This window comes from Streptomyces sp. NPDC002809, from assembly GCF_040295435.1.
Taxonomy (GTDB): Bacteria; Actinomycetota; Actinomycetes; order Streptomycetales; family Streptomycetaceae; genus Streptomyces.
In genome coordinates this window covers 228,499-284,954 of record NZ_JBEOVJ010000001.1, presented here as the reverse complement: position 1 = coordinate 284,954, position 56,456 = coordinate 228,499, and the positions used below count along the sequence as shown (strand labels likewise).

Below are 56,456 nucleotides of genomic sequence, written 5' to 3'. Positions count from 1 at the left end.
AGGCCCAGTCCGCCGCCTCGCTCAACCATCCGGCGATCGTCGCGGTCTACGACACCGGTGAGGACTACGTCGACGGGGTCTCGATCCCGTACATCGTCATGGAGTACGTCGACGGGTCGACGCTGAGGGAGCTGCTGCACTCCGGTCGCCGACTGCTGCCCGAGCGCACCCTCGAAATGACGGTCGGGATCCTCCAGGCGCTGGAGTACTCGCACCGCGCCCAGATCGTCCACCGCGACATCAAGCCGGCGAACGTCATGCTGACGCGCACCGGCCAGGTCAAGGTCATGGACTTCGGCATCGCCCGCGCCATGGGCGACTCCGGCATGACGATGACCCAGACCGCGGCCGTCATCGGCACCGCCCAGTACCTCTCCCCGGAGCAGGCCAAGGGTGAGCAGGTCGACGCCCGCTCCGACCTGTACTCCACCGGCTGCCTCCTCTACGAACTGCTGGCCGTCAGGCCGCCGTTCGTCGGGGACTCACCCGTTGCGGTGGCCTACCAGCACGTGCGGGAAGAGCCTCAGCCGCCCAGCAACTTCGACCCCGAGATCACGCCCGAGATGGACGCGATCGTGCTGAAGGCCCTCACCAAGGACCCCGACTACCGCTACCAGTCGGCCGACGAGATGCGCGCCGACATCGAGGCCTGCCTCGACGGTCAGCCGGTCGCGGCGACCGCGGCTATGGGCGCGGCTGGTTACGGCGGCTACGGCGGTTACGACAACGACCAGCCCACCACCGCCCTGCGGGCCGCGGACCAGCACGGCGCGCAGACGTCGATGCTGCCGCCGGTCAACCCGGACGACGGCGGCTACGGCTACGACGACCGCCCCGACCGCCGCCGGCAGAAGAAGGGCAACACCTCGACGATCCTGCTGGTCGTCGCGGGCATCCTGGTGCTGATCGGCGCGATCCTCATCGGCAAGGCGGTCTTCGGCGGCGACGGCGACAGCGGCGACGGCACGTTCAAGGCGCCGAACATGGTCGGTTCGACCGTCAAGGAAGCGCAGCTGCTCGCGGACAACACCAACACCGTCCTCAAGCAGGGCCCGAAGGAGGAGTGCGAGGAGCAGCCCGCGGGCAAGATCTGCCGGCAGACGCCGACGAAGGACCAGACGGTCTCGGAGGGCGACACCATCACGGTCTTCGTCTCCAGCGGTGCTCCGAAGGTCAGCGTCCCGGACGTCACGCAGAGTTCCGAGGAGAACGCGCGCAAGGTCCTCGAAGATCAGGGATTCACGGTCACCGTCAACTCGGTCGAGTCCGCCGACGCGACTCCCGGGACCGTCCTGGACCAGACGCCGAAGGGCAACGCGAAGGCGGAGAAGAACTCCGAGGTCAAGCTCTCGGTCGCGACGGAGAAGCTGATCTCGATGCCGCCCGTGGTCGACCGCAAGTGGGATGACGCAGTCGCTCAGCTCACCGGAAACGGTTTCAAGAACATCGGCAGGTCCGAGGTCGACAGCGAAAAAGAAGCGGGCACCGTGGTCGAACAGAACCCGACGGCCGGCGAGAAGGTGGGCAAGGACACCGCGATCATCCTCAAGGTGTCCAAGGGCCCGCCGCAGCCCGCGACGGTCCCCGTGCCCGACGTCAGGATGAAGAAGGTCTCACAGGCCAAGCAGGAACTGGCCCAGGCCGGCTTCGCGAACATCCAGTTCGCGGAGGGCAACTCGGGTGACGACAACGCCATCGTCACCGGCAGTGACCCGCAGCCGGGCACCCAGGCCGACCCGGCCGCCACCACCATCACGCTCACCACCATGGGCGGGAACGGGAACGGGAACGGCAACCTCCTCGGCGGCAACGACGGCCGCTAGCCGGCGTTCATGGCACAACGCAGGGCCCCGGTCACCTCAACGGTGACCGGGGCCCTGCGTTTACCGGGGCCCTGCGTTTACCGGTACCCGGATCAGAGCAGCTCCGCCGGCTTCGTACGGTCGCGGTCGACCTTCTCCGTACGCACCAGCTCGCCCCACACGATGTAGCGGTACTTCGACGTGAAGACGGGCGTGCACGTCGTCAGCGTGATGTAGCGGCCGGCCTTCTTCGCTCCGGAGCCCTTCGGGACCGACTGGAGCACGTCGACGTTGTACTTCGACGTCTCGGGAAGCTCCTTGAAGACCTTGTAGACGTACCAGGTGTCCTTGGTCTCGAAGACGATCGCGTCCCCGGTCCGCACCTTGTCGATGTTGTGGAACTTCGCCCCGTGGCCGTCGCGATGAGCGGCCAGGGTGAAGTTGCCCTCCTTGTCCGAGGGGAGCGCCGACTTCACCGGATCGGTGTAGTAGCCGGCGATGCCGTCGTTGAGGTTCTCGGTGTCGGTGCCCTTCTTGACGAGCACCTCGCCGTTCTTCATCGAGGGGACGTGGAGGAAGCCGATGCCGTCCTTGGTGTCCAGCGCGCCCGGGCCGCCGGCCCAGCGGTCGCGGACGGTTTCGCTCTGCTTGGTGGCCTCGCGGTCGGCGAGCACGTTCGTCCACCAGAGGGAGTAGACGACGAAGAGCCCCAGCACCAGGCCTGCGGTGATCAGGAGTTCACCGAAGACGCTGACGGCGGTCGCGACGGGATGACGGCCCCTGGGCCGCACCGGCGGCGCGGACTCACCGGTCTGCTCTTCGTCCTCGGTCCTCGCTGCCACCGCACCGCCCCTGTCGTGATGTCGTTCGGCCCGCTCAGTCCAGGAGCGCGTCGGGCTTTCCCTTGCTGCGCGGCCGTTCGTCGACCATCTTGCCCCAGACGATCAAACGGTACGTACTCGTGAATTCGGGCGTACAGGTCGTCAGGGTGATGTATCGCCCGGGCTTCTTGAACCCCGACTGCGGCGGCACCGCCCCGATGACCGACACGTTGGACGGTGAGGTCTGGGGAAGGACGCTCGTCATCTCGTACGTGTAGTAGGCCTCCTGCGTCTCCACCACGATCTTGTCTCCGGGGGTCAGCCGGTTGACGTAGCGGAACGGTTCGCCGTGCGTGTTGCGGTGGCCGGCCAGGGCGAAGTTGCCCTGTTTGTCCGAGGGCATCGCCGTACGCAGTGGTTCCTCGCCGTAGTGCCCGACCATCCCCCGGTCGAGGACCTTCTCCTTGCTGATGCCCTCGGCGATCGGCGTGACCACGTCGAGTTTCGGGATGTGGATGATGGCGAAGCCCTCACCCGGCGCGAACGCTCCCGGGCTGCGTTTGCCCTTGGCCCAGTCGTCCTGGATCTTGTGCGTCTCCTTGCCGGCGATCTGTTCGGCGCGCACGTTCGTCCACCACAGCTGGTAGGTGACGAACAGCAGCATCAGAACGCCCAGCGAGATGAACAGCTCGCCGACCACCCGGCTGACGACGACCGCGGGGCTGTCCTTGGCCGCCTTGGCGGCCCGTCGCGCCTCGACGCGTGACATCGGCTTCGGGGGGGTGCCGGCCGTGCCGTCGGCCGCCGCCGGCGCGGGCTCCGGCTGCCCTTCGCCGCGCCTGCGGCCCCGGCCCTTCGCCGCGCGGCGCCGCTCGGCCCGGCCTCCGGTGGCCGGAGTGGAGGCGTCCGGTTCGTCGGCGTCCCCCGACCCGTCTGCCCCTGAATCGCGTTCCGGTTCGGGGCGGGGAGTCACCACCGGCAGGACGGCGGTCGCCGCCCCGTCGGCGACGAACGCGCGCCGGGTGTCCGCCGTCCGCAGCGCGACGGTCTCGTCGGTGAGCCGGAGCGGCTCCACGGGCGGAGCCGTGGGCACTGCGTCGGGCGGAGCCTGCGCGGGCTCCTGGTGGCCGCACCAGTCCCGTTCGTAGCCCTCGGGGTCGTACCACTCCCGCGGAGGGTCCTGGGCCGCCTGCGGCCCGTGTGGCGCCTGCGTCGGCCCCGCCCCGGTGCCGGCTTCTGCCGCCGCTGCGCCGTCCGCGTCCGCCGACGCGGCGGGAACGCTCTCCGCCCGGAACCACGGCGAGGCGTGATGCCCCGGCAACGGATCGTTCAGCGGGTCCGCCAAGTGGTCCACCGCGGCCTCGAACGCACCCGCCTCGAACCCAACCGGTTCGTACGGGCCGTCCCGTCCGGCGTCGGAACCGTGGCGGGGTGGCGTCACGCGGCGGCCTTGCCCACCACCGGCGCGAGTCCCGCCGACCTCTCGACGGCTCCGGTGTCACCGCACTGCGCCAGCCAGTTCGCCAGCATCAGATGGCCGTGCTCGGTGAGCACCGACTCCGGATGGAACTGCACTCCCTCGACCGCCAGCTCCCGGTGGCGCAGCCCCATGATGATGCCGTCGGCCGTCCTGGCGGTGACCTCAAGCTCCTCGGGAACCGTGTCCGGCTCGGCGGCGAGCGAGTGGTAGCGGGTCGCCGTGAACGGTGAGGGCAGACCGGCGAAGACGCCCCTGCCCTCGTGGAGCACCGGGGACGTCTTGCCGTGCAGCAGCTCGGGGGCACGGTCCACCACTCCGCCGTACGCCACCGCCATCGACTGCATGCCCAGACAGACACCGAAGACCGGGACGCCGGTCGCCGCGCAGTGCCGCACCATGTCGATGCAGACGCCCGCGTGCTCGGGGGTGCCGGGTCCGGGCGAGAGCAGGACGCCGTCGAATCCGTCCTGGGCGTGGGCCGTGGTCACCTCGTCGTTGCGGAGCACCTCGCACTCGGCGCCCAGTTGGTAGAGGTACTGGACGAGGTTGAAGACGAAGCTGTCGTAGTTGTCCACGACCAGGATGCGGGCGCTCATCGAACGGCCCCCATCGCGCTCGCTCCGTCGCCGTCCACCGTCACGTCGCCGAACGGAAGCAGCGGCTCCGCCCACGGGAAGACGTACTGGAACAGGACGTAGACGACCGCCAGGGCGAGCACGAGCGAAATGAACCCTCGCACCCACGCGTTGCCCGGCAGATGCCGCCAGATCCAGCCGTACATGCTGACCCCTCCATTCGGTACGGGACCAGACTAGAGCCTGCCCCGAGAGCCGTGGGTCAGCTGTGGAAAGCCGCCGGTCTGCCGGCGGTCACGGGCTGCGTCGCATCCAGGTGCGCCCAGGCGATCAGCCGGTGGCTGCTGCCCCACTCGGGCTCGCAGGTGGTCAGTGTCAGATAGCGGCCGGGCCCGTCGAAGCCGGACTTGCGGGGGACCGGGTCGATGACGCCGACATCGCTCGGGACGGTGCGGTACGGCTTCTTGTCGATGCGGTACGTGAACCACGTCGTCCCGTCCGTCACCAGCACCGCGTCACCGGGGCGCAGCTTCGGGAAGTCCTTGAACGGGTCGCCGTACGTACGCCGGTGGCCGGCCACCGCGAAGTTCCCTGTCTCACCGGGTCCTGCGGTGCCGCGGTAGTGGCCGAGACCCTTCTGCAAGGTCTTGACCTCGGTGTTCTCCAGGACAGGCCGCTCCCAGCTCTTGCCGAAGCGGGGTATGTAGAGCATCGCGAACGGCTTTCCGTCGCGGAGCGCCCTGGCGGCCGGGGCCTTCGGAGCGGGCGGTTTCGGTGACGCCGACGCGGACGGTGCGGGAGCGGGTACGGCCACCGCCTCCTGCGCCCACTGCTTCTGCAGGTCGTCTATCTGCCCCTCGGTGGCGCCCGCGGCCTTCACCCCGGTCCAGAACAGGACGTAGACCACAAAGAGGATGATCAGGGCGCCCGCGGTGATGCACAGCTCGCTGAACGTCCTGACGATCAGTCGCACCGACACCGGTCGGCCTCCCCGCAGCTGCTCGCTATTTCACCGGCTCCGCATAGTGGAGATCCACTGTGCCCGAGTAGCCGGGAAGAGTCACCGCCCCGTACTCGTCGACTTTCCAGCCGAGCCCGTACGCCTTCACGTACAGCAGGTAGTTCTGGATCGCCGGGGAGGCGTCGAGGGCCCCCTTCAGCTTTCCGGGATCACCGACGGCGGTGATCTTGTACGGCGGCGAGTAGACCCGCCCCTGGAGGATCAGGGTGTTGCCGACGCAGCGCACCGCGCTGGTGGAGATCAGCCGCTGGTCCATGACCTTGATGCCGCGGGCGCCGCCCTGCCACAGGGCGTTGACGACCGCCTGCAGGTCCTGCTGGTGAATGACCAGGTCATTGGGTTGCGGATCGGGGTAGCCGGGGCTCGCGGTGGCGTTCGGCGGGGCGTCGTCGAGCGTGACGGAGACCGCGCTGCCGGAGAGCTTCGAGGTGCCCGCGGCGCGCTCCAGCGCCTTGAGCTTGGCGTCCTCCGCCTTGGTGCTGCCGTCGTCGCGCTGGGCGAGGGTGTCGATCTCCTCACGCACGGAGGCGGCGGACTCGTCCAGGGCGGCATTCTTCTCGCTGCGTTCCTGAATGAGATCGGAGAGTTTCAGCAGCGAGGAGTCCGTACGGATATTGGTGCCCTTGGCGGTATTGGCACTGGTGACGAAGATGAGGCCCGCCAGGGCGAAAACGGCAGCGGTGAGCACTTTGGCCGGATGCCGGAAGGTGCGCCGGACCGGCCCTGGGGGAGAGTCGGCAGAATTGCTCAACGTACCCTTATCTCCTTCGGTGCCACGGAAGCACTACGCTAACGGACGCCCGGGGGAGGCAGCATTCCCCCTCGCGCCCAGCCCCGGCGCCAGCCACAGTTCCCTGCGCGGTCACGCAGCGCATCGACAGGAGAGTTCCTCGTGCCGAAGTCACGTATCCGCAAGAAGGCCGACTTCACGCCCCCTACGGCGAAGCAGGCAACCAACATAAAGCTGACCAACCGCAGTTGGGTGGCGCCGGTGATGCTGGCGCTGTTCCTGATCGGGCTGGCCTGGATCGTCGTTTTCTACGTGACCGACGGCGACCTGCCGATCTCGTCGCTGAGGAACTGGAACATCGTCGTCGGCTTCGGCTTCATCGCCGGCGGCTTCGGCGTCTCGACCCAGTGGAAGTAGCTCCGAAGACCGCGTAGGACCACAGCGGGCACCCGTCCCGCAACCCTTGCCCTGAGTTACCCACAGCGTTATCCACAGGCGGGGGAAAAGGTCAGACGATCTGTGGATAACTCCTCGGCCGTTGACGCCGGTGTGACTGCAGCCGGCCCCGATGCGGGCGGCACGCCCCTTGTCCTTGCTGGAAAAATCCAGCTCAGCGACAAGGGGCACAGTTATGTCCGCAGGATGCACAAGATCGTGTGCACGCTGTGGACAACTTCGATCACAAACGGTCCATATCGGGCTTACGGCTTGCGTGGCGTCGCCACTTATGTCAACGCGGCCGTTCTGGCGACCACGATCAGGACCACCACGGCCAGGGCCACGGCACAGGTGCCGTACTGCACGAGATTCCGCCGCTCACGCGGGGCGTGCACCATGCCGATCGCGATCAGCGTGCCGGCGACCAGCCCCCCGACATGCGCCTGCCAGGCGATTCCGCCCCAGGGGTTGAAGGTGATGACCAGGTTGATCGCCAGGAGCATGAAGACCGGGCGCATGTCGTAGTTCAGCCGGCGCATCAGCACCACGGTGGCACCCAGCAGGCCGAAGATGGCGCCCGAGGCGCCCAGCGAGGGCTGGTTCGGCGCGGCAAGCCAGTAGGTCAGGGCGCTGCCCGCCAGCCCGGAGAGCAGATAGAGCGCGAGATAGCGGGCGCGGCCGAGCGCCGCCTCCAGCGGACCGCCGAGCCACCACAGACCCAGCATGTTGAAGGCGATGTGCCACACCTCCTGGTGCAGGAACATCGACGTCACCAGCCGGTACCACTGGCCCTCCGCGACGCCTTCGGGCGGGCCGCCGGCGTAGAAATTGGCCCGGCCCAGCAACGCCAGGTCGTTCACCAGAGTCTCGTTGGCCAGCACCGCGATGAACACCGCGACGTTGATCCCCAGAAGGATCTTGGTGACCAGCCGGGGGTCGGCCGCGACCGTGCCGCCGGCGATCGTGCGCGGCCGGCTCGCGGCCGGGTGGTGTCCCGTACCGGACCCCTGGCGCACACAGTCCGGGCACTGGAAGCCGACCGAGGCGCTGACCATGCAGTCAGGACAGATCGGGCGGTCGCAGCGAGTGCAGCGGATCGCCGTCCCGCGGTCCGGGTGCCGGTAACAGCTGACCGGACCGTCGACGGGCTGGGTCGGGTCCTGGCCGCCCGGCGGCTGCTGGTCCATCGGTCCCATCACTACCGGTCCCCTCGGTCCTCGTCGTGGCAGAGCACGCACGGCACCGCCCTGCGCGTCCGCTCTCATATCAAGTACGGACGGACAGGGCGGTTGGTTCCCGGCGGAAGGACCGGAGGGTGACCGGACGGTGACGCCGGGCGATCAGCGCTTCTCGACGACGACCGACTCGATGACCACGTCCTGCACCGGGCGGTCGGTGCGGTCGTTGGTCTGGGTGGCCGCGATGGCGTCCACCACCTTCTGGCTCGCCGGGTCCGCCACCTCGCCGAAGATGGTGTGCTTGCCGGTCAGCCAGGCGGTCGGCGACACCGTCACGAAGAACTGCGAGCCGTTGGTGCCCGGGCCCGCGTTGGCCATCGCCAGCAGGTAGGGCTTGGTGAAGGCGAGGTCGGGGTGGAACTCGTCACCGAACTCGTACCCGGGGCCACCGGTTCCGTTGCCCAGGGGGTCGCCGCCCTGGATCATGAAACCGCTGATGACCCGGTGGAAGACGGTGCCGTCGTAGAGCCGGTCCTTGGACTTGGCCCCGGTCGCGGGGTGGGTCCACTCGCGCTCACCGGTGGCGAGCTCGACGAAGTTCCTGACCGTCTTGGGCGCGTGGTTCGGCAGAAGCCGGATCTCGATGTCGCCCTGATTGGTCTTCAAGGTGGCGTAAAGCTGCTCGGCCACGATCTGCCTTCCGTAAGTCTGCTCTGACGTCAACCGATCCTCGCACGGACCACCCCGCCCGGCGCCCGGCCCGGCTGCGCCACACACCCCTTGCACCATTGCGCCCCCTCCCGGGCCGCCGCCGGCCCCCTCCCGGGCCGCCCGTCGGAGGGTTCCCGCACCGGCCGCAGGATGCGGCACGGGAAGACACACGGCCAAGTGCGTGACGAACCGACGCGTGGCGGGCCGAACCGTGGCATTGTCGTCGGCAGGCTCCCCTTGCACCTGCTTGCCCCGTGGCATCCCCGATGGCCTGAATGACCCGGATGCCCGCCCCGCGTGCCGCACAGGTCCCCTGCAGGCATGATCTCGAACTGGGTGGAAAGGCGGAGTATCTACCCGCCACCAAGGAGGAGGATCCCGTGACCCGCATCGACAGCGTGCGCGCCGCAACCGACTCGGCGAGGGACAGCGTGCAGCACGCCGCGGTAGTGGTGGCGCCCTACGCCGACTCGGCCAAGGAACAGGCCGTTCACTATGCGCACGAGGCCCGCACACTGCTCGCGCCGAAGGTGTCGAAGGCAGCACAGCAGGCCCGTGTCCAGTACGACGCGCACCTCGCACCACGTCTCGAACTCGCTCTCGCACACGTGCCCCCCAAGGTCGACGAGGCTGCGCAGCGTGCCGCGCTGCGCACCCGCCAGGCCGCCCGGAGCGCTGCGGACTACACCGTCCCCCGCTTCGAGCACGCCCTCGCCACCGCACAGCCCGTGGCCGAGGAGGCCACGGCCCGCAGCGCGGCCGCACTGGCCGCTCTGCGCGGGCAGGTAACGGCGAAGGAGATCAGGAAGCTGGCCCGGAAGCACGAGCGGCGGGCCAAGTGCGGCCGTGCGTTCAAGGGGCTGGCCGTGGCCGGACTCCTTGCGGGCGGCGCCTACGCCGTCTGGCGGTGGTGGGACAAGCAGGCCAACCCCGACTGGCTGGTCGAGCCCCCCGCCCCCACCGAGGTCGACGACCGTGACCCGCTGACCTCGGTCGACGGCAGCGGCCAGACGATCCTGGACCCCGAGGTCCGGGCCAAGCAGTCCGATGCGGAGGCGGAGGGACTGGACGCCCCGGACGGACAGGACCCGGACGACCGCCCCTGACCGGCCGGTGGTTTCCATTCCCGCAGCCGGACAGCACGCCGAACGGGCGCCGGAAGACCCTGAGGTCTTCCGGCGCCCGTTCGGCGTGTACTAAGCGCGGCGGCTGCGCCGGGACTCTCGCAGCTGACCGGCGCCGACGACCGCGTACAGCACGACCACCACTCCGAGTACCAGGTAGAGCCAGTCGAAGGACTCGCCCCTGAAGAGCGCGGCCCATGCCCCGTAGCCCCCGACGGACCCGGCGACCACCAGCAACACCGACGCGCCGATGCGCAGCACCCGCGCAGCCCCGGGCCTCCGGTCCTTGATCAGCTCGGCTCCCGCGCCGAGCGCGACCACTGCGGCGAAGACGTGGTGCGGCTCCGGACGCCCCGACACGACCACGTCCACCAGGTTGATCAGGGCTCCGATCGAGCCGACGACCAGGGCACCCTGCGACATGCGACGGCTCATCGATCCCCCGTTTGACTGTCGGACCACCATGGCAATAGAGCCTCATTGTCGCAGGTCAGCCCAGGGTGAGCGGGTCCGGCCGTGAGCGGCGGGTGAGCGGGTCCGGCCGTGAGCGGCGGGAACCGGACCGGGCTCTAGCGCCGAGCCCAGTGTTCAAGCAGTGCCAGGAGCGCCGGTGCCGCCGCTCCCGCCACTCCGAGCAGGACCCGGCGGCGGGCCTCCTGCCACAGCGGCCGGGGCCGGACCCCTCCTCCGTCCCCCGCCGCGCCCGGCACGCGGTCGGGTTCGGGCATCTCTTGGTTACGGCACATGGGCAACCTCTCGGGTCTGACGGGCGGATGGCCGCCGTACCGGAGCAGCGGCCCGGTACGGCACCCACACCCTGGCGACGCGTACCGGCGCATCCCGCGGAACCCGGGTGTACCGGGCAGCCGGCGAACTACTCTGCTGGTCGACGCCACCACGGGACATCGCCCGAAGCGCCCGTTACGGGTGGCCCGGGCAAGGGGGAAGGCGCACACGCATGGGTTCGGCCGAAGGGCGCGTGTGGGAGTTGCTGAGCAGACTGCGTCAGCGTGCGGAGGCCCACCGGAAGGCTCAGGGACTGCCGTCCAGCCAGAGCACGGTGGAGACGGCGCTCAAGGCGGCATCTGCTCCTCCCGGCGCTCGGGGCTTCTCCAGGAAGCGGATCAGCGACTGGGCGCCGCGGGACGCGGACGCCTTCAAGCTGCCCCAGTCGGGCAGCGACGACAAGGTCCTGGCCCTGGCAGCCCTGTGGGCCGACTGGGCGCAGGAGCCTCCGCCGGGACGCGAGCTGCGGAACCTGCTGGAGAAGGCCCGCGACGAGCAGGCGCGAGAGCGCCGCACGCCCTCGGAGGAACAGCCGGACGAGGAATCGGTATCGGACCTGACCGCTGAGCAACTGGAAGTGCACGCGGCTCCCTTGCCCGCGGCACAGCACCGGATGTTGCCCGCCCTGTCCCCGTACCTGAGCCGTGACCTGGACGCGGAGGTACGTACCCGGATCAGGGAGGCACTCTCCGGCAGGTCGTCAGCCCTCCTGGTACTGACCGGGGAGTCTTCGACCGGAAAGACGCGCGCCCTGTACGAGGCGGTGCGTGAGGTAGCCCCGAAGCAGCCGCTGCTACGGCCCGCAACCGCGCAGGACCTGCTGTCGCTGCTCGCCGATGGCACGGTACGTCCCGGAACCGTGCTGTGGCTGAACGAGTTCCAGCGGATCCTTTACGACGGCGAGGGTGAACGGGCCGCAGCCCAACTGCGGCTGTTCCTGGACCGGCATCAGGGAGTGGCGGCCGTCGCCACCCTGTGGCAGAACCCGTACTGGCAGGAGCTGACTGCGCAAGGAAGGCCCCGGGACCCTCATCCCCATGCACGGGCCCTGCTCATCGGCGCCCATGCGCACCGGATCCGCGTGCCGGGCGAGCTGTCTCCCGAGGAGCGGGACCAGTGGCGCAGGCTTGCCGAGCACCACGGGGACGACCGCCTGAAGTACGCCGAGCGGGCCGGCGCGCAGGACGGGCGCATCGTGCAGCACCTCAGCGGCGGCCCGGAACTGCTCGACGCCTATCTGAGCGGTCCCGGCGACCACTTCACGCGCCATGAGCACGCGTTGGTCACCGCAGCACTCGACGCCCACCGGTTCGGCCACACCGCCCCGCTGCCCGCGGCTCTCCTGGCGCAGGCCGCCGACGGCACGCTCGCCCCGCACCACCGGGCGGCGCGCGAGGACTGGGCGGCGCCCCTCCTTGACGCGCTGGCCGGTGGCGAACGGGAAGACGGCACTCGTACCGACATCCGCTGCACTCTGACACCGCTGAGGGCCCGACGGGACGCCGCCGGGAGCCCACCCCTGTACGAACCCACGGACTACCTGCGCCAGCACGTCCCCGGCGTCCGTGTCGATCAGGCGGGTTCGGCCGCGCTGTGGAAAGCCCTCTGCCGTCACACCACGGACGTCGCGGTTCTCGAAGGGCTTCAGAAATCCGCTTGGGAGCGCGGCCTCTTCCGGTACGCCCTCGACCTGGACCGCAAGGCTGCCCTCGCGGGCAGCGGCCATGCCCTGATCCGGATCGTCGAACGCACCGCGACGCACCCGGCCGCCGGCGCGTTCTCCCGCTGGGCAGCGGAACAGATCGACCTGTCCGAGCAGCATCAAGTGAACCGGCTCTTCGCAGCGCTGGGTGCGGCAGGAGCACAAGGAGCGATGGACACGCTCGCCCGCAGGCTGGTCGATCGGACCGACCCGGGGGATGCGTGGGCTGTCGGGTCCCTGGCCGCGCACCTGTCGGACCTGGGAGCCTCTTCCGAGATCATCCACACACTGGTGGACGCGCTGACGCTCCGGGCCGATGAGCTCGCCCCTCGTGCGCTCGCCCTCGCCCTGCCCCGGATCGGAGGAGTCGCGAAGGACAGTTCCTTCCGCTCGCTGGCGCAACGCGCCGTCGACGGCCTCTGTCTCGTCCCGGGCGACGTGGGGGCGGTCAATTCCCTCATCCGGGCTCTGAAGGCGGCCGGTGCCTCCGATCTCCTGGAGTCCTTCGCGAGCCGAGCCGTCACCGCTGCCAGGGACATGGACCCCGACGAGCTGCCGCTTCTGATGAAGGAGCTGTGGCAGGCAGGGGCCGAGACGGCCGTACGGTCACTGATATCCCTGGGACCCGAGTCCCGGACCGGGCTGACCGATGTCTCCCTCGCGCTGAGCCTGCTGCAGGTCCTGCACGAGGCCGGGGCCGACGACGCCGTCCGGGCGCTGTTGAACCGCGGCCCGGCACGGCAGGTCGAACTCGCGAACCCGGATGATGTCTACAGCGAGAGCGGCGTCTGCGAATTGCTCGGCCTCCTCCAGGAGATGGGCGCCATGAACGAATTCGCCGTTCTGGCCGATCGCGCCTCGGCCGGGATCGGCCTGGACGACCCGGGAGTCATCACCACGATCCTGGAACTGCTGCACTCGACCGGCCATGAGCAAGCCCTGTCGAAGCTGCTGCGGCGGGACCTGCCCGCTCATCTCTGGTACGAGAATCCGCGGGAGGTCCAACCCCTGCTCACGGCTCTCCGCAGCATCGGAGCAACCGATGTGTTCGAGGCCGTGGCGGAGAAGCTTGTCGACGACGTCGACTGGCACGTGTCCGAGTTTCTGCAGGAGGCCGTCGAAGTCCTGGTGGAGGTCGGCGCCGAGCGCGCCGTCGACGTGTTCGTGGCACGCGCCAAGGAGGAAGCGGGCACGGGACACGGGCTGCTCTCGGTGCTCGCCCTGTCCGAGGGGGGCGCCCCGGAGGCAGCGCGGGAGCTGGCTGAGCACAGCGTCGCTCAGTCCACCGACACGGACTTGGACGACGTCAGTCTCCTCGCGTGGTACTGCCACACCGCTGATGCGCCGGCCGCCGTGACGAAGCTGCTCGACCGAGGCCTCGTGGATCGAGCCGATGTCGCCTTCGCCATGGAACCCGACGCACATTCGACGCTCCTGGAGATCATGAGTGCCGTGGGGGCGGACGAAACCGCCCGCTCCTTCGCCGAGCGTGCCGCTGACGGCATCGGCCTCGACCACACCATGGCAGTCGCTTCCCTGCTGACGGCCCTGAACGCCGCGGGGCTGTCCGGCCCGCGCGACGTCCTCGTCGAGCGCGCTGCGGGTGCGAGCCTCCGGCACCCGAACAGCGTGACCCGGCTCCTCGAAGCGCTCATGGAAGCCGGAGCGGACGAGGTGGTACAGGATCTTCTGGACCGGGACCCCGCCTCGCAGGTCGACCTCAACTGGGGAACCCCCGCCTGCGGTGAACGCCTCCTGGCCGCCCTTCGGAAGGCCGGCTCCCGCACGACCGAGGACCTCGCCCGCCGGGCCCGGGCAGCAGGGTGTCTCCCCGTGGAATCGCTCCTGCCGTACGGCCTGGACACCGACGGCCGTCCCGCCGTCCCGTGGTCCTGGAGCTGGTAGAAGCCGGCCGCGGTCATCCACCGCACCGCCTCGGTGTGCTGGACGACCGAGGCGGACTCCGGAAAAACCATTGCCTCGTGGCGGCGCGCCAGGATACTGATCCAATGGCGGCAACTGATCTTCACGAAGCCCGCTCGGCCCTGCGCGCCGGTCGCCCTGCCGCTCTCCTGGGCCTGCGCGAGTGTTCCTGGCTGGACGCCAAGCGCGAGCCGTACAGACTCAGGGAACCCAAGCACGTCGAGGAGCTGGCCAAGGACGTCGCGGCGTTCGCGAACACGTCCACCGGCGGGCTGATCGTGATCGGTATCGGCACGCGTGCGGAAGACGGGGCGGAGATCCTCGAACGGCTGGTGCCCTTCGACCGTTCCTCGGTGGACACGAAGCAGTACAGCGACCTCGTACGGGAACGCGTCACGCCCGCTCCGCGAGGGGTCACCGTCGCGTGGAGCGACTGCGACGACGGCTCGTCCGTCTTCTTCATCGACGTACCGGAGCAGCCACCGGCCAACTTCCCCTACGTCGTCGCAGCCCCGGTCGGCAAGCCGGGCAGGGTGAACCCCTCCACGGTCGCGGTGCCGATCCGCGAGTCCGACCACACCCACTGGCTGCCGAGGGAGGAGATTCACCGCCTCCTGCACAACGGGTGGACGGCGGCGGGGATGCCCGGCCTCGAGAGCCTGACGCAGATGGTGCAGGAGGCGGTGTCCCGAACGCATGACGAGTCCTTCGCGGCGCTTCCCCGGATCGGTCAGGGGATGGAGGCCGGCACAGCGGACTTTCAGGCCGCATATGCCGCCCTGAGGCGCAGGACTCCCGTGGGGGCGGCGATGTCAGAGGTGTTCTGGGACAGCGAGGGCCGCGGTGCCTTTCAGCACTTGGCCCCCGCGTCGCCTTCCCACCCTGCCTGGGTGCTGTGCAGCGTCCCCTCCCGACGGGCGATGGCCGTCGCGCAGCCGGTCTGGGACGCGCTCATGGCCGCCGGCGGAGGCACGACCACCACCATCGGGTACCCCGAAACCGGGACCGACCGGAGTCTCGGACCGGTTGTCTTCGACGAGGACGTCAAGGCCGTCGACGTGACGGCAGGGAAGTGGGGACCCGGACGTCTGGTGCGCCGTGGCGCGCACACGTGGATATGGGAGCCGAAGCCGGGCATCGGCTTCGGGATCACTCGTGGAGCCAGGGACTGGACGGGCGAGGTTCAGCCTCCGCAGCTCCGGCTCCGGGCGCTCGTCACGCTCCCGCTCGCGAACGCCTCCGAGCTGGAGATCACGGCGAAGGCGCGCCGTGATCTCGTGAACTCCGATTCGCTCGGCGTCCTCACGGGTGTGGTGGCCCAACTGAACGAGCACCGGGGACGGTCGGGCACCGCTTCGTGGCCGGCCACCGCTTCGGGGTGGGAAGCGGGACCGCACCGGAACGCGTTGAATTCGGCGAGCTACTCCAGCACCGTTCCGTTCATCCGCGGCTCGATCGCGACCATCGAGGCCATGGTGGCCCTGCCGCACTCGCTCGATTCAGCGCTGGTGACGTGTGTCGATCTGCGGGTGGACGGCGTGGACGGGTGGCATCGGACGAGAACTCCACCACCCATCGGCCAGTACTCCGACGAGGAGCTTTCGGGCACCCGTATCACCCTGGAAGAGGTCGTCGCGATCCTCTTCGCCGGCTGGGCGATCGCGGCGTCGACGCTGCCGACTCTGGCCGGGGTGAACCTGGACACACCACAGTGGACGGGTCCCCCCACGGTCGAGTTGAGGCTCAGTGCGGAACGCCCTTGCAGCGAAGCGGAACCGGATCTCAAAGAGCTGATCGACTTCTCCCGGTTCGGGCCTGCCGGCCGGCAGGCCCTGCCCGGCATGGCGGTGACCGTGACCGCGCCACCGCGCATGGATGAAGAGGCGCGGCTGCTCCTCGTCAGGCAGGCACTGGTGCGCATGGGACAGGCCTTCGGCTTCATCGAGGCCGAAGAGCTGTGAACGGCCTTCGGCTTGCTGTGAATCCGGCTGCTCTCCCTGCCGAAGGAGGAACCGGCGCGGAGATCGGGGCAAAAAAACAACCCCCCAACCGCGTTTTCGCAGGTCAGGGGGTTTGTGAGTGTGGAGCCTAGGAGATTCGAACTCCTGACATCTGCCTTGCAAAGGCAGCGCTCTACCAACTGAGCTAAGGCCCCGAACAGCAAGCAACACCCGACATCACGCGTCGTGTGGCCACCGCCGGGGACCAGAGTACCGGGTGACCCCCTGAAACCTCCAAAAGGATAGGGACTCCCGGTTGGCAACCACGCTCCGTAAGATGCTCGTCGAGGTTCGCAGCAGCGAAGCCGCAGCGAAGGGGAGACGCCATGGATGCAGCGCAGCAAGAGGCAACGGCCAGAGCCAGGGATCTCCAGCGCAGCTGGTACGGGGAGCCGCTCGGCGCGCTCTTCCGACGGCTGATAGATGATCTCGGCCTGAACCAGGCCCGGCTCGCCGCGGTCCTCGGGCTGTCCGCCCCCATGCTCTCCCAGCTCATGAGCGGCCAGCGGGCGAAGATCGGCAATCCCGCGGTCGTCCAGCGCGTCCAGGCGCTCCAGGAACTGGCCAGTCAGGTGGCGGACGGCAGCGCCAGCGCGGGAGAGGCGACCGACCGCATGGAAGAGATCAAGAAGTCCCAGGGAGGTTCCGTGCTCACCGGCACCGGCCAGACCACGACGACCGGCGGTGCCCCCACCGTGCGTCGCGTGGTCCGCGAGATCCAGTCGCTGCTGCGGTCCGTCGCAGCCGCCGGTGAGATCATCGATGCCGCCGACTCCCTCGCCCCGACCCACCCCGAGCTGGCAGAGTTCCTCAGGGTGTACGGCGCAGGGCGCACCGCGGACGCGGTGGCGCACTACGAGGGCCACCAGAACTAGACCGGGCGCAGGCACAGAGACACGCACGGGCCGAGACAGGAACGGGGAGCGGGCGCAGCGCAATGGGTGAGGTCTTCGCTGGTCGGTACGAACTGATCGATCCGATCGGACGTGGTGGGGTCGGTGCTGTCTGGCGTGCCTGGGACCACCGGCGCCGCCGGTACGTGGCGGCCAAGGTCCTTCAGCAGAGCGACGCGCACACGCTGTTGCGCTTCGTGCGCGAGCAGGCGCTGCGGATCGAGCATCCGCATGTGCTCGCCCCGGCGAGCTGGGCGGCGGACGACGACAAGGTCCTGTTCACCATGGACCTGGTCAGCGGCGGTTCGCTGGCCCATGTCATCGGCGACTACGGCCCGTTGCCCCCGAGGTTCGTCTGCACGCTGCTCGACCAGCTGCTGTCCGGGCTGTCGACGGTGCACGCCGAAGGGGTCGTGCACCGGGACATCAAGCCCGCCAACATCCTGATGGAGGCCACCGGCACCGGCCGGCCGCATCTGCGGCTGTCCGACTTCGGTATCTCCATGCGCAAGGGCGAGCCCCGCCTCACGGAGACGAACTACGTGGTGGGGACGCCGGGTTACTTCGCGCCCGAACAGATGCTGGGCGCGGAGCCGGACTTCTCCGCGGACCTCTTCGCCGTCGGCCTCGTCGCCCTGTACCTGCTCCAGGGCAAGAAGCCCGACTCCCAGGCGCTCGTCGAGCACTTCGCCGCGTACGGGACGCCCAGCGCCCCGCAGGGCATCCCCGAGCCGCTCTGGCAGGTCCTCGCGGGGCTGCTGCAGCCGGACCCGCAGGCCCGGTTCCGTACCGCCACAGGTGCCCGCAAGGCCCTGACGGCCGCCGTCGAGATGCTGCCGGAGCCCGGGATCGGCGAGGAGCCGGTGGAGGTCTTCGACCAGATCGGCCCGCTGCCCGCGGGATTCGGCCCCACCGGCCCCGTGCAGGCCGAGCAGGCCCCGCAGGCCCCGCAGCCCGAGGCCCGGCCGACCGGACAGCCGGCAACAGGACAGCAGGCCACCGGCCAGTACGCACAGCAGTCGTACGCGCAGCCCCCGGCCGCGATGTCGGAGACGGGCAGCTTCCACCTCCCCCCGCCCCCGCAGAACCCCAACCCCACCCCCTCGCCCGCGCCTTTCCCGTCGGCGGCGCAACCCGTCGCTCCGCATCCGGCGACACACACGACGGCCCCGTTCCCCGCAGCCGTACCGGATCCCTCGCAGGCCCCCACGGCCCCGGTGCAGCACGAGCCGGCGCTCACCCGCGCCTACACCGCCCAGCACCCGCAGGCCCCGGTCGCCGCCCACATGCCCTCGCCGGCAGCGGCTCCGCACGCCCCGCAAACGCGTCCGGGACCGTCCACGAAGGTGGCGGTCCCGGTGCTGCTGGTGGCGCTGATCTGCTTCGCCGTGGGCATCTGGGCGCTGACCCAGGCCTGAGGCGGGGGACAGCCGGGCCCGCTCAGGACCCGGCTGTCCGGTCACCAGGCCTGCGGCGGCGGTCCCCCGTATGGAGACTGTCCGCCGGCAGCGGCTGCCCTGCGTCGCGCGATCAGCATCCACGCGCCCAGCGCGAGGACCAGCACCGCGCCCGCGCCGATGCCTGCCGCGCCCACCAGCTTCATGGTGTTGCTCTTGCTCTCGGCCGCCTGCGGACCGCTCCTGCCGCTCTTCGCCAGGTCCTTGTCCGACTCCGTGACCCCGAAGATCCCGGCATCACCCGCGTACGGCGAGTCCCCGGCCGTGCCGTCGACCTTGACCGACAGCGTCAGCGGGACCGGCTTGGCGCCGTAGGCCTGGCCGACCTTCGGGCTCAGCGAGACGGACAGGTAGTACCAGCCCGCGAAGCGCATGGCGCTGACGCTGCTGCTCGACGCGAACCTGTTCCGGTACGCGACCGGAGGCACCGGATCGAGGGAGACGGCGGCCGGCTTGCCGGAGTACGACATGGGCGACACGTCGTCGACATGGCCGTGGGCCGGATTGTCCAGGGACATCGCGAGTGCGCTGCCGATGTACTCGTCGGAGGCTGGGCTGTTGCCGAGGCCGGCCGTGGCGAAGATCTGCTGCCCCCAGTCCACCGGAACCCGGTAGAAGAGGGTCTGCCCCGGTTCGATCTCGTCCTTCCACTCGCCGGTCTCCAGGCTCGTGGCGTCGTAGTAACTGGTGCCGCCCTTCCTGCGGTTGTCGGCGGCCGGCGTGGGCGGCACCGGCGACGCGGACGGCCAGTTCTCCGGCGCCTCGGTCGGCATCGCTGCGCCCTCGCCGGGTTGCGGCTCCGCCGCGTACCGCAGTTCCAGCTCCCAGTCCTCCGGCCCGGAGGTGGCCTTGCTCTCCCGCTCGACGAGGACGTTGTACGCCCCGGCGCCCTGGCAGGTGCTGCCGTCCTTCTCCACCACGCGGTAGGCGTACGCGGCGATCGGACGCGGGAACTCGGCGGACTCGAAAAGGGCGTCCTCGGAACTGCACCGCAGGTCCGAGCTGTCCCTGATGCTGACCGTGATGCCGTCCCCGTAGGCGACCTTGCCGCCTCCCTTGGGCACGACGACGGCCGAGACGTACGCGTTCGTCGTCGCGTCCAGGTTCAGGCGGTAGTACAGCTTCTCGCCGACCTTGATCGAACTCTTGTAGACCGAACCGGCCTTGAGCTCCGTCGCATCGGTGTTCACCTCCGCGCCGCTCACCGCCTCGGCCTCCGGGTCGAAGGTGTACGCAGCGGTCTCACCGTCCGCGTACGCCTGTCCCGGCAGCGCCGCCACCGCGCACATCGCCGCGACCGCGGCCAGCGTCACCCGGCCTCTGCTGCGCTGCCTCATCACGCGCTTCCCCTCGTCGTCCGTGCGGCTGCCCCGCGGCGGCTGCGTACATATACGAACACGGCGACCAGCGAGGCCACGACGGCCGCCCCGGCAGCAGCCGCGATGCCGGTCCATCCTGCCCCTCCCGCACCACTGCTGTCTGCGGACGCGATCGAATCGCCCTTCTTGTCCGCATCCTGCGCGGCCTCACCGCCGGACTTCTTCGCCGCCACAGGGGCGCCGTGCTCCGGACCGGTCCGTTCGTCGCCGAGCACCGACACCCTCAGCACCAGACCGATCTGCGGATTCTCCGCGATCTCGGCGGCCTGCGCGCCCAGCGTCACCGAGATGTAGAAGCCGCCCCCGGCGTGCACCGGCTGGACGTCGGTCCGGTTCTCGTAGCGGTTGGTCCAGGCGACCGGAACCCCGCCCATCGCGACCGCCGAAGGACGGCCGCTGTACATCGCTCTCGGGTTGAACTCGCCACCCCCGGTGAGCGGGTATCGCGCCGGCGTGTAGAGCTGGGTCGCACCGTAGGAGTACGTGGCCGCGGAACCGTCCACCGTGGGCTCGTTCGCGAACTCCACGTCATAGCGCACCTGCTGGCCCCAGCCCGCCGGGACCTTGTACCAGAGCGTCTGGGACGGCAGGATCCGGTCGCGCCACACGCCCTGCCCGATCGTCTCGGCGTCGTTGAACCCGGTGCCGCCGCGCACGTCACGGGGGTCACCCGTCGGCAGCGTGGCCTCCTTGCCGCCCGTCCCGTACTCCGTCTGCGACTGGGCGGGCGTCACGCCCTTCGCCGGCGGCGCCTCGACCCCGTACACCAGCTCCAGGGGCCAACGCGCGGCGTCGGAACCCTTCTTGCTCTCCCGCTCCACCACAAGCCAGTACCGGCCTGCCCGGTCACAGGTGCGGGTGCCCTGTTCCGAACGGATGCGGGCGACCGCCGAAGTCAGCGGAACCGCCCCCTCCTTCTGCAGGAAGCGCGCGGTGTGCGTCCCGCAGGAGCCGTGCTCGTCGTACTCGATCCTGGTGCTCAGCGCGTCGAACGTGTCCACAGCAGCCCCGGGTTGCGGTACCGCTGTCGCCGCGAAGTCCACCGTGGACACGGCGTCCAGATCGGCCGCGTAGTACCGCTTCTCACCCGGCCCGATGGTGTCCAGATACTGCCCGGGTACGAGTTCGGGCGCCCGGTCGGTAGTGGCAGCGCCGGTCACCCGCTCGCCCCGGAGGCGGTAGCCGTCGGCGGAGAGCTGGGAGGCACGCTGGAGCTGACGGGACAGCGCCTTGGCGTCCGGTGCGTCGTAGTAGCGGCCGTTGCCCGCGTTCGCGATGCACTCCAGCTGCTTGCGGGCCGCGCCCTTCACCTGGAAGCCGACCGTGTCGATCCGCAGCCCGACGCCCTCCTTGCCGAGCTGCTCGGCGACCTCGCAGGGCTGCGGCGTACCGCAGTTGTCCTCACCGTCGGAGATCAGCAGGATCGTGCGCGTTCCGATGGCACCGCCCGCGGGTTCCGGCAGGTCCTGCGCCGCCTTCCGGAGCGACAGGCCGATGGGGGTGTCCCCCTTGGGGCGCACGGCCTCCACAGCCTGTTTCATCGCGGCCCGGTCGAGCTTCCGGACCGGGCGTACGAGCCGGGTGTCCGTGCAGCCCTGGGGGTGGTCGGCGCCGTACACGCGCAGACCCGTGGGATAGCCGTCGGGGAGGCCGTCCACGACCGTGGAGACGGCCGTGCGGGCACTCTCCATCCGGGTGCGGCCCGTGCCGTCGTCGTCCCCCATGGATCCGGACGAGTCGAGCACCATGACGAGGCTGCCGCTTCCGTCGGACCGGGCCGCGGCAGGTGCGTCAACGGCGTCGGGCGGGTCCGCCAGGGCCGGCATCGCGCCTGCCACCAGGGCGAACAGCGCCCCGCCGATCCATGTCCCCACCCGTGCGGTGTGGTGGTGATTGTGTGCCCTCACGCGTGCCCCCTCGACCGAAAACCCCGCCCATTTGCTCAAGCAACCTATTGATTTGCTTGAGGGAACTCAAGGGCACAGGTGTCACGGTCCCGCAACAGCACGAAGCCCCGGCCGCATCTGCGACCGGGGCCCGCGACAGGCTGTTCTGTCTCACACACCCGAACCTGCGGGCACGGAGTCAGTCGCCTCCGTCCACAGATCCTGCTCGGCGCGATCCGCCTGGATCTGGCGGTACACGAGGAGCCCGCCGATGGCGGCCAGTGCGACCAGGAGAAGCTTCTTCACCGCGCGACCTCGTCTTTCCTTGGCATTGGGGAGTTCTGCTGCCCGACTATACACATCGGCCGATATCGACCGGTGACCTCCCCGCAACCCAACTGGCGCCTACGGAAGAGCGATCGTCAGAAGGTTGTGCATCGGCGGCCGCCAGGCGCGGACGGCCACCGACAGACCGCCCGGACCCGGCCCGCACACCGCCTTCCGGGACCGGTTGCACCATACGAGTGGTGTTCATCTGAAGAACGGCATATCGGTGGCGTCGGTCCACGAAATCGCGGGCCGGATCCACATCATCAGAAAGGTAAGCAAACCGGACCACCTGAAAGTGAGGGGCCATGAGCACCTTCAAGGCCAAGAACATCTGGACCGCCTTCATCACCGCGTTCTTCGCACTTCTCGCGTCGCTGGGCCTCGCAAGCTCCACCGCCGCGGCCACGGAAGCCACGGTCACGGAGCCGGCGAGCACGAGCCACGAGCACAGGGCCGCGACCGCGGCAACTCCGGCCGCCCCGTCGGTGCGATGGACCCTTCCGCGTGACCGGGCGCTGCCGCCCACGATGAAGCAGCGCATCCGCGCCGAGGCACACGGCTCCTCACCCGCCACCCGGCAGCTGTCCGCAGACACGAAGGACACCACGAACACCACCGGCACAGCCCGCGCCTCGCACGGTGCCCCGGCGGGGGACGCTTCCCTCCTCCCGCCCTGAGAGCGGCGCACCTGACACTGCGAGGCCCCTGGCCCGGGATTCCCCGGCAGGGGCCTTCTTCATGCCCTCACGCCTGCGGGGCGCGCCCCGGTGAATTCGTACAGCAGCACTTCGTCGACGAGCCGGTTCGTGTAGAGACGGCGGGTATCCCGCTCACCGAGGTTCTCCAGGGCTACGAGCACCAGGCCCGGTTCCGTGGCCGCGGCCGAGCGCAACTGGACAACCTCCGCACGCGTCAGCCCCTCGATTCCGTACGCCGCGCCCCCGGCAGGCCCGGCCGCCGACTCCCGCGCGCCGGTGACGGCCCGACGGAACGCCTCCGGCGGGCTCGTACCCGCATGCCCCGCAGGTTCCTCCGGGTCGCACCCCAGGGTCGCGGTGATGAAGGCCGCCGGGCGGGCAGGCCGCCATCCGATGGCCAGGCCGTAGAGCTCCGCCGCGATGTCACGGGCGTCGAGACCCCGGTCGATGAGCGGGCGCAGCGCGTACGCGAGGCGGCGCAGCCCCTCGCGCTGGGTCCAGGCGACGAGTGGCCGCACCTGCCGGGCGATGGCGATGTCGCGGGCTAGCTGGAGCGGGGACCGCCGCGGCGTACGGCCGGGCGTCGCCCGCCTGCGCGGGGTGTAGTTCCCCTTCTCCTCCACATCAACTTCGGGTACGTCGTGGTGGCGCCCGGAAGAATGGGGCGCACGCCCGCCTGAACCGTGAGTTCTCACCGGATGGTTGTCCACACGCCGGGACCTCGCCTGTGCGTCCTGCACTGCACGGTCCCGGCCCGCGTCCGTCACCCCGCACACCCGCGCCCCGTAGCCGGCGCCCTCCAGGCGGTGGCCCATCGCGGAGTCGTACACGGCCGGGATCGTGGCGGCGTAGACCGTCGCCGTACCCGCGTACCGGCGGCCGGGCAGGTGCAGGTTCCGCTTCGTCCCGTGCCGCTGCCACACCAGCGCGCCCAGCTCGCGTAAGACCCGGACGTGCCGCTTCACGGTCGCCGCCGACACCCCGCACCGGGCAGCGGTGCCCTCCAGGTCGTACAGCACGGAGCCGAGCCGGTAGTCCATCCGCCCGGCCAGATCCCGCGCGACGGCCAGCGTCGTCGCCCCGGCCCGGCGATGCAGCCCCGCCTCGACGAGCCACACCACCGCCCGCAGCCACGCTCGCGGCAGGGCGCGCCGGGAGGCGGTCGCGTCGAGCTCCTGAAGGAGACGGGGGACGGGAACCCATGCCGGTTCCGGGCATGGCGGAGAAGCGCAGCACGAAGCCGCGCCGGTGGGGTGGCGCATCACAGTCCGTGGGGTGAGGGGCGGCCGGTGGGGCCGCGGAGGTCGAAGGAGGGGCCGATTCCGGATGGTTCAGGGCGCGGGAGTGGTCACTGCGCGCGTACGGGCCCTACGATCGAAGGCGAATCCTTCTCTTCAGGGTGGATTTCGGATCGGCGGGGTGATGACCCGCTGGTCACAACGGCCGGGCGGTCTCTACACCGCTCGGCCGTTCTGTTACTCGCCGGTCGTCGCGGTGTTCTTCTTGGGGCGGTTCTTCCCGGACCCGGAGTAGCCCCGCTCGATGTCCTGCACGGTTCCGATCGAGACCCCCAGGCTTTCGGCGATCTCTCGGTACGTCACCTTCTGCGACCGCAGATGCAGCACGATCCTCCGGCGATGCTCCTTCAGCCTCTTGGTGCGCTCGGTCTGATCTCTGAGCAGGCTGCTGATGATCTGTGCCTTCACCAGTGAGTCCTCCATCGACTCGACGGCGTCCAGGCCATCGAAGACACGTTGCACCTCCTCCCGCTCGACCAGCCCTTCACGCTCTGTCTCGGCCATCCCGTTCCTTCGAATCGGGCGTGCCGCTTGACTTCGATTATGGGGCTCCCATAAATTTGCCGTCAAGTGGCGTCGCCACCCAGCAACAGAAAGGCCCCGGCCCGGAGTTCGTACCTCCATATGGCCGGGGCCAGTCAGAACCCTGAGTTCACCAGGAGACCGACCATGCGCCATCCTTCCACTCCGGGCGCCCCGCCCGACAGGCGGCTCGTCACGTTGCCGCCCGTCATGGGGCTGTCGTCCCAGCAGCAGCGCGGCGTGCACTGCGTCTTCTGCGGCTCCGCCCTGCACACAGGCGCGGTCCGCGACCTCGGTCCGAGACTGCTCAAGGCACACGGCTCGGTGATCCGCTGGTTCCCGCGCAGCTGCCGGTCCTGCTGGGAGGCCCACCGATGATGTGCGACCGCTGCGGCAAGCCGATCGCCGCCGGGGACGGGGAGCGCGTGACGATCCACGGGGCATCGGGGGCGGGCGGCACGACCACCGTGCACACGGCGTACTGCGTGCGACCCAGGTCGCGCCCGGCTCCTGCCTGGAGGGCGTAACACAGGACGCCGTACGACGAAGGCCCCCACCGTGAACAGTGGGGGCCTTCGTACAAGTGGGGCTAACAGGATTTGAACCTGTGGCCTCATCCTTATCAGGACCCGGCCCTATATAAGGGAGACCCCCAGGTCACCGCCGGTACCCACCCCACCTGGCCCTACATGAATCTACATCCGCAAGCATTCGTAGACCCTCCCCCGGCTTACTCGGCCGCTGGGGTAATCCTGGGGTAGCAACGGGGTAGCGCAGCACCCCTAGCCAGATGAGGTCACATTCGTTTCCTGTAAGCGAGGAGCCTTGCGCTGTAGTCCTGTTCACCATCGTCGCCCGCTTCGTCGCTGTCTAACTCGTCATCCTCATCGGGTTCGAAGTTCGAGTAGTACTCCTCAGGCGATATGTCCAGGTCCACGTCACCCGCAAGGGATGAGGGCAGCAGACCGAGCTCACTCGTTTCAAGCCGAAGCTCGCAGACGAAGCACTCGAAGAAGAGAGGGGTCATCACGACAACCCACCTCTCTTTGTCCACGTAGTCGAGGCCGATCAACGAGCCTTGCGACGAGCACGCCGGACAGACCACTGACGCGGAATAATCACTGCCGTTCCTCAGATACATCGGAGTGACCACCTGCGCCACAGTGGTCAGTACGAGCTTCCTAGACCCCTCGTCGATGTGCCCATACCGCTCCGCGAAGACGCGCCGGGCCCTGGCAAGCTTCTGCTCCAGCAGAACCCGAGCAGCTTCCACCCCCTCGATAAGTAGCTCATCGTGCAGCCCCTTGTGCTCACCCCAGTAGCCCGGCCCGACCTCAAGCTCAACAAGCAGCGGATCAATCACCTTGATGCAACTAGTGAAGACCTTGTGCGCCTCGGCAGGATCGTGATAGCCGCCGTGGGCGACGCCATTACGCGCATCAGCAATCGGCCAGGGTCGACCCTGCCTGGGCTTCGCGGGGATCTTGCCTTTCAAGATCTTCTCCACTCGGTCATACGCCTCCCCGAGTTGGATCGTCCTGGTCTGTGACCCCTGAACCTGTAGGTGGTCTCCATGGCCCGTGGCGTAGAGCAACGAGCTGAAGTGATTGCCGTCCACTATCAGCACCGGATGAAGACTGACCAGATACGCCTTCAGGAGATGCTCAGTGGCCACACCCGCGTGATGGACCGCCATGCCCTCCGAAGGCGGCCCATCAGCGAAGGCCGCGAATGCGGCAGCCATCCACATTCGGGAGGAGTCCACGAGCCGTTCAGCGTCCAGATGCATGAGTTGGACAGTAGAGCTCAACGTCTCCTCGAAGAAAGCGAATTCGAAACTCAGGCGACCAGACGCAGAGGCTTCTTCCCGCCGATGCGTCCCGGCTTCTTGTCCTCCAGGGCGGCGAGAACCTGGCCCGCGTAGTCTGCCGCGGCATGGGTGTAGAGCCAGGTGACCTTGCCCGCGCGCTCGTGCCCGAGGATCTCCTGCGCGATGACCTCCGGAACACCTCGCGCGTGCAGCCGGGACGCGAAGGAGTGGCGCTGGTCGTGGAAGGCCGGCCAGTGCTCTGCCCTCCCCTTCTCCACCTTCCGCGTACGCCCGGTCTGCGGGTCCGTCTCCTCGACCATGACCTTCTTCGTCTTCGTCCGGCCGACGCCTGAGTCCTGGAGGGCCTTGGTCCACAGCCGACGGAATGCGCTGCGGCGGAGTGGCGCCCGGTACGGCTCGCCCTCCGAGCCGGCCTTCTTCGTTCCGCGCCGGATCTTGTTCCGCCCGTGGAAGACGAGCTCGGCCGGACACAGTCCGGCGTCAGCCTCGGAGCGGTTCGTGCTGGCGTCGGGCTCGTCGGCCAGGAGCTCGCGGAGAACGCGCAAGGCAAGACCGGTGATCGGCACGGTGCGCAGGCCTGCATCAGACTTGGGGTAGATCTTGCGCTTAATCTGGCCCTTCACTTCGGTGAGGACCTCGCGGACGTGGATGACACAGCGGGCGAAGTCCACGTTGCACCAGCGGAGGCCGGCCAGCTCACCCCAGCGGAGGCCGGTCTCCTGGGCACCGATCGGGCGCTCACGGCGTCGCAGGCCGCACAGACCGCCGCGATCAAGACCCTGGCCGGGCTCGTCGGCAAGGGCGTTGACGCTGCGGCGGTCGTGGCCGCGGTCGAGCGGGCCATCGAGTCTGCCGTCATCGACGTCAACATCAACACCACCCCGGAGGCCTGATCATGCTGACTGTCGCCTTCTGGCGCGCGACCTCTGAGCGCGCTGTACGTACCGCTGCGCAGACGCTTGTCGCCGCGCTTGGGCTGGACACCCTCGTGGTGCTGAACGCGAACTGGGGTGATGGTCTATCGCTGGCTGGTGGCGCCGCGGTCCTGACCGTGCTTACCGCGCTCGCGACGTCGGGCGGGGCGGAGGGGCCGGGCCTCACCGAGATCGTGCGGGACCGGGAGTGATGCCGGCGGAGCCGCCTGCCGGCTCTTCGGTGGCGGTCGAGCTGGAGCGGATGCGCGGAACCTTCGACAAGGGGCTGACACAGCTCGACGGGAAGCTCGACGTGTTGGTCGAGCGGAACATGCATGCTGGGGAGCGGCTCCTGGCGGCGGAGACCGCGGCCACCGCGCTCGCCGTCCGGGTCACGGCGCTGGAGCGCCGGGTGTGAACGGCGTCCGGTATCGCGGCCGCGCTCGGCTCGGGCGGGGCCTTCCTCGCCACCATGCTCGGCGGATAGACGTGCCCCCCTGCTCCGGCTACGGCCGGGGCAGGGGGCACCTTCGTGTGTTCGCAGGCTATCCGCGGCGGGCTGCTCCAGCTGGCCAGATCACGTCAACCGTCAGGCCCGCCTCCCGGGCCTGCACCACGGTGTCCGCCGTGCCTCCGCCCTTGCCTGACGGGGGCGTACCGTCCCACACGGCGACGAGGCGATCGGCGCGGCGCAAGAGCTCGTTGTTCGCCGCCTCGTAGGCCGCTCGATTCGCAGTCTCGTGCGGCAGCGTCACGACATCCTCGGCTGTCTCCACCAGGTGGTCGAAGACGGCCGCGTGCTGAGGCTTCACCTTCGCGACGCGGTAGTCCTGGGAGGGGATCACAGCGATGAGGCGGCCACCGATCGCGGTGACTTCCTCCGCGAAGAGGCTGTCGGCCCCGGCCGCAATACACGAAACCCCGGTCAGGTCTTCGCTGTACTTGGACAGCAGCTCGCGCAGCGCGGCGCGCACCAGGGGCACACTCTCGTCGGTCAGGTCCATGTGCCCGGTCACGGCAAGTGTCGTCATGCGCGCTCCTCAGCTCGACAGCAGGTCGCGGATACTATCCCGCGCCTCGCGCACCGGGCGCGAGGCGCTGTGTCCCACGGTGTAGGGGTACAGCTGCCCGAGCTGCGCACGGACACGCCCCGACTGTGTGCCTCGCGCGGCCTGCACGGCGAGGGTTGTTTCGGCAGCGGCCGCCCTGATGTCGCCAGCGAGGAACTGGCATTCCGCCAGGCCGATGCGGTCGAGCGCATGAGAGCGCCCAGCCTCGGGGCCGCGGAATGCCAAGGCGGTCCGGATCTCGTCGGCGGCGTGGGTGGCGTGCCGGCGCGGGTCGGTTCGGGCGAGGTCGAGAAGCCGTCCCCCGGTGACGCCTGCGAGTTCCGCCTCGTCAAAGTACGCAATCCAGTACGGCTCGTCATCATCCGCGCCAGCGTCAGCGAGGTCCTCGGCCGCCTTGGTGGTGGCCCGCTGGAATCCGGCGAAACGCCCCTGTGCGGCATAGGCCCAGGCCTCGCGGGTGTGGAGCATGGCTCGGGCCCGGGGGCCGATCCCGTCGCGGGCGCCTTCCTGGGCAAGGTGGATCAGCTGGAGCGCGTCGTCCGGCCGGTCACGGTAGAGCATCTGCCGGGCCATGCCGGCCAGCACATTGGCGCCGAAGACGACGTCGCCTCCGGCGTGGGCTGCGCGGAGGGCGAGGCGGTAGTAGTCCTGGGCTCGCCGTTGCAGTCCGGAGTCCCACGCCATGGTCGCCGCGGTGCCGGCCAGTTGCGCCATGACGCGGTACAGCCGGTCGGCCACGGCCGGCGCCTGGTGGTCATCGAGGGCGCCGGAGACTTCGGCGAGCTGGCCGAGGACCGCTTTCCTTCGGAGGCCGCCGCCGTACCGGTGGTCCCACTGTCGGAAGGCTCGTGCGGTGGTCTCCAGTTCCTCGACTTCGCGCATGCCGAGTCGGCCTGGACGCCGTTGTCCTGGGACGGAGGCGGCCGGAACGAGCCAGCCTTCGAGGCTGTCGAGGAGGGCGGCGCCGGTTACCGCGGCGCCGGCAAGGGCGCGGGTAAGGGCCCTTCGATCCATCACGAGATCACTCCTGGTGAGGTGGGTGGCCAGGTCCACGGTGGCGTCGGGCCGCCACGGGATCTCGTCTGCGTCTGGCCGGTCACCTGGAGCGTCTGGCTGGTCCTGCTGTGCTGGGTGGTGTGCGCCCTCCCAGGGGCGTGGTGCGAGCCCGAGCAGGCTGCCCGGAACGCGAAGGCCGTCCGCGATCCGGCAGACGACCTCGAAGCTGGTGACGCGTTGGGACCTGTTGATGATCGTGGACACCTTGCCGGGGGTGAGCTGGCAGGCGGACGCGATGCGGTTCTGGGAGAGGCCGCCCCACTTCTTGATCAGGGTGAAGACGGCGGCGAAGTCGTGCTCGATGAGCGCTGCCCGGACATCTGCTCTGTCGAGCACATCGGGGCTGAGCAGGCCGGGGGTGGTGGCATCCATGGGCTGACTTCCGTCGCGATCCTATGCACACGCAGGCGCCTTGCTGGAGGAGCAACGAGTGTATTACCGCTTCGGTAACCCCCGCTGGTCATACCGCAGTTGCCCCCGCTGGACGACGCTATTGAAGCGATGACAACCGACGGCAGGGGCAACCCATGGGAATGACGCTCAAGGTGTACGAGGCCGACCGGCAGGGCCCGACGCGCGTCCTACGACCGAAGGCCGAGGTCGTGCCCGTAGAGACCGTGGACGAGACATCCGCCTTCCCTGACTGCGAGTGCCCGCAATGCGTCCGCCCGCCGAAGTGAGCGCCCCGCCCCGCCCGCTTCCAGCGCCGGGCGAACTCACCTGGGATCAGTCAGCCGGCCGCGCCTGCATCTGGTGCCGACGCCCGCTCACTACCGGCGCGGTCCGCGCCGGCATCATCCGCGACCAGCTTGGCGCCCACAACCTCGACACCGAGGTCTGGGCCGGCTCCTGCTGCGCAAGCATCACCCAATGACTCCCGTCCGCACCGGCGCACCCCGTCGCCCGGTGCGGACGGGATCCGCAAGTCCGTTGCACCACCAACGTGCAGGAGGAATTGCCCAGATGAGCACCTCAGTCCAGCCGCAGACGCGAACCCACGACCCGCAGACCATCCTCAATGCCGTCCAACCCCACATCGGCCACCTCACTATCAACGTGGCCGACGGCGGGACTATCTGGGAGCGCGAGATCGCCCTCCTGCTTCGCGACAACGTCATGGTCCGCAACATGGCCGAGCGGATCCTCGCGAACGCCGTGATGTACACGATCACTGCCATGGAGCACCCGGACGTGCGCCTCGGCGTGGGCAAGATCGTGGACATCGGCGTGCACCAGCTCATCCTCGACACCCCGGTGTACTTCGCGTTGTGCGACGCCTACAACGGCGGCCAGTACAAGCACCACGCACCGTTTATCCAGCGCCGCAGCGACGGCCTGTGCCTGCGGACCGCAGACTTCCTCCGGTCCAACGGCTTCGACATCGACGCGGAGCTGTGGGCCATCGACGGCGCGGAGTGCTCTCCGTGCGACAGCAAGGTGCCAGACAGTCACTGACCCATAGGCTGGCCTCCGTCCTCCTCTCGCGCGGAGGGCGGGGGCCATTCCGCTCATGAAGGGAGTGCCGTGCCCGCACGACACGACATCGCGGCCGAGACCGAACTGTGGGACACGTACGCCGGCAACGCGTTCAAGGACGACATGCAGCCGGTTTTCAACTGGACCCAGTACGCCGGTCACGGTCCGGGGGCCGAGTTGCTTGGCGAGCCCCAGTCCGTGCTGGAGATCGGTTGCGGTACCGGCCGGGCGCTGGCGCATCTCGCGGAGCGAGGGGTCAAGGCCACCGGCGTGGACCTCTCGCCCGTGATGGTCAAGAAGACCACGGAGCGCTGGGGACACCTGGGGGTGGACTTCGTCTGCGCGGAGGTGCTCGATCACCTCCGCGTCGACACACAGAAGTACGACGCCATCTATTCGATCTTCGGGGCGGTGTGGTTCACCAACCCGGCCAAGCTGTTCCCGCTCCTTGCTGAGCGGCTGGCCCCCGGTGGCGTCCTCGTGTTCTCTCATCCGCCAGCCATCCCTGGCGCCTACGGTCCGCAGGGGATGTACAAGGGGGGCTTCGCCGGGAAGGCAATGTTCACGTACCGCTACAGCTACACGCCCCGCCGGTGGGCCGCGCTCCTGGAGCGGCAGGGGTTCCGCGACATCGAGACCCGCATTGTCGATGCCCCCGAGCCTGGTCACATCGGCACTCTGATCGTCCGTGCCCGCGGCTGAAAGTCCGGCACCGCACGGCCCGCAAGAGGCTGGAGAGCGGAAATGCGGAGTGCAGCGGCCAACCGGGGGAGCGTAGCGCGGCTGGGGGCGCTGGCGGCCCCAGCCGACCTATTCGACACAGGGGCGCCCTTGTTCCGCCTGGCTTGCCTCCAAGCTCACCAGGCGCCACGTAGGGGTTGTGTGTCAGACGACTGCGCATCAAGGGGGATGCCATCTCCCCACCAGGCACTCCGCGCACGGCGATCGCAGTTCCACAGGGTGTGGACCGATACTCAAAGAGTCGTGACAAGCAGAAGGCTGGCAGATCCTGAGATCTACCGGCCTTCTGACCTGGCACTTGCTGCTGTGGGGCTAACAGGATTTGAACCTGTGGCCTCATCCTTATCAGGTCGAGCACACCGGATCTGGATTCAAGGTCATCCGAATGTTCCAGCAGGCTGCACCGTGTCCCATGGCCGGGCTTAACCGCCGCCGGTCGCTGCTGTTGGTGTCAGCAGTTGATGTCATGAGGCGCGGTCAGCCAACGAACTCAACGCTGACCCATATCACTCCCAGGACTGCGAACGCTCCAGCGAACGTCCTGAGACCTGGCAAGGTACGAGGCCACCGCCTGCCCGCAGGGATCAAATCATGGAACGATTCCGCGGCTCCACGGAAGTTGGTAGCCAGTACCGTTCCACCACCGATGGCCCCGACGCCCCACACCAGCATGATCCCGAGTTCTCCATCCACGAACGCATCGTAGCGATGGAGTCAACGGAGCCTCCTCAGTTGCCGACCAAGCTTCAGCGCCGCCGCACAACCCACCACTCACCCCAGCTCCATGAGAACCATCTGACCCTCTGTCATCATCTTCCGCATCTCGGGGGAACCTCAGGGTGCCTTGATGAGGTAGAGAAACCTGTAACCCCTCGGGCTAGCTGGCGGACCAGACGTAGCACTTAGCCGGGGCCTGCTCGTCGGCTCCGAACCGGTGCGAGGCATCGCCGATGAAGCGCCAGCCGAGGCGTTCGTAGAGGCGGATGGCCGACGCATCCTTGGTCAACACATCGAGCAAGAGGTGGAAGTCGTGCGCCTTCGCATAGTCCATAGCTGCGCGCATGAGGCTTTCGTGAGGAACTGCTGACGCGGAACGTCGCTGAGCTGGTCGACATGCCCAAGGTGACCAAGCGGGAGGCCAAGCCGTGGAACGCGCGGGAAGCAATTTCGTTCCTGCGCTCGGCTCGTGCGCACCGCCTCTACGCGGCCTGCGTCCTGGTGCTCGTCCTCGGCCTGCGTCGCAGCGAGGTGCTGGGTCTGCGTTGGCAGGACGTCGACTTTGATCAGCGACAGTTCACGCCGCTCAAGCAGGTGCAGCGGGTCAAGGGCGTCGGCCTGGTCCTCAAGGACCTCAAGACTGAGTCCTCCCACGCGGTGCTGCCGCTGCCCGAGTTCTGTGCCCGTGCTCTGGAGGAACGCCGGACGCTGCAAGACCTGGAACGGAAGATCGTGGGGGACCACTGGAACCAGAAGCCGGGAGAAGAACTGATCTTCTCGTCCGAGCGAGGCGGCCTGATCGATCCCGTGGGCTTCTCCCGTAGCTTCAACGCCTTGGTGAAGCGGGCCGGCGTCCGCCGGATCACTGTGCGGCTGGCTCGCCACACCTGTGGCACCCTGCTGGCTTCCCTGAAGGTGCACCCCAAGGTTGCCCAAGCGATCCTCCGGCACAGCCAGATCAGCATGACCATGGACGTCTACACCCACGTGGTGGGCGACGGAGAGCGGGAAGCCGTGACGCTGCTCGCCGAACTCCTGGAAGATCCGTTGATCGGCTGATGTCAGCCGGAGATGTCAAAGGCCCCCCACCGTTACCGGTGAGGGGCCTTCGTACAAGTGGGGCTAACAGGATTTGAACCTGTGGCCTCATCCTTATCAGGGATGCGCTCTAACCAACTGAGCTATAGCCCCGCCGCGCTTTTGTGTCGCGCTGACGTGAAGAAGATTAGCGCACGTCGGGGCCAGTCCCAAAATCGATACCCGCGCCGCTACTCGTCCTCGGCCAGGGTGAGCTCGACGCCGCCCACGAAGCCGGCCGACAGGTTGTAGATGAAGGCGCCCAGCGTCGCCAGCGCGGTGGCCAGCACCACGTCGATCACCGCGATGACCGAGGTGAAGATCAGCACCCGCGGCAGGGACAGGAACGACTGAAGGTCGAAGCCGTTGCCCTCGTTCGAACCGGTCGCCTCGCTGATGGTGCCGCCGACGGTCTCGAAGACGCCCATCGCGTCCATGACCATCCACAGCACCGCCGACGCGACGACCGTGCAGATGCCGAGCGCGATGGACAGCAGGAAGCTGACCTTCATCACCGACCACGGATCGGCCTTGGCCACGCGCAGACGTGCCTTACGGGTCCGCGGAGTCGTCCGCGCCCCCGTCCGGGGTCTGCGGGTCGCCTGGGCCGTTCCTGCGCCCTGCACGGCGCCTTGCCGCCCTCCGTGGGACCGGCCGCCACCCTGGGTCCCGCCCGGGGGCGAGGGGTAGGCCTGCGGAGGGTGGTACGGGCCGGCCTGGCCCGGTGCGGGTTCCCGCTCACCGGGCAACGGCCCGGTCGCGTAACCCTCGTACTGGGGCTGAGGGCCCCGGGTATCCGTCACAGTGCCCCCTTGGGAGTCCGTGGCAGGGCCACGGGCGCCGTTTCCGCCGGCTTCGGAAGCGGCCGAACCGGCGCCCGTGGCTCCACTCACGCTCTACTCCTCGTGCTCCCCGGTCGAGGACGTGTTGCCCTCGACTGTGCTGTCGGCCGCGGTGGCCTCAGCTGTCACTGCCTCGGCCGTCTCGCCTTCGGCATCAGCGTCGACAGGACCGTCGACCTCTTCGGCCTCGCGACCTGCCTCGGCGTTCCGCGCGATGCCGACGACGGCGTCTCGCTTGCCCAGATTGATCAGTTGGACGCCCATGGTGTCACGGCCCGTCTCCCTGACTTCATTGACTCGCGTACGAATCACACCACCGCCGAGCGTGATGGCGAGAATCTCGTCCGTCTCCTCGACCACCAGCGCGCCGACCAGCGAGCCCCGGTCCTCCACGATCTTGGCGGCCTTGATGCCCAGGCCACCGCGACCCTGGACGCGGTACTCGTCGACAGGGGTCCGCTTCGCGTACCCGCCGTCAGTGGCAGTGAACACGAAAGTACCGGGCCTGACGACATTCATCGAGAGCAGTTCGTCTCCCTCACGGAAACTCATGCCCTTGACACCCGAAGTGGCGCGGCCCATCGGGCGCAACGCGTCGTCCGTCGCAGTGAACCTGATCGACTGGGCCTTCCTGCTGATGAGCAGCAGATCGTCCTCGGAGGACACCAGCTCCGCACCGATCAGCTCGTCGTCGGAGCCGTCGGCCGTCTCGCGCAGGTTGATGGCGATGACGCCGCCCGAACGCGGTGAGTCGTAGTCCTTCAGCGCGGTCTTCTTCACCAGACCGCCCTTCGTGGCCAGGATCAGATAAGGCGCGGCGTCGTAGTCGCGGATCGCCAGGATCTGCGCGATCTGCTCGTCCGGCTGGAAGGCCAGCAGGTTCGCCACGTGCTGACCGCGGGCGTCGCGGCCGGCGTCCGGGAGCTCGTACGCCTTCGCCCGGTAGACCCGGCCCTTGTTGGTGAAGAACAGCAGCCAGTGGTGCGTCGTCGACACGAAGAAGTGGTCGACGATGTCGTCTTCCCTGAGCTTCGTGCCGCGCACACCCTTGCCGCCGCGCTTCTGCGAGCGGTAGTCGTCCGTCTTCGTGCGCTTCACATAACCGCTGCGGGAGATCGTGACGACGATGTCCTCCTCGGCGATCAGGTCCTCGATGGACATGTCACCGTCGAAGGGCACGAGCTTGGAGCGCCGGTCGTCGCCGAACTTGTCGACGATCGCCGCCAGCTCCTCGCTGACGATCTGCCGCTGCCGCTCGGGCGAGGCGAGGATCGCGTTGTACTCGTTGATCTTCGCCTGGAGCTCGTCGTGCTCGGCGGTGATCTTCTGGTGCTCCAGCGCGGCCAGCCGGCGCAGCTGCATCTCCAGGATCGCGTTCGCCTGGATCTCGTCGATCTCCAGCAGGCCCATCAGGCCCTCACGCGCGATCTCCACGGTGTTGCTGCGCCGGATGAGGGCGATGACCTCGTCGATGGCGTCCAGGGCCTTGAGCAGGCCGCGCAGGATGTGCGCGCGCTCCTCGGCCTTGCGCAGCCGGAACTTCGTACGCCGGACGATGACCTCGATCTGGTGCGTCACCCAGTGGCGGATGAACGCGTCGATCGACAGGGTGCGCGGCACCCCGTCCACCAGCGCCAGCATGTTGGCGCCGAAGTTGGTCTGCAGATCGGTGTGCTTGTACAGGTTGTTCAGTACGACCTTGGCGACCGCGTCCCGCTTCAGCACGACGACCAGGCGCTGACCCGTACGCGACGAGGTCTCGTCACGGACGTCCGCGATGCCGCCGACCTTGCCGTCCTTCACCAGGTCGGCGATCTTCTGCGCGAGGTTGTCGGGGTTGGTCTGGTACGGAAGCTCCGTGACCACCAGGCACTGGCGGTTCTGGATCTCCTCGACCGCCACGACCGCGCGCATCGTGATCGAGCCACGGCCCGTGCGGTACGCCTCCTCGATGCCCTTGCGGCCCACGACGAGCGCGCCCGTCGGGAAGTCCGGGCCCTTGATCCGCTCGAGGAGTGCGTCGAGCAGCTCCTCCGGCGAGGCCTCCGGGTGCTCCAGGTACCACTGGGCGCCGGACGCCACCTCGCGCAGGTTGTGCGGCGGGATGTTGGTCGCCATGCCGACCGCGATGCCCGCCGAACCGTTGATCAGCAGGTTCGGGAAGCGCGCCGGCAGAACCACCGGCTCCTGGTTGCGGCCGTCGTAGTTGTCCTTGAAGTCGACGGTCTCCTCGTCGATGTCCCGGACCATCTCCATGGACAGCGGCATCATCTTGCACTCGGTGTACCGCATGGCGGCGGCCGGGTCGTTGCCCGGGGAACCGAAGTTGCCGTTGGAGTCCACGAGCGGCATGCGCATCGACCAGTGCTGCGCCAGGCGCACCAGGGCGTCGTAGATCGAGGAGTCGCCGTGCGGGTGGTACGTACCCATGACGTCACCGACGACGCGGGCGCACTTGTAGAAGCCCTTCTCGGGCCGGTAGCCGCCGTCGTACATCGCGTACAGCACCCGGCGGTGGACGGGCTTGAGGCCGTCCCGCACGTCGGGCAGGGCACGCGACACGATGACGGACATCGCGTAGTCGAGGTAGGAGCGCTGCATCTCCGTCTCGAGCCCGACGGGCTCGACACGCATGCCCACGCCCTCGACGGGCGGGACCTCTTCGGGCGTCACGGGGGCAGGGGTGTTCTCGTCGGCCATTGCTGGTCAAAGTCCTTTCGCGCTGCGGCTGCGGCTTGGAGGGTCGCCGGACCCTCCTCCTTGTACGGCCGACTCAGATGTCGAGGAAGCGGACGTCCTTGGCGTTGCGCTGGATGAACGAGCGCCGTGCCTCGACGTCCTCACCCATCAGCACCGAGAACAGGTCGTCGGCCTGCGCCGCGTCATCGAGCGTGACCTGGCCGAGCACACGGTGGTCGACGTCCATCGTGGTGACACGCAGCTCCTCGGCGTTCATCTCGCCGAGGCCCTTGAAGCGCTGGATCGAGTCTTCCTTGATCCGCTTGCCGTTCTCCTTGCCGAGCACCACGAGGGCGTCGCGCTCGCGGTCCGAGTACGCGTACTCGAAGTCGTCCCGGCCCCACTTGATCTTGTAGAGCGGCGGGCGCGAGAGGTAGACGTGCCCGGCCTCGACCAGCGGCCGCATGAAGCGGAAGAGGAACGTCAGCAGCAGGGTGTTGATGTGCTGACCGTCGACGTCGGCGTCCGCCATCAGAATGATCTTGTGATAGCGGAGCTTCTCGATGTCGAAGTCCTCGTGGACCCCGGTGCCGAAGGCCGAGATCAGTGCCTGGACCTCGGTGTTCTGCAGGATCTTGTCGATCCGGGCCTTCTCGACGTTCAGGATCTTGCCGCGGATCGGCAGGATGGCCTGGTACATCGGGTTACGGCCGGACTTCGCCGAACCACCGGCGGAGTCACCCTCGACGATGAAGATCTCGCACTTCGTCGGGTCGTTGGACTGGCAGTCGCTCAGCTTGCCCGGCAGCGAGGCGCTCTCCAGGAGGCCCTTGCGACGGGTCAGGTCACGCGCCTTGCGGGCCGCCACACGGGCGGTCGAGGCGGCGATGCCCTTGCGGATGATGTCGGCGGCCTCGTTGGGGTTCCGGTCGAACCAGTCCGTCAGCTGCTCGTGGACGACCTTCTGCACGAAGGTCTTGGCCTCCGTGTTGCCCAGCTTGGTCTTCGTCTGGCCCTCGAACTGCGGCTCGCCGAGCTTCACCGAGATGATCGCCGTCAGACCCTCGCGGACGTCCTCACCGGTGAGGTTGTCGTCCTTCTCGCGCAGCAGCTTCTTGTCGCGCGCGTACCGGTTGACCAGAGAGGTCAGCGCCGCACGGAAGCCCTCCTCGTGCGTACCGCCCTCGTGCGTGTGGATCGCGTTGGCGAAGGAGTAGACCCCCTCGCTGTACTGCGTGTTCCACTGCATGGCGATCTCGGCCGAGAGGAGACGGTCCTTGTCCTCGGCCTCGATGTCGATCACCGACTGGTGAATGACATCGCCCTTGCGGGAGTTGAGGTACTTCACGAAGTCGACGATGCCGTTTTCGTAGTGGTACGTGACCGTGCGGGTCGTCTCGTCCTCGGGGACGTCGACCGCCTCGGCGCTGTCCGCACCGGCCGTCGCCTTCGCCGACTCACGCTCGTCGGTGAGCTTGAGGGTGAGGCCCTTGTTGAGGAAGGCCATCTCCTGGAAACGCCGGGAGAGGGTCTCGAAGGAGTACTCGGTCGTCTCGAAGATGTCCCCGTCGGCCCAGAAGGTGACCGACGTGCCCGTCTCGTCAGTGGGCTCGTTACGGGCCAGCGGGGCGGTCGGGACGCCGAGCTTGTAGTCCTGGGTCCAGCGGTAGCCGTCCGTCCGGACCTCGACGGCCACCCGGGTGGACAGCGCGTTGACCACGGAGACACCGACACCGTGCAGACCACCGGAGACGGCGTAACCGCCGCCGCCGAACTTTCCGCCCGCGTGCAGGACGGTGAGCACGACCTCGACGGCCGGCTTGCCTTCGGACGGCACGATGCCGACCGGGATGCCACGGCCGTTGTCGATCACGCGCACCCCGCCGTCGGCGAGGATCGTGACGTCGATGCTGTCCGCGTGCCCGGCCATCGCCTCGTCGACCGAGTTGTCGACGACCTCTTGCACGAGGTGGTGGAGACCGCGCTCACCGGTCGAGCCGATGTACATGCCAGGCCGCTTGCGGACCGCGTCCAGACCCTCCAGCACGGTGATCGCGTTGGCGTCGTACGAGGGTTTCACCTCACCCGGCGCCTTCGCCTCGGCCGTGGCGGGAGCAGCGCTGCTCTCACCGGGGGTGGACGGAATGTTCTCGTTGGGGTTGCCGGAATCGGCCACGAAGCGCCCTTTCTGGCACAGCACAGGCCGTTCTCCGGGCAGGCGGGAGCGGCTGCGTCGTTCGGCTTGTATCGACGAATCCCGCAAGGACGCGGGATTGTCCACCAGTCTACCGGTAGCGCCGACCCGAATGGGGGTTTGCCGGTACCTGAGTCCGCATGTGCCGCCCTGAATGAGCGCCTGACGACTCCCCATATTCGGGAAGGGGCCTCAAGAGGCTCACACGGGCATTGAGCGCTTCGGCCTGTCAGCCTCCCGCTACGGTGAGGGACGCCCGCTCCCCGCCGTACGGTTGCAACCACCGCACACCGCCACAACAGGGGTATCGGGGTCATCGGCGACAAGGAGGGCACATCACGCCCCCGGCCTCTCGCGGCCGGCACCATGATCGCGGTCGTTCAGGAGAAGAAGACCAGGTCAGGCAGGGTTATCCATAGGTGTCGCCCGGGCCTTTGCTCCCCGGAGCGCGCAGCGGACCGTACCTGCGCGCAGGCCCTCCCGGCCCCAGGACCTTGATCATCCGTACGGTGCCGTGCCCCAGGTCCGCGTTCAGCCGGGCCACCAGCTGCGGCGCCAGCAGCCTCAGCTGCGTCGCCCACGCCGTGGAGTCGCACTGCACCGTCAGCACCCGCTCATCGGGCGCCTCGTCGTAACGCAACGGCACACAGTGATTCGCCAGATCGTCACCCACGATCTGCGGCCACCGGCCCATCACACCGCCCACCGCGGCCGGCGTCTCCCAGCCGCGTTCGGTGATCAGCCGATTGATCGCGGCACCCAGCGGCAGCGGATCCCGGCCGTCCGCCCGAGCGCCGGAACGCAGCCCGCCGCCCCTCCGGGCCTGCTTCTTCTGCTGCGCGGCCGCACCACGCGCCTTCGCCTGCTCCTTCGCCGCGTGCAGGGCCACCCGCGCCAGGTCCACGCCCGAGAGCTCCGGCTTCTTCGCCGGGTCCCCGGCCGGCCCGGCCGGCCCGGCCGGGTCCTTGCCGCCCCCGTCGCCACTCACAGCCGCTCCACCTCGCCGGCGGACACCGCGTACCGCGTCCCCGCGAGCACCCCGGGGACGTCGTCGTCCACCGCTGCCGTCACCAGCACCTGCTCGCCGGGGGCCACCAGCTCGGCCAGCCGCTCCCGGCGACGGGCGTCCAGCTCGGCGAAGACGTCGTCCAGCACCAGCACCGGTTCGTTGCCCTCGGAGCGCAGCAGATCGTACGAGGCCAGCCGCAGGGCCAGCGCGTACGACCAGGACTCACCGTGGCTCGCGTACCCCTTGGCGGGCATTCCGCGCAGGCCAAGGACCAGGTCGTCGCGGTGCGGGCCGACCAGCGTCACGCCCCGCTCGATCTCCTGCTTGCGCACCTCGGCGAGGGCCGCGATCAACTGCGCGTACAACTCGTCGCGCGTCCGCGCGGGCTCCACCTCGGCGCCCACCGAGCTCCGGTACTCCAGCGTCACCGGACCACCGCCCGGCGCCACGTCCGCGTACGCCTTGTCGGCCAGGGGCTGAAGCGTCGCGATCAGGTCCAGCCGCTGCGCCAGCAGCTCAGCACCCACCCGGCCCAGGTGCTGGTCCCACACGTCGAGCGTCGACAGGTCCATGGAACGCCCGCCGTGCCTGCGTGCCATCGCCGCGGACTTCAGCAGCGTGTTGCGCTGCTTGAGCACCCGCTCGTAGTCGGAGCGCACCCCGGCCATCCGCGGTGAACGCGCCGTGACCAGCTCGTCGAGGAACCGCCGGCGCTCGCCGGGGTCGCCCTTGACCAGTGCCAGATCCTCCGGCGCGAACAGCACCGTGCGCACTATCCCCAGCACGTCACGCGGCCTGACCTGCGAGGACCTATTGATCCGGGCGCGGTTGGCCTTGCCGGGATTCAGCTCCAGCTCGACCAGCTGGGACCGCTCGCCCTGGGTGACGGCCGCCCTGATGACGGCCCGGTCGGCGCCCATGCGCACCAGCGGTGCGTCGGAGGAGACGCGATGGCTTCCGAGCGTCGCGAGATAGCCGACGGCCTCGACGAGATTGGTCTTGCCCTGGCCGTTGGCCCCCACGAACGCGGTGACGCCCGGGTCGAGAGGCACCTCGACCCGGGCGTACGAGCGGAAGTCGGCCAGCGACAGATGCGTGACATGCATGGTGTACGCCGACCTTCCCGGCTTCCTGCTCCGTGCTCCGTGGTGCGGGACGGACCGCCCGGTCCGGCCCGCACCTCGTTGCGGCTACCGATTGTGCTCGGCCGCTGCTTCCTTGTTGTTCCCGACCGCTACTTCTTGTTCTCGACCGCGTGGCCGCCGAACTGGTTGCGCAGCGCGGCGATCATCTTCATCTGCGGGGAGTCGTCCTGGCGCGAGGCGAAGCGCGCGAAGAGCGACGCGGTGATCGCGGGCAGCGGCACGGCGTTGTCGATCGCGGCCTCCACCGTCCAGCGGCCCTCGCCGGAGTCGGCGGCGAAGCCACGGAGCTGGTCCAGGTGCTCGTCGTCGTCCAGCGCGTTGACCGCCAGGTCGAGCAGCCAGGAACGGATGACCGTGCCCTCCTGCCAGGACCGGAAGACCTCGCGCACGTCGGTGACGGAGTCGACCTTCTCCAGGAGCTCCCAGCCCTCGGCGTAGGCCTGCATCATGGCGTACTCGATGCCGTTGTGAACCATCTTCGCGAAGTGGCCTGCGCCGACCTTGCCCGCGTGGACGGAACCGAACTCGCCCTCGGGCTTCAGGGCGTCGAAGACCGGCTGGACCTTCGCGACGTGCTCGGCGTCGCCGCCGTACATCAGCGCGTAGCCGTTCTCCAGGCCCCAGACGCCGCCGGAGACGCCGCAGTCGACGAAGCCGATGCCCTTGATGCCCAGCTCGACCGCGTGCTTCTCGTCGTCGGTCCAGCGGGAGTTCCCGCCGTCCACGACGATGTCGCCGGGCGAGAGCAGCTCGGCCAGCTCGTCGACCGTGGACTGGGTCGCGGCACCGGCCGGGACCATCACCCACACGACGCGGGGGCCCTTGAGCTTGCCCACAAGCTCTTCGAGGCTGTGGACATCGGCGACGTCCGGGTTGCGGTCGTAACCGATGACGGTGTGGCCGGCGCGGCGGATGCGCTCGCGCATGTTGCCGCCCATCTTGCCGAGACCGACGAGACCGAGCTCCATCAGAGATTCCTTAAGCGTTGTGCCGATTCGTACCCAGGACCGAGCCTACGCCCGGCAGGGGACAGGACGCCGGGCATGCTCGGCGCTGAACGTGCCCGTCGGGTCCTGCCGCGATTCCTTGAGCGTCGGCAGGACCGGTGGCCGGATCAGCCGGAGAGGCGGACCGGCATGATCAGGTACTTGTACGCATCGTTCGCCTCGGCGTCCACGGCGGGCCGGCCGCTGAGCAGCGCGGGCTTGGTGGACGTCGTGAAGGAGAGCTGGGCGACCGGGGAGTCGATGGCGCTCAGGCCGTCGAGCAGGAAGGTCGGGTTGAAGGCGATCGAGATGTCGTCGCCCTCCAGCACGGAGTCGACGCGCTCCACAGCCTGTGCGTCGTCGCTGGAACCCGCTTCCAGGATCAGGACGCCCTGCTCGAAGCTCAGCCGCACCGGGGTGTTCCGCTCGGCCACCAGGGCCACGCGCTTGACGGCCTCGACGAAGGGGGCCGTCTCGATGACCGCGACCGAGTTGAACTCGGTGGGGAAGAGCGTGCGGTACTTCGGCAGATCGCCTTCGAGCAGTCGGGTGGTCGTACGCCGCCCCGCGCCCTCGAAACCGATGAGGCCCTCACCGGCACCGGAGCCCGAAAGCGCGAGCGTCACCGTGTCGCCACTGGTCAGCGCCTTGGCGGTGTCCAGCAGCGTCTTGGCGGGCACCAGCGCGACGGCGGAGGCGTCGGCGTTCTCCGGCTTCCAGAGGAACTCGCGGACCGCGAAGCGGTAGCGGTCGGTGGAGGCGAGGGTGACGGTGTCGCCCTCGATCTCGATGCGCACACCGGTGAGAACGGGCAGCGTGTCGTCGCGGCCCGCCGCGATGGCGACCTGGGCAGCCGCCGAGGCGAAGACCTCACCGGGCACGGTGCCGGTCGCGGTCGGCATCTGCGGCAGTGCCGGGTACTCCTCCACAGGAAGGGTGTGGAGTGTGAATCGTGAGGAACCACAGGCCACGGTCGCCCGTACACCGTCTGTGGAAATCTCCACCGGACGGTTGGGCAGGGCACGGCAGATGTCGGCAAGCAGCCGGCCGGAGACGAGCACCGTGCCGTCCTCCTCGATCTCGGCGTCCACCGAGACCCGGGCCGAGACCTCGTAGTCGAAGCTCGAGAAGCTGAGGGCTCCGTCCTCAGCCTTCAGCAGAAGGCCCGCAAGAACGGGCGCCGGCGGACGGGCCGGGAGGCTACGGGCCACCCAGGCCACAGCCTCCGCGAGTACATCGCGCTCCACCCGGATCTTCACCGGAACCGCCTCCTGCTGTTGCTCGCTCGCCCTGCTGGCCTTCGTCGTCTGATCGGGTCGCTCCACCGATGCCGGGGGGAGGACGCCGGGGACCAGTCTGACGTACGGCACCGACACTCGGTGCTGCTCGGGGTCAAGTCGCGACGAGAGGTCCGGAGAGCTCCGGTGCCGAGTTGTGCACAGGCCCCACTTCGAAGCGGATTCCGGGCTAACTATAGGTGGCAGTAGTAGTAGGGCCTGTGGAAACGGTGGATAACGTCGTTTTCGCAGGTCAGACCCACTTTTTTGTCCACCGACCCTGTGGGTGGCACCGGTGGACAACCTGGTGTTTCTGTGGACACCGGAAAGTTCTGCACAACCCGTACACAGGACAGGGGGGTTTCTCCCCAGGGCTGTCCCCAGCTTTACCCGCGTTCCCCACAGCCCAACCCGCCCTCTTGGTGTGACGCCTTTCACTCGGGGCGGTGAAAGCGGGTGTTGCGTTGCCGAACAGTGGACAGCGGTGTGGAGAAGCCCGCCCTTCCTGGGGAAAACAGCCGTCGTCCTGTGGGTCGTCGGTGGACAACGTCGGAGGGGCCCTGTGGACGAAAAAGTTGTCCACAGGCTGTGGATCATTGTTGACCACAAATCCCCAGGCCCCTGAGCTGGCCTGATGGAGTATCGGCTGTCGCGCCTGTGGAAGCAGTATGGACAACTTTTGGATCCCCAGGCTGTGGAGGGAAAATTCTCCCCAGATCTGTGGAGAACGGCCGTTACCCGGGGAGTATTCGAACAGCGTGGGCAGGCGGGAAGCCCCTCGCGAGCCTTCTCGAGCCCTCTGAGATCCCCTGAGGGGCGGTCACGGACCGCCGATCGGGCCGCTCGTGGAGCGTTCTGAGTGCCGTTCACGGAAGTTCTCGGCGACGCACGACGGTTCACAGCGACGCACGGCCGGCACCTTGCGCCGCCTCTTGAGCCGTCCACTGAGCTGCTTCCTGAGCTGTCCACTGAGCCGCCTCGCGGAACGCGGAAGGGCGCTCCGCAGACTCTTCGGGAGTCCGTGGAGCGCCCTTCTCGGTTGTGCTCTGCCGTGTGCCGTGTGCCGTGTGCCGTGTGCCGGCGACGGTGCGGGCGACGGTGCGGGAAGGCCCGTCAGCCGTTCTTGATGCGGTTGGTGAGCTCGGTGACCTGGTTGTAGATGGAGCGCCGCTCCGCCATCAGAGCGCGGATCTTGCGGTCGGCATGCATCACGGTCGTATGGTCCCGGCCACCGAACTGCGCACCGATCTTGGGCAGCGACAGATCCGTCAGCTCGCGGCAGAGATACATGGCGATCTGGCGCGCGGTCACCAGCACCCGGCTGCGCGAGGATCCGCAGAGATCCTCCACCGTAAGACCGAAGTAGTCGGCGGTCGCCGCCATGATGGCCGTCGCCGTGATCTCCGGAGCCGAGTCCTCGCCGCCCGGGATCAGATCCTTCAGCACGATCTCGGTCAGCCCGAGGTCCACCGGCTGACGGTTGAGGCTGGCGAAGGCCGTCACCCGGATGAGAGCGCCCTCCAGCTCACGGATGTTGCGGGAGATGCGGGAAGCGATGAACTCCAGGACCTCCGGCGGGGCGTTGAGCTGCTCCTGCACTGCCTTCTTGCGCAGGATCGCGATGCGCGTCTCCAGCTCCGGAGGCTGCACATCGGTGGTCAGGCCCCACTCGAAACGATTCCGCAGCCGGTCCTCCAGGGTCACCAGCTGCTTGGGCGGGCGGTCCGAGGACAGCACGATCTGCTTGTTGGCGTTGTGGAGCGTATTGAAGGTGTGGAAGAACTCCTCCTGCGTCGACTCCTTGCTCGCCAGGAACTGGATGTCGTCGACCAGGAGGATGTCGACATCGCGGTAACGCTTGCGGAAGGTGTCGCCCTTGCCGTCGCGGATCGAATTGATGAACTCGTTGGTGAACTCCTCGGAGCTCACGTACCGCACCCGGGTACCCGGGTAGAGGCTCCGGGCGTAGTGCCCGATGGCATGCAGCAGGTGGGTCTTGCCGAGCCCCGACTCTCCGTAGATGAAGAGGGGGTTGTACGCCTTCGCGGGCGCTTCGGCGACGGCGACGGCCGCGGCGTGCGCGAACCGGTTCGACGCCCCGATGACGAAGGTGTCGAAGAGGTACTTCGGGTTCAGCCGGGCGTGGGGCTCACCGGGGCCGGGCGCCGGAGCGGGCTGGGCGCCCATCGGGCCGGTGCCACCGCCGGGCCGGCCGGTCCCGCCGCCCTGCCGGTGCTGGGGCTCCTGCATGTCGTGGCGCTCGGGGCGCTGGGGCTCGTACCCCTGGCGCTCGGGCGGCTGCGGACGGTAGTCGTGCTGCGGCTGCTGCTGGGGGCGGCCGCCTCCGTACGGCTCGCGCCACTGATCGGCCGACGGATCGCGGTCCTGGAATCCGCCGAGCCGCGGTTGCTGCCAGGAGAGGTCCTCCTGGGTGCGCGGCCAGGCACCGGGCTCGGGGCGCTGCTGCTGGTAGTCGGGGTACGCGGGCCGGGCCGTCGGCATGCCGTCGTCCGAGGGCCGGTGACCGTAACCGTCATAGCCGTCGTTGTGCTGGCGCTCGTCGTGCTGAGGCCCTTGGTAGCGGTGCTGCTGCGGCTGCTGGGACTGGTGCATCGGGGGCGCCGGCGAGTTCGGCGGTTCGCCGACGGAGTCGTCGACCGTGATCGCGATCCGGATCGGCCGGCCGCACTCCCGGCTCAGCGTCTCGCTGATGAGCGGGGCGAGCCGGCCCTCCAGGACGCGCTTGCCCCATTCATTGGGGACGGCGAGCAGTGCCGTGTCGGCGACCAGAGCGAGCGGCTGGCAGCGCTCGATCCACTGCTTGTCCTTCGGCTCGATGCCCTGCTGGCCCTCCCCGAGGAGTTGCTCCAGCACGCGTGGCCACACTGCGGCAAGATCGGCAGGTACATCAGCCACAAGGCACGCTCTCTCGCTGGTCCCACGAATGTGTGTTTCTCGGGACGTATGGGTCGGGATGGGTGAGGACCGGCAGGCGGGAAGAAAAAGAACCGGGGTTCAGCCACGGTAGGCGGGCCGACCCGTGCGGTTCAAGTCGTTGTCCACAGGCTGTGCACAATGGGGGGTCCGACAGGGTCGGTTTGACCGGATGGCGTAGCCGCGCGTACCGTGACCAGGTCGAGTTGTCGATGGCTGCTGCCGCCTGCCTCCGATGGGCAAAGATCACGATCTGTGATTGTGAAGCGGTGCAACTAGGGCGTTTACGCGAGTCTCTCGTGGGCGCACGGTGACAGCCAGGCGATGTCCCGCCAACACACGATCATTACTGGAGCCCCCGAGTGAGCAAGCGCACCTTCCAGCCGAACAACCGCCGTCGCGCGAAGACCCACGGCTTCCGTCTGCGTATGCGGACCCGTGCCGGCCGCGCGATTCTCGCGTCCCGCCGTGGCAAGGGCCGCGCCAGCCTGTCCGCCTGATCGCGTACAGGTCGTCATGACGTGCTGCCTACCGAGAATCGGCTGAGGCGGCGCGAGGACTTCGCGACCGCGGTACGACGAGGACGCAGGGCCGGTCGCCCTCTACTCGTCGTCCATCTACGCAGCGGTGCAACGGACCCGCACGTGACTGGGGAGACTGCTCCCCCGCCGCGTGCGGGTTTCGTTGTCAGCAAAGCAGTGGGTGGCGCGGTCGTCCGCACAGCGGTGAAGCGCAGGCTTCGCCATCTGGTCCGCGAACGGCTTGCCCTGCTGCCCCCCGGTAGCCTGGTTGTCGTACGTGCGTTGCCCGGTTCGGGTGACGCCGACCATGAACAGCTGGCCCGAGACCTGGATGCCGCCCTGCAGCGGCTACTGGGAGGGGGCGCGCGATGAAGTACCCGCTGCTGGCTCTCATCAAGCTGTACCAGTGGACGATCAGCCCACTTCTCGGGCCTGTCTGCCGTTACTACCCGTCGTGTTCCCACTATGGATATACGGCGATCGACCGGCACGGAGCGATCAAGGGAACGGCGCTGACAGCCTGGCGCATCCTGCGATGCAATCCGTGGTCACCCGGCGGCGTGGATCACGTTCCACCACGCAAACGTCCGCGTTGGCACGAACTGCTGCGTAGTGCCTTGCGCGGCAGCAAGGGCGGGGACTCCGCCGCTGATGTGCCTCCCGAGAGGTCGGCCACCGACCTCCCGAGCTCGGCCGCAGAGACTTCGCCCAATGCTCAAGGAGCCTGATTAGTGGACACGATTGCCAGTCTGTTCAGCTTCATCACGTGGCCTGTTTCCTGGGTCATCGTCCAGTTCCACAAGCTGTACGGGGCCATCTTCGGCCCTGACACGGGATGGGCCTGGGGTCTGTCCATCGTGTCCCTCGTGGTGCTCATCCGTATCTGTCTGATCCCGCTGTTCGTCAAGCAGATCAAGTCGACGCGGAACATGCAGGTGCTCCAGCCGAAGATGAAGGCGATCCAGGAGCGCTACAAGAGCGACAAGCAGCGTCAGTCCGAAGAGATGATGAAGCTGTACAAGGAGACGGGTACCAACCCGCTCTCCTCGTGCCTTCCCATCCTGGCGCAGTCTCCGTTCTTCTTCGCTCTGTACCACGTGCTCTCGGCCATCGCGTCGAACAAGAAGATCGGCGTCATCGACCAGTCGCTGCTGGACAGCGCTCGTCAGGCACACATCTTCGGTGCTCCGCTGGCTGCCAAGTTCATGGACAGCGCCGAGAAGGTCCAGGCGCTCGGTGCCTCGCTCGTGGATGTCCGGGTCGTCACCGCGGTCATGATCGTGATGATGTCGGCCTCGCAGTTCTTCACGCAGCGCCAGCTGATGACGAAGAACGTCGACCTCACGGTCAAGACGCCGTACATGCAGCAGCAGAAGATGCTCATGTACATCTTCCCGCTGATCTTCGCCGTCATGGGTATCAACTTCCCCGTCGGTGTCCTCGTCTACTGGCTGACCACGAACGTCTGGACCATGGGTCAGCAGATGTACGTGATCAACCAGAACCCGACCCCGGGCAGCAAGGCGCAGGAGCAGTACCTCGGCCGTCTCCTGAAGAGCGTCACCGCGCACGGTGAGGTGCGGGGCAGGACCCGGCGCAACACGGTCAAGCGGATCTTCGCCAAGGGGACGGACCGCAACGACATCGAGCGGAAGTTCGTCACGGGACTGGCCAAGCTCGGCCTGGCCCCGCAGGAGGACGGCACGGTGGCCAAGAGCGACACGGCCGTGGCCGAGGCCGAGGGCGGAGCCGCGCAGCGGCGCCAGCAGCCCAAGCGCCAGACGAAGTCGAAGCGCCAGACCACAGCCGGCCACCCGACCGGGGCCAAGGACACCGACTCCGGCGAGTCGGAGCCCGAGTCCAAGACCTCCCTGCAGAAGAGCGCACCGCAGGACGACAAGTCCAAGCCGGCGGGCAAGCCCGCGTCCGGCTCCTCACGCCAAGCCAAGTCCGGACAGCGCAAGGGCCCGCAGCGGCCCAAGCACCCGTCCAAGAAGTAAGAAGGAGTCCATCCGTGACGGAAGGCACCACCTCCACGGCCGCTGAGGGCAGCGACACCTTGACCCGTCTCGAGCAGGAAGGGGAGATCGCAGCGGACTACCTCGAAGGCCTGCTCGACATCGCCGACCTGGACGGTGACATCGACATGGACGTCGAGGCGGACCGGGCCGCGGTCTCGATCATCAGCGAGTCGGCACGTGAACTGCAGAAGCTCGTGGGCCGCGACGGTGAGGTGCTGGAGGCACTTCAGGAGCTGACGCGGCTGGCCGTGCACCGGGAGACCGGCGACCGGAGCCGTCTGATGCTGGACATCGGCGGGTTCCGGGCCAAGAAGCGCACGGAGCTTGCCGAGCTGGGTGCCAAGGCCGCGGACGAGGTCAAGAGCACCGGTGAGCCGGTGAAGCTGGACCCGATGACACCGTTCGAGCGCAAGGTTGTGCACGACGCGGTTGCGGCCGCAGGACTGCGCAGCGAATCGGAGGGCGAGGAGCCGCAGCGCTTCGTCGTCGTCCTTCCGGCCTGACCGGACCTTCTCCTGTCGGCCCCGTCTGTTCGCAGGCGGGGCCGATCTTTGTCAGCCTGATAGTCAGCCACCCATGGTGCGGTGATGCGGTATGGAAGGACGGTTCCCGTGACGGAGGAAGTAGCGCTTCCCCAGGCGCCCGACGAGGCCCGGGAGGTGTTCGGCGAGTGCTTTCCCGAGGCCGTCCGGTACGCAGAACTGCTGGCCGATGCCGGGGTCAAGCGAGGGCTGATCGGTCCGCGTGAGGTCCCGCGCCTGTGGGAAAGGCATCTGCTGAACTGTGCGGTGCTCTCCGAGGTCGTTCCCGAGGGTGTCACGGTCTGCGACGTGGGTTCGGGTGCGGGCCTACCGGGCATCCCGCTGGCGCTGGTGCGCCCGGATCTGAAGATCACCCTGCTTGAGCCGTTGCTGCGGCGGACGAACTTCCTCCAGGAGGTTGTCGAGCTTCTGGGACTGGACCATGTGACGGTCGTCCGTGGCCGGGCCGAGGAGGTCCTGGGCACGCTTCAGCCGGTGCATGTGGTCACGGCTCGGGCGGTGGCTCCGCTGGATCGCCTGGCGGGCTGGGGAGTGCCCCTGCTCCGCCCGTACGGGGAGATGCTGGCACTCAAGGGTGATACCGCCGAGGAGGAGATCAACGGCGCGCGAGCGGCCCTCAGCAAGCTCGGGGTCGTGGAGACCGAAGTGCTCCACGTGGGCGAAGGCGTCGTCGATCCGATGTCCACCGTGGTGCGCGTGGTGGTGGGCGAGAGCCCGGGTGGTGTGAGGTTCGCCGCAAAGCGAGCCAAGGCCGCGAGGGTCAGCCGGACACGTCGTCGTCGCTGAGTAGCGTGATTACGCTGAGCATCTGACTGTTACCTACCGTTTGATCCCGATCTCGGTCATGTGTCAGTCAAAGAGCTGTGCGTACCCCGCGCGGAGTGTCGTGCCCCTGTAGCTACGCTGCAGGGGCATCGTGTTTCACGTGAAACGTCGCTCTCTGCTGCATGGAATCATCGGCCGCGGTCGTGCGGCTGCCGCCCCTCGCCATCGCAGGCCCGTTAGGGCTACGGAGTTGTCCACAGAAGTGGATTCATCCACAGAAGAGCGGGCCTCGCTGGTTCACGACCCCGAAACCATGGCAGGCTCTGCTCATTGCGAGCCTGAAGTCGAGGAGAGTGAATCCTTGCGGTCCGACGCCAACATCGCGGGACCGATGACCGATCCGGTCCCCGGTCCCCGAACCGAATCGGCGGGGGACGGTGTTTCACGTGAAACACCGCCGCCGATGGATGACACACCCATCGGTCGTGCGGCCCAGCTGGCGGTGGAGGCCCTCGGCCGTGCCGGCGAGGGCCTGCCGCGGCCTGACCAGACACGGGTCATGGTGGTGGCCAACCAGAAGGGCGGGGTGGGTAAGACCACCTCGACGGTCAACCTTGCCGCGTCACTTGCACTTCATGGTGCACGTGTCCTGGTGGTCGACCTTGACCCACAGGGGAACGCCTCTACGGCTCTGGGTATCGACCACCATGCCGAAGTTCCCTCGATCTATGACGTCCTGGTGGAGAGCAAACCACTCTCCGACGTGGTTCAGCCCGTCCCGGATGTCGAAGGTCTCTTCTGCGCCCCGGCCACCATCGATCTCGCCGGTGCGGAGATCGAACTGGTGTCGCTGGTGGCGCGGGAGAGTCGACTGCAGCGGGCGATCCAGGCGTACGAGCAGCCGCTCGACTACATCCTGATCGACTGCCCGCCCTCGCTCGGCCTGCTGACGGTCAACGCCTTGGTGGCCGGCGCAGAGGTGCTGATCCCCATTCAGTGCGAGTACTACGCGCTGGAAGGACTGGGGCAGTTGCTGCGCAACGTCGACCTGGTGCGGGGGCATCTCAACCCCGATCTTCATGTGTCGACGATCCTGCTCACCATGTATGACGGCCGGACCAGGCTCGCGTCGCAGGTGGCGGAGGAGGTGCGCAGCCACTTCGGTAAGGAGGTGCTGCGGACCAGCATTCCTCGCTCGGTGCGCATCTCCGAGGCGCCGAGCTACGGGCAGACCGTACTGACCTATGACCCGGGTTCGAGCGGGTCTCTTTCCTACCTCGAAGCAGCCCGTGAGATCGCGCTGCGCGGGGCCGGGGTCCAGTACGAGGCCCAGCATGCCCACACGGGCAGTCGGAACAGCCAGCAGAATTCTTCGGAGGGGATCCAGTGAGCGAGCGTCGTAGAGGTTTGGGGCGAGGGCTCGGTGCCCTGATCCCCGCCGCTCCGCAGGAGAAGCAGATGCCGCCCGCCGGGATGGGCGCGTCCCAGCCCGGGACCAGGCCGGTACTGACGTCCGAGCGGGGCGTGGCTGTTGCGAAGGTGACCTCGGGCGGCCCTGTGGTGCCGGAGCCGAGCGCACCTGTCTCGGTGTCGGACGGGACCGAGGGTCCGGCAGAGGTGGCTGGGGCGTACTTCGCCGAGCTGCCCATTGACTCGATCACACCGAACCCGCGTCAGCCCCGTGAGGAATTCGACGAGGACGCGCTTGCCGAGTTGGTCACCTCCATCAAGGAGGTCGGTCTTCTCCAGCCCGTCGTTGCACGGAAGACAGGGCCCGGCCGCTTTGAGCTCATCATGGGTGAGCGGCGGTGGAGGGCCTGCCGTAAGGCCGGTCTGACGCAGATCCCGGCGATCGTCCGAGCGACGGACGACGAGAAGTTGCTCCTGGACGCGCTCCTGGAGAACCTTCACCGGGCTCAGCTGAACCCCTTGGAGGAAGCGGCTGCGTACGACCAGCTGCTCAAGGACTTCAAGTGCACCCATGACCAGCTGGCCGACCGGATCGGGCGTTCGCGGCCGCAGGTGTCCAACACCTTGCGCCTGCTGCGGCTGTCGCCGCGGGTTCAGCGCAGGGTCGCGGCCGGGGTGCTGTCGGCGGGACATGCGCGGGCGCTGCTCTCGGTGAACGACTCCGAGGAGCAGGACAAGCTGGCCCATCGCATTGTGGCCGAGGGGCTGTCGGTGCGTGCGGTCGAGGAGATCGTGACGCTCATGAGCTCCCGGCCCACGAGCACCGCAAAGCCCAAGGGGCCCCGGGCCGGCGGCCGGCTGTCGCCGGCGCTTACCGACCTGGCGTCCCGGCTGTCCGACCGGTTCGAGACCAGGGTGAAGGTCGACCTCGGGCAGAAGAAGGGAAAGATCGTCGTCGAGTTCGCGTCGATGGAGGATCTGGACCGCATTCTCGGCAGTCTCGCGCCGGGCGAGGGCCGCGTTCTGGACCGTGACTCTTCGGACGAGTCGGCTCCCTCGGAGGAGGCGGCTGCCTCTGAGGAGACGGCTGAGGGCGACAAGGGCTGACGTTCGGAGCGGTGAGTGGCGGGCTGCCTTCCGGTGGGTGACGGGGGACAGCCCGCCTTTTGCTTTCCCGCGGAAGGCGGGCCGCCCTTTGCTTTCTCACGGTGTCGGCTTGATCCCCCGGTCGATACGATGCGTTCTGGTAGAGCACATCCAAATTGATCCACCTCCGTGAACGGATCGGACCGGCCGTCGCGTGGTGCGGCGGATGAGGGAAGTGAGGAACGACCTTCATGGGGCGTCGGCTCGTACCGCTCACGCTGGACAACCTGTCTGATCTCCCCCAGCGCTGCCGTTCGTGTGTGTTCTGGGAGCTCGATCCGGTGCGTGGTGACGCCGCGGTCAAGGACGGTAGAGCGGAGCAGGAGAAGGAAGCCTGGATCTCAGCGGTTCTGCTGGAGTGGGGATCGTGTGGCCGTGTGGTCTACGTCGATGACGTGCCGGTCGGCTTCGTGCTCTACGCCCCGCCCGCCTACGTCCCGCGAGCGACGGCGTTTCCGACGAGTCCTGTCTCCCCCGACGCGGTTCAGCTGATGACTGCCCTGATCCTCCCCGGTTACCAGAGGCAGGGACTGGGCCGGGTGATGGTGCAGACGGTTGCCAAGGACCTGCTCCGTCGAGGATTCAAGGCGATCGAGGCCTTTGGCGACGCCCGATGGACGGAACCGGCCTGTCTTCTGCCGGCGGATCACTTGCTGGCGGTGGGATTCAAGACCGTCCGGCCCCATCCGGTGCACCCGCGGCTGAGGCTGGAGCTGCGTACGACGCTTTCGTGGAAGGAAGACGTCGAGATGGCACTGGACCGATTGCTGGGGGCCGTGCAGAAGGAACCGGTGCTCCGGCCGTTGTGAGCGGTGTACAGCCGGAAACGCGAAACGGGCTCACCCCTCAAGGGATGAGCCCGTTTCGCGATTCACTTCTCACGCTTCATGTTTCACGTGAAACAGCGGGACCGCTGTCACGTCCTATTCGCTGATGAAGCCTTCGAGGTCACGAAGGATCGCGGCCTTCGGCTTGGCTCCGACGATGGTCTTGGCGACCTCGCCACCCTGGTAGACGTTCAGCGTCGGGATGGACATGACGCCGTACTTCGCAGCGGTGGCCGGGTTCTCGTCGATGTTGAGCTTGACGATCTCGATCTCGCCGTGCTCGGCCGCGATGGCCTCCAAGGAGGGGGCGATCTGACGGCACGGGCCGCACCAGGCAGCCCAGAAGTCCACCAGCACGGGCTTGTCGCTCTTCAGGACGACCTCGTCGAACGAGTCGTCGGTTACGTTCTTCAGGGCGCCGGCCACGGCGGCCTCCTTAACTTCGCGGGTGTGGGTTGAGGCGTGGATCAGACGGTGGCTGCAGCAGCCTTCTCTTCGTCGGCGAGCGCGGCCAGGAAGCGCTCGGCGTCGAGAGCGGCGGAGCATCCGGTGCCGGCAGCGGTGATGGCCTGCCGGTAGGTGTGGTCGACTACGTCGCCGGCACCGAAGACACCGGTGAGGTTGGTGCGCGTCGAAGGGGCGGCGACCTTCAGGTAGCCCTCGTCGTCGAGGTCGAGCTGACCCTTGAAGAGCTCGGTGCGCGGGTCGTGGCCCACGGCGATGAACAGGCCGGTCACGGGGAGCTCGGACGTCTCACCGGTCTTGGTGTTGCGCAGCGTCAGACCGGAGAGCTTCTGCTCGCCCTGCACACCGGCGACCTCGCTGTCCCAGGCGAACTTGATCTTCGGGTCGGCGAACGCGCGGTCCTGCATGGCCTTGGAGGCGCGCAGGGAGTCGCGGCGATGGACGATGGTGACCGACTTGGCGAAACGGGAGAGGAACGTGGCCTCTTCCATCGCGGTGTCGCCGCCGCCGACCACGGCGATGTCCTGGTCCTTGAAGAAGAACCCGTCGCAGGTCGCACACCAGGAGACGCCACGTCCGGAGAGGGCGTCCTCGTTGGGCAGGCCCAGCTTGCGGTGCTGAGAGCCGGTGGTGACGATGACGGCCTTGGCGCGGTGAACCGTGCCGGCGGTGTCGGTGACGGTCTTGATGTCACCAGTGAGGTCCACGGAGACCACGTCGTCCGGAACGAGCTCGGCACCGAAGCGCTCGGCCTGGGCGCGCATGTTGTCCATGAGCTCCGGGCCCATGATCCCGTCCTGGAAACCGGGGAAGTTCTCCACGTCAGTGGTGTTCATCAACGCGCCACCGGCGGTGACGGCGCCCTCGAACACCAGCGGCTTCAGCGAGGCGCGCGCGGTGTACAGGGCGGCTGTGTAGCCCGCCGGGCCGGAGCCGATGATGATCACATTACGCACGTCGCTCACGGGTTTCTTCCTCGTCTCTGCAGACTGCCTACTGTCCACGCCTACTGGGGTCGGTTCAACGACTCTCACCCCACCCAACGGATCCTACGGGGGATGCATTCCCGACGTGCCGGGGCGGCATCCGGCGGGATTCTCAGGGGCGCGCGTAGGCGTGCGTCAGCAGGAGCTTCCCCTTGGCCGCGGGCTCGGCACTGACACAGGCCGCGTCGACGACGTAGGCCTGCACCTTGCTGGTGTCCGTGGGATGAGGAAGGACCACGAGGTAGGCGGCGGTGCCTTCGTAGGTGCCTCGCTGCAGGGCAAGGGCGGGGGTGGTCCGCCCGATGCCCTGCTCGACACAGGACGGGACGGCCACGGTGGGGGCGCGGAGCGGGTTCTGGGGTGACGGGGATTGAGGCGATGCGGAATCCGCGGAGGGCTGCGATTCGGGCGAGGACTTGGTGTCCGCGGACGGGTCCTGTTCCTTACCGCTGGAAGCCTGGGGGCTGGCGGCCTCGGTACGGGAGCCCAGAAGGCCCTGCACCCGCTCTTCCAGGGTGGACGGCGAGAAGGTGTCCGAGGCGGACTTGGACAGAGCAGCTCCGCGGTCCATCGCGCTGCTGTCGGACTTGTTCTGGGAGAGCTGGACGTTCTGCAACAGGAAAATGCTCACGCCGACCACAGCAGCTCCGAGAGCGGCACCCAGCACGGCTGTGCGGCGGCGGCGCCGCACAGGGCGACGGCCGGGTCCTGTCGCAGCACGTGAGTGTCCGGCGGGGCGGTCTGCCGGCTCCGTGGAAGCCGCAGCGGATGTGGTTTCACGTGAAACATCGGCTGCCTCCGGTACCTCGCGGGCGGAGCGGGCCTCCTGGGCGAGCGCGGCCCCGATGCGATCCGCGATGTCGGACGGCATGGGCTCCGGGGCGGGCAGAGTGCCGAGCAGACTACGGATCTCCTCCAGAGAGGTGTGGACGTCGCTGCAGAGCGAACAGTCGGCCACATGGCGCTGGACGTCAGCCGCGTCGGAGGGGGAGAGCAGTCCCTCGGTGAGGTCGGAGATCTCCGAGACGTCCGGGTGCCGGGTCGTATCGGTCGTCGGTGTCATGCGCGTCC

54 protein-coding genes, 2 tRNA genes and 1 pseudogene (2 of these 57 only partly in view) are annotated in these 56,456 nt (G+C 68.4%); 24 read left to right on the top strand and 33 right to left on the bottom strand.

Annotated features, from left to right (window positions below):
* On the top strand, positions 1 to 1,823 hold the 3' portion of the coding sequence (pknB, locus tag ABT025_RS01290) for a Stk1 family PASTA domain-containing Ser/Thr kinase (protein ID WP_350988462.1). The gene continues 175 nt to the left of window position 1, outside the view; the window shows 1,823 of its 1,998 coding nt (coding positions 176-1,998); the start codon falls outside the window, past its left edge; the stop codon is at positions 1,821 to 1,823.
* Between the two features lie 92 nt (positions 1,824 to 1,915).
* Here the strand turns inward: pknB and ABT025_RS01285 are convergent, their stop codons facing one another.
* From ABT025_RS01285 to ABT025_RS01260, 6 genes are read right to left on the bottom strand one after another with little or no spacing between them, the layout of a single operon-like run.
* On the bottom strand, positions 1,916 to 2,644 hold the full coding sequence (locus tag ABT025_RS01285) for a class E sortase (RefSeq protein WP_350988461.1): 729 nt from the start codon (positions 2,642 to 2,644) through the stop codon (positions 1,916 to 1,918).
* A 34-nt stretch (positions 2,645 to 2,678) separates the two neighbouring features.
* On the bottom strand, positions 2,679 to 4,064 hold the full coding sequence (locus ABT025_RS01280) for a class E sortase (protein ID WP_350988460.1): 1,386 nt from the start codon (positions 4,062 to 4,064) through the stop codon (positions 2,679 to 2,681).
* Complete coding sequence (locus tag ABT025_RS01275; protein ID WP_350988459.1) at positions 4,061 to 4,699, bottom strand: aminodeoxychorismate/anthranilate synthase component II; 639 nt, start codon at positions 4,697 to 4,699, stop codon at positions 4,061 to 4,063. Before ABT025_RS01275 ends, ABT025_RS01280 begins: the two co-directional genes overlap by 4 nt.
* Complete coding sequence (locus tag ABT025_RS01270) at positions 4,696 to 4,884, bottom strand: hypothetical protein (protein WP_350988458.1); 189 nt, start codon at positions 4,882 to 4,884, stop codon at positions 4,696 to 4,698. Before ABT025_RS01270 ends, ABT025_RS01275 begins: the two co-directional genes overlap by 4 nt.
* Positions 4,885 to 4,940: 56 nt before the next feature.
* Positions 4,941 to 5,657, bottom strand: coding sequence for a class E sortase (locus ABT025_RS01265; RefSeq protein ID WP_350988456.1), 717 nt, complete (start codon positions 5,655 to 5,657; stop codon positions 4,941 to 4,943).
* A gap of 25 nt (positions 5,658 to 5,682) precedes the next feature.
* On the bottom strand, positions 5,683 to 6,450 hold the full coding sequence (locus ABT025_RS01260; RefSeq protein ID WP_350988454.1) for a DUF881 domain-containing protein: 768 nt from the start codon (positions 6,448 to 6,450) through the stop codon (positions 5,683 to 5,685).
* A 141-nt stretch (positions 6,451 to 6,591) separates the two neighbouring features.
* On the opposite strand from ABT025_RS01260, the gene crgA reads away from it, so the two are divergent.
* Entirely contained in the window at positions 6,592 to 6,846 is a 255-nt protein-coding gene (crgA, locus tag ABT025_RS01255) for a cell division protein CrgA (RefSeq protein ID WP_350988452.1), read from the top strand.
* A gap of 308 nt (positions 6,847 to 7,154) precedes the next feature.
* Here crgA and ABT025_RS01250 read toward each other — a convergent pair whose 3' ends face one another.
* Positions 7,155 to 8,054 (bottom strand): rhomboid family intramembrane serine protease, encoded by a 900-nt coding sequence (locus tag ABT025_RS01250; protein WP_350988501.1) that lies wholly within the window; start codon positions 8,052 to 8,054, stop codon positions 7,155 to 7,157.
* Between the two features lie 153 nt (positions 8,055 to 8,207).
* Positions 8,208 to 8,735, bottom strand: coding sequence for a peptidylprolyl isomerase (locus ABT025_RS01245; RefSeq protein WP_350988450.1), 528 nt, complete (start codon positions 8,733 to 8,735; stop codon positions 8,208 to 8,210).
* 401 nt (positions 8,736 to 9,136) lie between these two features.
* Here ABT025_RS01245 and ABT025_RS01240 point away from each other — a divergent pair, with 401 nt between their 5' ends.
* The gene (locus ABT025_RS01240) at positions 9,137 to 9,862 is read left to right on the top strand and encodes a DUF5324 family protein (protein ID WP_350988448.1); all 726 of its coding nucleotides are present in this window, start codon (positions 9,137 to 9,139) and stop codon (positions 9,860 to 9,862) included.
* Positions 9,863 to 9,952: 90 nt separating this feature from the next.
* Here the strand turns inward: ABT025_RS01240 and ABT025_RS01235 are convergent, their stop codons facing one another.
* Positions 9,953 to 10,303: a hypothetical protein gene (locus tag ABT025_RS01235; RefSeq protein WP_350988446.1), complete on the bottom strand. Its 351-nt coding sequence runs from the start codon at positions 10,301 to 10,303 to the stop codon at positions 9,953 to 9,955.
* 535 nt (positions 10,304 to 10,838) lie between these two features.
* On the opposite strand from ABT025_RS01235, the gene ABT025_RS01230 reads away from it, so the two are divergent.
* Positions 10,839 to 14,273: a hypothetical protein gene (locus ABT025_RS01230; RefSeq protein ID WP_350988444.1), complete on the top strand. Its 3,435-nt coding sequence runs from the start codon at positions 10,839 to 10,841 to the stop codon at positions 14,271 to 14,273.
* Between the two features lie 104 nt (positions 14,274 to 14,377).
* Entirely contained in the window at positions 14,378 to 16,252 is a 1,875-nt protein-coding gene (locus ABT025_RS01225) for an RNA-binding domain-containing protein (RefSeq protein WP_350988442.1), read from the top strand.
* A gap of 121 nt (positions 16,253 to 16,373) precedes the next feature.
* On the opposite strand, the gene ABT025_RS01220 is transcribed toward ABT025_RS01225, so the two are convergent.
* Positions 16,374 to 16,446, bottom strand: a tRNA-Ala gene (locus tag ABT025_RS01220).
* 171 nt (positions 16,447 to 16,617) lie between these two features.
* Between ABT025_RS01220 and ABT025_RS01215 the strand changes: the two genes are divergently transcribed.
* A complete protein-coding gene (locus ABT025_RS01215; protein ID WP_350988440.1) occupies positions 16,618 to 17,166 on the top strand; it encodes a helix-turn-helix domain-containing protein in 549 nt (182 codons plus the stop codon).
* A 62-nt stretch (positions 17,167 to 17,228) separates the two neighbouring features.
* On the top strand, positions 17,229 to 18,602 hold the full coding sequence (locus ABT025_RS01210) for a serine/threonine-protein kinase (protein WP_350988438.1): 1,374 nt from the start codon (positions 17,229 to 17,231) through the stop codon (positions 18,600 to 18,602).
* A gap of 41 nt (positions 18,603 to 18,643) precedes the next feature.
* On the opposite strand, the gene ABT025_RS01205 is transcribed toward ABT025_RS01210, so the two are convergent.
* From ABT025_RS01205 to ABT025_RS01195, 3 genes are all read right to left on the bottom strand, one after another.
* The gene (locus tag ABT025_RS01205) at positions 18,644 to 19,978 is read right to left on the bottom strand and encodes a hypothetical protein (protein ID WP_350988436.1); all 1,335 of its coding nucleotides are present in this window, start codon (positions 19,976 to 19,978) and stop codon (positions 18,644 to 18,646) included.
* Positions 19,978 to 21,846 carry a vWA domain-containing protein gene (locus ABT025_RS01200; protein ID WP_350988499.1) on the bottom strand — a complete coding sequence of 623 codons (1,869 nt, stop codon included), beginning with the start codon at positions 21,844 to 21,846 and terminating at the stop codon, positions 19,978 to 19,980. Before ABT025_RS01200 ends, ABT025_RS01205 begins: the two co-directional genes overlap by 1 nt.
* Before the next feature lie 231 nt (positions 21,847 to 22,077).
* Positions 22,078 to 22,212: a DLW-39 family protein gene (locus ABT025_RS01195; protein ID WP_003958712.1), complete on the bottom strand. Its 135-nt coding sequence runs from the start codon at positions 22,210 to 22,212 to the stop codon at positions 22,078 to 22,080.
* A gap of 329 nt (positions 22,213 to 22,541) precedes the next feature.
* On the opposite strand from ABT025_RS01195, the gene ABT025_RS01190 reads away from it, so the two are divergent.
* Complete coding sequence (locus ABT025_RS01190) at positions 22,542 to 22,913, top strand: DUF6344 domain-containing protein (protein ID WP_350988434.1); 372 nt, start codon at positions 22,542 to 22,544, stop codon at positions 22,911 to 22,913.
* A gap of 59 nt (positions 22,914 to 22,972) precedes the next feature.
* Here the strand turns inward: ABT025_RS01190 and ABT025_RS01185 are convergent, their stop codons facing one another.
* Both ABT025_RS01185 and ABT025_RS01180 read right to left on the bottom strand, forming a co-directional pair.
* Complete coding sequence (locus tag ABT025_RS01185; RefSeq protein ID WP_350988432.1) at positions 22,973 to 24,055, bottom strand: cell wall protein; 1,083 nt, start codon at positions 24,053 to 24,055, stop codon at positions 22,973 to 22,975.
* A 354-nt stretch (positions 24,056 to 24,409) separates the two neighbouring features.
* Positions 24,410 to 24,736 (bottom strand): helix-turn-helix domain-containing protein, encoded by a 327-nt coding sequence (locus ABT025_RS01180; RefSeq protein ID WP_350988430.1) that lies wholly within the window; start codon positions 24,734 to 24,736, stop codon positions 24,410 to 24,412.
* Between the two features lie 165 nt (positions 24,737 to 24,901).
* On the opposite strand from ABT025_RS01180, the gene ABT025_RS01175 reads away from it, so the two are divergent.
* Positions 24,902 to 25,132: a hypothetical protein gene (locus ABT025_RS01175; RefSeq protein WP_330824728.1), complete on the top strand. Its 231-nt coding sequence runs from the start codon at positions 24,902 to 24,904 to the stop codon at positions 25,130 to 25,132.
* Between the two features lie 418 nt (positions 25,133 to 25,550).
* On the opposite strand, the gene ABT025_RS01170 is transcribed toward ABT025_RS01175, so the two are convergent.
* Positions 25,551 to 26,543 (bottom strand): hypothetical protein, encoded by a 993-nt coding sequence (locus tag ABT025_RS01170; RefSeq protein WP_350988428.1) that lies wholly within the window; start codon positions 26,541 to 26,543, stop codon positions 25,551 to 25,553.
* 50 nt (positions 26,544 to 26,593) lie between these two features.
* The gene (locus ABT025_RS01165) at positions 26,594 to 27,256 is read right to left on the bottom strand and encodes a tyrosine-type recombinase/integrase (protein WP_350988425.1); all 663 of its coding nucleotides are present in this window, start codon (positions 27,254 to 27,256) and stop codon (positions 26,594 to 26,596) included.
* Between ABT025_RS01165 and ABT025_RS01160 the strand changes: the two genes are divergently transcribed.
* The 3 genes from ABT025_RS01160 to ABT025_RS01150 are packed head-to-tail and all read left to right on the top strand — an operon-like array spanning position 27,230 to position 27,917.
* Entirely contained in the window at positions 27,230 to 27,478 is a 249-nt protein-coding gene (locus ABT025_RS01160) for a hypothetical protein (RefSeq protein WP_350988423.1), read from the top strand. The two genes, ABT025_RS01165 and ABT025_RS01160, sit on opposite strands and share 27 nt — an antisense overlap.
* A 2-nt stretch (positions 27,479 to 27,480) precedes the next feature.
* Positions 27,481 to 27,711, top strand: a complete 231-nt coding sequence (locus tag ABT025_RS01155) for a holin (RefSeq protein ID WP_350988421.1) — start codon at positions 27,481 to 27,483, stop codon at positions 27,709 to 27,711.
* Positions 27,711 to 27,917, top strand: coding sequence for a hypothetical protein (locus ABT025_RS01150; protein ID WP_350988419.1), 207 nt, complete (start codon positions 27,711 to 27,713; stop codon positions 27,915 to 27,917). Before ABT025_RS01155 ends, ABT025_RS01150 begins: the two co-directional genes overlap by 1 nt.
* 127 nt (positions 27,918 to 28,044) lie before the next feature.
* Here ABT025_RS01150 and ABT025_RS01145 read toward each other — a convergent pair whose 3' ends face one another.
* Positions 28,045 to 28,530: a hypothetical protein gene (locus ABT025_RS01145; RefSeq protein ID WP_350988417.1), complete on the bottom strand. Its 486-nt coding sequence runs from the start codon at positions 28,528 to 28,530 to the stop codon at positions 28,045 to 28,047.
* A 9-nt stretch (positions 28,531 to 28,539) separates the two neighbouring features.
* Entirely contained in the window at positions 28,540 to 29,997 is a 1,458-nt protein-coding gene (locus tag ABT025_RS01140; protein ID WP_350988415.1) for an NsdA family TPR-like regulatory protein, read from the bottom strand.
* A gap of 591 nt (positions 29,998 to 30,588) precedes the next feature.
* Between ABT025_RS01140 and ABT025_RS01135 the strand changes: the two genes are divergently transcribed.
* Together ABT025_RS01135 and ABT025_RS01130 are read left to right on the top strand one after the other, a co-directional pair.
* Positions 30,589 to 31,080 (top strand): hypothetical protein, encoded by a 492-nt coding sequence (locus ABT025_RS01135; RefSeq protein WP_350988413.1) that lies wholly within the window; start codon positions 30,589 to 30,591, stop codon positions 31,078 to 31,080.
* Between the two features lie 69 nt (positions 31,081 to 31,149).
* Positions 31,150 to 31,803 (top strand): class I SAM-dependent methyltransferase, encoded by a 654-nt coding sequence (locus ABT025_RS01130; RefSeq protein ID WP_350988411.1) that lies wholly within the window; start codon positions 31,150 to 31,152, stop codon positions 31,801 to 31,803.
* A 916-nt stretch (positions 31,804 to 32,719) separates the two neighbouring features.
* Here the strand turns inward: ABT025_RS01130 and ABT025_RS01125 are convergent.
* Positions 32,720 to 32,893 (bottom strand): N-acetyltransferase, encoded by a 174-nt coding sequence (locus tag ABT025_RS01125; protein ID WP_350988409.1) that lies wholly within the window; start codon positions 32,891 to 32,893, stop codon positions 32,720 to 32,722.
* 20 nt (positions 32,894 to 32,913) lie between these two features.
* Here ABT025_RS01125 and ABT025_RS01120 point away from each other — a divergent pair.
* Positions 32,914 to 33,618, top strand: a pseudogene (locus ABT025_RS01120) (site-specific integrase); the annotation flags it as partial.
* A gap of 58 nt (positions 33,619 to 33,676) precedes the next feature.
* Here the strand turns inward: ABT025_RS01120 and ABT025_RS01115 are convergent.
* The 9 genes from ABT025_RS01115 to dnaA all read right to left on the bottom strand — a co-directional run bounded on the left by ABT025_RS01115 (position 33,677) and on the right by dnaA (position 46,684).
* Positions 33,677 to 33,750 (bottom strand) — tRNA-Ile (locus ABT025_RS01115).
* Positions 33,751 to 33,827: 77 nt separating this feature from the next.
* Complete coding sequence (locus ABT025_RS01110; RefSeq protein WP_350988405.1) at positions 33,828 to 34,439, bottom strand: DUF3566 domain-containing protein; 612 nt, start codon at positions 34,437 to 34,439, stop codon at positions 33,828 to 33,830.
* A gap of 93 nt (positions 34,440 to 34,532) precedes the next feature.
* Entirely contained in the window at positions 34,533 to 37,178 is a 2,646-nt protein-coding gene (gene gyrA / locus ABT025_RS01105) for a DNA gyrase subunit A (RefSeq protein WP_350988403.1), read from the bottom strand.
* Between the two features lie 73 nt (positions 37,179 to 37,251).
* Positions 37,252 to 39,357, bottom strand: coding sequence for a DNA topoisomerase (ATP-hydrolyzing) subunit B (gyrB, locus tag ABT025_RS01100; RefSeq protein ID WP_350988401.1), 2,106 nt, complete (start codon positions 39,355 to 39,357; stop codon positions 37,252 to 37,254).
* Between the two features lie 403 nt (positions 39,358 to 39,760).
* The gene (locus ABT025_RS01095) at positions 39,761 to 40,339 is read right to left on the bottom strand and encodes a DciA family protein (protein ID WP_350988399.1); all 579 of its coding nucleotides are present in this window, start codon (positions 40,337 to 40,339) and stop codon (positions 39,761 to 39,763) included.
* Positions 40,336 to 41,466 carry a DNA replication/repair protein RecF gene (gene recF / locus ABT025_RS01090; protein ID WP_350988397.1) on the bottom strand — a complete coding sequence of 377 codons (1,131 nt, stop codon included), beginning with the start codon at positions 41,464 to 41,466 and terminating at the stop codon, positions 40,336 to 40,338. The genes ABT025_RS01095 and recF overlap by 4 nt, the downstream gene beginning before the upstream one ends.
* A 128-nt stretch (positions 41,467 to 41,594) precedes the next feature.
* On the bottom strand, positions 41,595 to 42,473 hold the full coding sequence (gene gnd, locus ABT025_RS01085; protein WP_326737411.1) for a phosphogluconate dehydrogenase (NAD(+)-dependent, decarboxylating): 879 nt from the start codon (positions 42,471 to 42,473) through the stop codon (positions 41,595 to 41,597).
* A 146-nt stretch (positions 42,474 to 42,619) separates the two neighbouring features.
* Complete coding sequence (dnaN, locus tag ABT025_RS01080) at positions 42,620 to 43,750, bottom strand: DNA polymerase III subunit beta (protein ID WP_350988494.1); 1,131 nt, start codon at positions 43,748 to 43,750, stop codon at positions 42,620 to 42,622.
* Positions 43,751 to 44,881: 1,131 nt separating this feature from the next.
* Positions 44,882 to 46,684, bottom strand: a complete 1,803-nt coding sequence (gene dnaA, locus ABT025_RS01075) for a chromosomal replication initiator protein DnaA (protein ID WP_350988394.1) — start codon at positions 46,682 to 46,684, stop codon at positions 44,882 to 44,884.
* A 380-nt stretch (positions 46,685 to 47,064) separates the two neighbouring features.
* Here dnaA and rpmH point away from each other — a divergent pair, with 380 nt between their 5' ends.
* The 9 genes from rpmH (at position 47,065) to ABT025_RS01030 (ending at position 53,916) form a co-directional block, all read left to right on the top strand.
* Positions 47,065 to 47,202, top strand: coding sequence for a 50S ribosomal protein L34 (gene rpmH / locus ABT025_RS01070; protein WP_010985740.1), 138 nt, complete (start codon positions 47,065 to 47,067; stop codon positions 47,200 to 47,202).
* A 21-nt stretch (positions 47,203 to 47,223) separates the two neighbouring features.
* Entirely contained in the window at positions 47,224 to 47,595 is a 372-nt protein-coding gene (rnpA, locus tag ABT025_RS01065) for a ribonuclease P protein component (protein WP_148019659.1), read from the top strand.
* On the top strand, positions 47,592 to 47,951 hold the full coding sequence (yidD, locus tag ABT025_RS01060) for a membrane protein insertion efficiency factor YidD (RefSeq protein ID WP_350988391.1): 360 nt from the start codon (positions 47,592 to 47,594) through the stop codon (positions 47,949 to 47,951). Before rnpA ends, yidD begins: the two co-directional genes overlap by 4 nt.
* A 3-nt stretch (positions 47,952 to 47,954) precedes the next feature.
* Positions 47,955 to 49,223, top strand: a complete 1,269-nt coding sequence (gene yidC / locus ABT025_RS01055; RefSeq protein ID WP_350988387.1) for a membrane protein insertase YidC — start codon at positions 47,955 to 47,957, stop codon at positions 49,221 to 49,223.
* Positions 49,224 to 49,237: 14 nt separating this feature from the next.
* Entirely contained in the window at positions 49,238 to 49,747 is a 510-nt protein-coding gene (locus ABT025_RS01050; protein WP_350988385.1) for a Jag family protein, read from the top strand.
* An 84-nt stretch (positions 49,748 to 49,831) separates the two neighbouring features.
* Positions 49,832 to 50,572, top strand: coding sequence for a 16S rRNA (guanine(527)-N(7))-methyltransferase RsmG (rsmG, locus tag ABT025_RS01045; RefSeq protein WP_148019655.1), 741 nt, complete (start codon positions 49,832 to 49,834; stop codon positions 50,570 to 50,572).
* Positions 50,573 to 50,864: 292 nt separating this feature from the next.
* Positions 50,865 to 51,941, top strand: coding sequence for a ParA family protein (locus tag ABT025_RS01040; protein ID WP_326740680.1), 1,077 nt, complete (start codon positions 50,865 to 50,867; stop codon positions 51,939 to 51,941).
* Positions 51,938 to 53,068, top strand: coding sequence for a ParB/RepB/Spo0J family partition protein (locus tag ABT025_RS01035; protein WP_350988383.1), 1,131 nt, complete (start codon positions 51,938 to 51,940; stop codon positions 53,066 to 53,068). Before ABT025_RS01040 ends, ABT025_RS01035 begins: the two co-directional genes overlap by 4 nt.
* Before the next feature lie 230 nt (positions 53,069 to 53,298).
* Entirely contained in the window at positions 53,299 to 53,916 is a 618-nt protein-coding gene (locus ABT025_RS01030) for a GNAT family N-acetyltransferase (RefSeq protein ID WP_350988381.1), read from the top strand.
* Positions 53,917 to 54,030: 114 nt separating this feature from the next.
* Here ABT025_RS01030 and trxA read toward each other — a convergent pair whose 3' ends face one another.
* From trxA to sigM, 4 genes are all read right to left on the bottom strand, one after another.
* Positions 54,031 to 54,360: a thioredoxin gene (trxA, locus tag ABT025_RS01025; protein WP_266780398.1), complete on the bottom strand. Its 330-nt coding sequence runs from the start codon at positions 54,358 to 54,360 to the stop codon at positions 54,031 to 54,033.
* A gap of 41 nt (positions 54,361 to 54,401) precedes the next feature.
* Positions 54,402 to 55,364, bottom strand: a complete 963-nt coding sequence (trxB, locus tag ABT025_RS01020; RefSeq protein WP_350988379.1) for a thioredoxin-disulfide reductase — start codon at positions 55,362 to 55,364, stop codon at positions 54,402 to 54,404.
* Between the two features lie 133 nt (positions 55,365 to 55,497).
* A complete protein-coding gene (locus ABT025_RS01015) occupies positions 55,498 to 56,448 on the bottom strand; it encodes an anti-sigma factor family protein (protein WP_350988377.1) in 951 nt (316 codons plus the stop codon).
* Positions 56,445 to 56,456: the 3' portion of an RNA polymerase sigma factor SigM gene (sigM, locus tag ABT025_RS01010; protein WP_350988375.1), read on the bottom strand. 693 nt of this gene lie beyond the right edge of the window; the window shows 12 of its 705 coding nt (coding positions 694-705); its start codon lies beyond the right edge, outside the window; the stop codon is at positions 56,445 to 56,447. Before sigM ends, ABT025_RS01015 begins: the two co-directional genes overlap by 4 nt.

What these genes read in the sequence shown, in the direction of transcription:
- ABT025_RS01250 (WP_350988501.1), bottom strand. Translation starts at nt 8,054, where the DNA reads ATGGACCAGCAGCCGCCGGGCGGCCAGGACCCGACCCAGCCCGTCGAC.
- ABT025_RS01135 (WP_350988413.1), top strand. Translation starts at nt 30,589, where the DNA reads ATGAGCACCTCAGTCCAGCCGCAGACGCGAACCCACGACCCGCAGACC.
- ABT025_RS01180 (WP_350988430.1), bottom strand. Translation starts at nt 24,736, where the DNA reads ATGGCCGAGACAGAGCGTGAAGGGCTGGTCGAGCGGGAGGAGGTGCAA.
- ABT025_RS01205 (WP_350988436.1), bottom strand. Translation starts at nt 19,978, where the DNA reads ATGAGGCAGCGCAGCAGAGGCCGGGTGACGCTGGCCGCGGTCGCGGCG.
- ABT025_RS01145 (WP_350988417.1), bottom strand. Translation starts at nt 28,530, where the DNA reads ATGACGACACTTGCCGTGACCGGGCACATGGACCTGACCGACGAGAGT.
- ABT025_RS01210 (WP_350988438.1), top strand. Translation starts at nt 17,229, where the DNA reads ATGGGTGAGGTCTTCGCTGGTCGGTACGAACTGATCGATCCGATCGGA.
- ABT025_RS01175 (WP_330824728.1), top strand. Translation starts at nt 24,902, where the DNA reads ATGCGCCATCCTTCCACTCCGGGCGCCCCGCCCGACAGGCGGCTCGTC.
- ABT025_RS01155 (WP_350988421.1), top strand. Translation starts at nt 27,481, where the DNA reads ATGCTGACTGTCGCCTTCTGGCGCGCGACCTCTGAGCGCGCTGTACGT.
- ABT025_RS01230 (WP_350988444.1), top strand. Translation starts at nt 10,839, where the DNA reads ATGGGTTCGGCCGAAGGGCGCGTGTGGGAGTTGCTGAGCAGACTGCGT.
- ABT025_RS01235 (WP_350988446.1), bottom strand. Translation starts at nt 10,303, where the DNA reads ATGTCGCAGGGTGCCCTGGTCGTCGGCTCGATCGGAGCCCTGATCAAC.
- gnd (WP_326737411.1), bottom strand. Translation starts at nt 42,473, where the DNA reads ATGGAGCTCGGTCTCGTCGGTCTCGGCAAGATGGGCGGCAACATGCGC.
- yidD (WP_350988391.1), top strand. Translation starts at nt 47,592, where the DNA reads ATGAAGTACCCGCTGCTGGCTCTCATCAAGCTGTACCAGTGGACGATC.
- gyrA (WP_350988403.1), bottom strand. Translation starts at nt 37,178, where the DNA reads ATGGCCGACGAGAACACCCCTGCCCCCGTGACGCCCGAAGAGGTCCCG.
- ABT025_RS01200 (WP_350988499.1), bottom strand. Translation starts at nt 21,846, where the DNA reads ATGCCGGCCCTGGCGGACCCGCCCGACGCCGTTGACGCACCTGCCGCG.
- ABT025_RS01125 (WP_350988409.1), bottom strand. Translation starts at nt 32,893, where the DNA reads ATGGACTATGCGAAGGCGCACGACTTCCACCTCTTGCTCGATGTGTTG.
- ABT025_RS01015 (WP_350988377.1), bottom strand. Translation starts at nt 56,448, where the DNA reads ATGACACCGACGACCGATACGACCCGGCACCCGGACGTCTCGGAGATC.
- recF (WP_350988397.1), bottom strand. Translation starts at nt 41,466, where the DNA reads ATGCATGTCACGCATCTGTCGCTGGCCGACTTCCGCTCGTACGCCCGG.
- ABT025_RS01030 (WP_350988381.1), top strand. Translation starts at nt 53,299, where the DNA reads ATGGGGCGTCGGCTCGTACCGCTCACGCTGGACAACCTGTCTGATCTC.
- ABT025_RS01170 (WP_350988428.1), bottom strand. Translation starts at nt 26,543, where the DNA reads ATGCATCTGGACGCTGAACGGCTCGTGGACTCCTCCCGAATGTGGATG.
- ABT025_RS01190 (WP_350988434.1), top strand. Translation starts at nt 22,542, where the DNA reads ATGAGCACCTTCAAGGCCAAGAACATCTGGACCGCCTTCATCACCGCG.
- ABT025_RS01270 (WP_350988458.1), bottom strand. Translation starts at nt 4,884, where the DNA reads ATGTACGGCTGGATCTGGCGGCATCTGCCGGGCAACGCGTGGGTGCGA.
- ABT025_RS01040 (WP_326740680.1), top strand. Translation starts at nt 50,865, where the DNA reads ATGGCAGGCTCTGCTCATTGCGAGCCTGAAGTCGAGGAGAGTGAATCC.
- ABT025_RS01150 (WP_350988419.1), top strand. Translation starts at nt 27,711, where the DNA reads ATGCCGGCGGAGCCGCCTGCCGGCTCTTCGGTGGCGGTCGAGCTGGAG.
- ABT025_RS01225 (WP_350988442.1), top strand. Translation starts at nt 14,378, where the DNA reads ATGGCGGCAACTGATCTTCACGAAGCCCGCTCGGCCCTGCGCGCCGGT.
- ABT025_RS01140 (WP_350988415.1), bottom strand. Translation starts at nt 29,997, where the DNA reads ATGGATGCCACCACCCCCGGCCTGCTCAGCCCCGATGTGCTCGACAGA.
- ABT025_RS01275 (WP_350988459.1), bottom strand. Translation starts at nt 4,699, where the DNA reads ATGAGCGCCCGCATCCTGGTCGTGGACAACTACGACAGCTTCGTCTTC.
- ABT025_RS01215 (WP_350988440.1), top strand. Translation starts at nt 16,618, where the DNA reads ATGGATGCAGCGCAGCAAGAGGCAACGGCCAGAGCCAGGGATCTCCAG.
- rsmG (WP_148019655.1), top strand. Translation starts at nt 49,832, where the DNA reads ATGCGGTATGGAAGGACGGTTCCCGTGACGGAGGAAGTAGCGCTTCCC.